The sequence below is a fragment of the Streptomyces sp. NPDC048424 genome, assembly GCF_040651555.1.
Lineage (GTDB): Bacteria > Actinomycetota > Actinomycetes > Streptomycetales > Streptomycetaceae > Streptomyces.
Genome location: NZ_JBEZKE010000042.1, coordinates 1 through 53,566, shown reverse-complemented (window position 1 = coordinate 53,566; position 53,566 = coordinate 1). Strand labels below are relative to the sequence as shown.

The 53,566-nt window shown below is 70.6% G+C and carries 49 protein-coding genes, 5 tRNA genes and 2 pseudogenes; 16 read left to right on the top strand and 40 right to left on the bottom strand.

From position 1 onward, the window contains the following. The 3 genes from AB0D29_RS35305 to AB0D29_RS35295 form a co-directional block, all read right to left on the bottom strand. On the bottom strand, nt 1–2,162 hold a 2,162-nt coding region (locus AB0D29_RS35305; protein ID WP_362859891.1), incomplete at its 3' end, for an AAA family ATPase. Nucleotides 2,163–2,408: 246 nt separating this feature from the next. Beyond that, a complete protein-coding gene (locus AB0D29_RS35300; protein ID WP_030708500.1) occupies nt 2,409–2,627 on the bottom strand; it encodes a hypothetical protein in 219 nt (72 codons plus the stop codon). A gap of 348 nt (nt 2,628–2,975) precedes the next feature. Next, a complete protein-coding gene (locus AB0D29_RS35295; RefSeq protein ID WP_030708499.1) occupies nt 2,976–3,257 on the bottom strand; it encodes an acylphosphatase in 282 nt (93 codons plus the stop codon). A gap of 137 nt (nt 3,258–3,394) precedes the next feature. Here AB0D29_RS35295 and AB0D29_RS35290 point away from each other — a divergent pair, with 137 nt between their 5' ends. Next, entirely contained in the window at nt 3,395–4,318 is a 924-nt protein-coding gene (locus tag AB0D29_RS35290; RefSeq protein ID WP_362859890.1) for a CAP domain-containing protein, read from the top strand. Between the two features lie 5 nt (nt 4,319–4,323). Here the strand turns inward: AB0D29_RS35290 and AB0D29_RS35285 are convergent, their stop codons facing one another. Further along, nucleotides 4,324–4,935, bottom strand: coding sequence for a flavodoxin family protein (locus AB0D29_RS35285; protein WP_362859888.1), 612 nt, complete (start codon nt 4,933–4,935; stop codon nt 4,324–4,326). 139 nt (nt 4,936–5,074) lie between these two features. Here AB0D29_RS35285 and AB0D29_RS35280 point away from each other — a divergent pair, with 139 nt between their 5' ends. Beyond that, nucleotides 5,075–5,479 carry a helix-turn-helix domain-containing protein gene (locus AB0D29_RS35280; protein WP_362859886.1) on the top strand — a complete coding sequence of 135 codons (405 nt, stop codon included), beginning with the start codon at nt 5,075–5,077 and terminating at the stop codon, nt 5,477–5,479. Here the strand turns inward: AB0D29_RS35280 and mutM are convergent. From mutM to AB0D29_RS35235, 9 genes are all read right to left on the bottom strand, one after another. Continuing rightward, nucleotides 5,452–6,336 (bottom strand): bifunctional DNA-formamidopyrimidine glycosylase/DNA-(apurinic or apyrimidinic site) lyase, encoded by an 885-nt coding sequence (mutM, locus tag AB0D29_RS35275; RefSeq protein ID WP_362859885.1) that lies wholly within the window; start codon nt 6,334–6,336, stop codon nt 5,452–5,454. The genes AB0D29_RS35280 and mutM overlap by 28 nt on opposite strands. 115 nt (nt 6,337–6,451) lie before the next feature. After that, nucleotides 6,452–7,297, bottom strand: a complete 846-nt coding sequence (gene rnc, locus AB0D29_RS35270; protein WP_362859884.1) for a ribonuclease III — start codon at nt 7,295–7,297, stop codon at nt 6,452–6,454. 19 nt (nt 7,298–7,316) lie between these two features. After that, nucleotides 7,317–7,490: a 50S ribosomal protein L32 gene (gene rpmF, locus AB0D29_RS35265; RefSeq protein WP_003965982.1), complete on the bottom strand. Its 174-nt coding sequence runs from the start codon at nt 7,488–7,490 to the stop codon at nt 7,317–7,319. Between the two features lie 2 nt (nt 7,491–7,492). Continuing rightward, nucleotides 7,493–8,161, bottom strand: a complete 669-nt coding sequence (locus tag AB0D29_RS35260; RefSeq protein WP_351287722.1) for a DUF177 domain-containing protein — start codon at nt 8,159–8,161, stop codon at nt 7,493–7,495. A gap of 122 nt (nt 8,162–8,283) precedes the next feature. Next, nucleotides 8,284–9,315 carry an ATP synthase F0 subunit B gene (locus AB0D29_RS35255; RefSeq protein ID WP_362859882.1) on the bottom strand — a complete coding sequence of 344 codons (1,032 nt, stop codon included), beginning with the start codon at nt 9,313–9,315 and terminating at the stop codon, nt 8,284–8,286. A 103-nt stretch (nt 9,316–9,418) separates the two neighbouring features. Next, nucleotides 9,419–9,898: a pantetheine-phosphate adenylyltransferase gene (coaD, locus tag AB0D29_RS35250; RefSeq protein WP_053177523.1), complete on the bottom strand. Its 480-nt coding sequence runs from the start codon at nt 9,896–9,898 to the stop codon at nt 9,419–9,421. A gap of 14 nt (nt 9,899–9,912) precedes the next feature. Further along, nucleotides 9,913–10,491, bottom strand: coding sequence for a 16S rRNA (guanine(966)-N(2))-methyltransferase RsmD (gene rsmD / locus AB0D29_RS35245; RefSeq protein WP_362859880.1), 579 nt, complete (start codon nt 10,489–10,491; stop codon nt 9,913–9,915). A gap of 72 nt (nt 10,492–10,563) precedes the next feature. Further along, nucleotides 10,564–12,759 carry an ATP-dependent DNA helicase RecG gene (gene recG / locus AB0D29_RS35240; protein WP_362859879.1) on the bottom strand — a complete coding sequence of 732 codons (2,196 nt, stop codon included), beginning with the start codon at nt 12,757–12,759 and terminating at the stop codon, nt 10,564–10,566. Nucleotides 12,760–12,785: 26 nt separating this feature from the next. Continuing rightward, nucleotides 12,786–14,498 carry a DAK2 domain-containing protein gene (locus AB0D29_RS35235; protein WP_362859877.1) on the bottom strand — a complete coding sequence of 571 codons (1,713 nt, stop codon included), beginning with the start codon at nt 14,496–14,498 and terminating at the stop codon, nt 12,786–12,788. 239 nt (nt 14,499–14,737) lie between these two features. Between AB0D29_RS35235 and rpmB the strand changes: the two genes are divergently transcribed. Then, nucleotides 14,738–14,923: a 50S ribosomal protein L28 gene (gene rpmB, locus AB0D29_RS35230; RefSeq protein WP_007266795.1), complete on the top strand. Its 186-nt coding sequence runs from the start codon at nt 14,738–14,740 to the stop codon at nt 14,921–14,923. 88 nt (nt 14,924–15,011) lie between these two features. Here the strand turns inward: rpmB and thiD are convergent, their stop codons facing one another. Both thiD and AB0D29_RS35220 read right to left on the bottom strand, forming a co-directional pair. Beyond that, the gene (gene thiD, locus AB0D29_RS35225) at nt 15,012–15,812 is read right to left on the bottom strand and encodes a bifunctional hydroxymethylpyrimidine kinase/phosphomethylpyrimidine kinase (RefSeq protein WP_362808928.1); all 801 of its coding nucleotides are present in this window, start codon (nt 15,810–15,812) and stop codon (nt 15,012–15,014) included. Then, nucleotides 15,809–16,792 (bottom strand): thiamine-phosphate kinase, encoded by a 984-nt coding sequence (locus AB0D29_RS35220; protein WP_362859875.1) that lies wholly within the window; start codon nt 16,790–16,792, stop codon nt 15,809–15,811. The genes thiD and AB0D29_RS35220 overlap by 4 nt, the downstream gene beginning before the upstream one ends. A 245-nt stretch (nt 16,793–17,037) precedes the next feature. Here AB0D29_RS35220 and AB0D29_RS35215 point away from each other — a divergent pair, with 245 nt between their 5' ends. Together AB0D29_RS35215 and AB0D29_RS35210 are read left to right on the top strand one after the other, a co-directional pair. Beyond that, nucleotides 17,038–17,271 (top strand): Lrp/AsnC ligand binding domain-containing protein, encoded by a 234-nt coding sequence (locus tag AB0D29_RS35215; protein ID WP_351287705.1) that lies wholly within the window; start codon nt 17,038–17,040, stop codon nt 17,269–17,271. 23 nt (nt 17,272–17,294) lie between these two features. Beyond that, on the top strand, nt 17,295–17,786 hold the full coding sequence (locus AB0D29_RS35210; RefSeq protein ID WP_362859874.1) for a DUF3515 domain-containing protein: 492 nt from the start codon (nt 17,295–17,297) through the stop codon (nt 17,784–17,786). Nucleotides 17,787–17,880: 94 nt separating this feature from the next. Here AB0D29_RS35210 and AB0D29_RS35205 read toward each other — a convergent pair whose 3' ends face one another. From AB0D29_RS35205 to AB0D29_RS35195, 3 genes are read right to left on the bottom strand one after another with little or no spacing between them, the layout of a single operon-like run. Continuing rightward, a complete protein-coding gene (locus AB0D29_RS35205; protein ID WP_362859873.1) occupies nt 17,881–19,038 on the bottom strand; it encodes a D-alanine--D-alanine ligase family protein in 1,158 nt (385 codons plus the stop codon). A 39-nt stretch (nt 19,039–19,077) separates the two neighbouring features. After that, the gene (locus AB0D29_RS35200; protein ID WP_362808924.1) at nt 19,078–20,088 is read right to left on the bottom strand and encodes an NAD(P)H-dependent glycerol-3-phosphate dehydrogenase; all 1,011 of its coding nucleotides are present in this window, start codon (nt 20,086–20,088) and stop codon (nt 19,078–19,080) included. Then, the gene (locus AB0D29_RS35195) at nt 20,085–20,837 is read right to left on the bottom strand and encodes a lysophospholipid acyltransferase family protein (RefSeq protein ID WP_362859872.1); all 753 of its coding nucleotides are present in this window, start codon (nt 20,835–20,837) and stop codon (nt 20,085–20,087) included. The genes AB0D29_RS35200 and AB0D29_RS35195 overlap by 4 nt, the downstream gene beginning before the upstream one ends. Before the next feature lie 268 nt (nt 20,838–21,105). Between AB0D29_RS35195 and cofC the strand changes: the two are divergent. Continuing rightward, a pseudogene (cofC, locus tag AB0D29_RS35190) lies at nt 21,106–21,708 on the top strand (2-phospho-L-lactate guanylyltransferase); the annotation flags it as partial. A gap of 301 nt (nt 21,709–22,009) precedes the next feature. Here the strand turns inward: cofC and AB0D29_RS35185 are convergent. From AB0D29_RS35185 to leuC, 4 genes are all read right to left on the bottom strand, one after another. Next, nucleotides 22,010–22,690 carry an HU family DNA-binding protein gene (locus AB0D29_RS35185; RefSeq protein WP_362859870.1) on the bottom strand — a complete coding sequence of 227 codons (681 nt, stop codon included), beginning with the start codon at nt 22,688–22,690 and terminating at the stop codon, nt 22,010–22,012. Nucleotides 22,691–22,834: 144 nt separating this feature from the next. Then, nucleotides 22,835–23,062, bottom strand: coding sequence for a hypothetical protein (locus tag AB0D29_RS35180; RefSeq protein ID WP_030009267.1), 228 nt, complete (start codon nt 23,060–23,062; stop codon nt 22,835–22,837). Nucleotides 23,063–23,199: 137 nt separating this feature from the next. Next, nucleotides 23,200–23,793: a 3-isopropylmalate dehydratase small subunit gene (gene leuD / locus AB0D29_RS35175; RefSeq protein WP_362859868.1), complete on the bottom strand. Its 594-nt coding sequence runs from the start codon at nt 23,791–23,793 to the stop codon at nt 23,200–23,202. Nucleotides 23,794–23,796: 3 nt separating this feature from the next. Further along, the gene (gene leuC, locus AB0D29_RS35170) at nt 23,797–25,221 is read right to left on the bottom strand and encodes a 3-isopropylmalate dehydratase large subunit (RefSeq protein WP_362859867.1); all 1,425 of its coding nucleotides are present in this window, start codon (nt 25,219–25,221) and stop codon (nt 23,797–23,799) included. Between the two features lie 183 nt (nt 25,222–25,404). Between leuC and ndgR the strand changes: the two genes are divergently transcribed. Next, nucleotides 25,405–26,121, top strand: coding sequence for an IclR family transcriptional regulator NdgR (gene ndgR, locus AB0D29_RS35165; protein WP_007266782.1), 717 nt, complete (start codon nt 25,405–25,407; stop codon nt 26,119–26,121). A gap of 121 nt (nt 26,122–26,242) precedes the next feature. Here the strand turns inward: ndgR and AB0D29_RS35160 are convergent, their stop codons facing one another. The 11 genes from AB0D29_RS35160 to AB0D29_RS35110 all read right to left on the bottom strand — a co-directional run bounded on the left by AB0D29_RS35160 (nt 26,243) and on the right by AB0D29_RS35110 (nt 34,085). Then, nucleotides 26,243–28,894, bottom strand: coding sequence for a ParA family protein (locus AB0D29_RS35160; RefSeq protein WP_362859865.1), 2,652 nt, complete (start codon nt 28,892–28,894; stop codon nt 26,243–26,245). Nucleotides 28,895–29,420: 526 nt separating this feature from the next. Further along, a tRNA-Glu gene (locus AB0D29_RS35155) sits at nt 29,421–29,493 on the bottom strand. A 23-nt stretch (nt 29,494–29,516) separates the two neighbouring features. After that, nucleotides 29,517–29,588, bottom strand: a tRNA-Gln gene (locus AB0D29_RS35150). A 24-nt stretch (nt 29,589–29,612) separates the two neighbouring features. Next, a tRNA-Glu gene (locus AB0D29_RS35145) sits at nt 29,613–29,685 on the bottom strand. 61 nt (nt 29,686–29,746) lie between these two features. After that, nucleotides 29,747–29,819 (bottom strand) — tRNA-Glu (locus AB0D29_RS35140). 27 nt (nt 29,820–29,846) lie between these two features. Beyond that, nucleotides 29,847–29,918: transfer RNA gene (locus tag AB0D29_RS35135), tRNA-Gln, on the bottom strand. A gap of 86 nt (nt 29,919–30,004) precedes the next feature. Further along, entirely contained in the window at nt 30,005–30,733 is a 729-nt protein-coding gene (locus AB0D29_RS35130; protein ID WP_362859864.1) for an HAD family hydrolase, read from the bottom strand. A 10-nt stretch (nt 30,734–30,743) separates the two neighbouring features. Beyond that, on the bottom strand, nt 30,744–31,415 hold the full coding sequence (locus AB0D29_RS35125; RefSeq protein WP_362859862.1) for a DUF4241 domain-containing protein: 672 nt from the start codon (nt 31,413–31,415) through the stop codon (nt 30,744–30,746). A gap of 128 nt (nt 31,416–31,543) precedes the next feature. After that, nucleotides 31,544–33,019, bottom strand: coding sequence for a glutamate--tRNA ligase (gene gltX, locus AB0D29_RS35120; RefSeq protein ID WP_362859861.1), 1,476 nt, complete (start codon nt 33,017–33,019; stop codon nt 31,544–31,546). Then, entirely contained in the window at nt 33,012–33,800 is a 789-nt protein-coding gene (locus AB0D29_RS35115) for a fumarylacetoacetate hydrolase family protein (RefSeq protein ID WP_362859860.1), read from the bottom strand. The genes gltX and AB0D29_RS35115 overlap by 8 nt, the downstream gene beginning before the upstream one ends. A gap of 96 nt (nt 33,801–33,896) precedes the next feature. Further along, nucleotides 33,897–34,085 (bottom strand): hypothetical protein, encoded by a 189-nt coding sequence (locus tag AB0D29_RS35110; protein WP_362859859.1) that lies wholly within the window; start codon nt 34,083–34,085, stop codon nt 33,897–33,899. 578 nt (nt 34,086–34,663) lie between these two features. Here AB0D29_RS35110 and AB0D29_RS35105 point away from each other — a divergent pair. The 8 genes from AB0D29_RS35105 (at nt 34,664) to AB0D29_RS35070 (ending at nt 45,009) form a co-directional block, all read left to right on the top strand. Further along, the gene (locus AB0D29_RS35105; RefSeq protein ID WP_362859858.1) at nt 34,664–38,323 is read left to right on the top strand and encodes a nitrate- and nitrite sensing domain-containing protein; all 3,660 of its coding nucleotides are present in this window, start codon (nt 34,664–34,666) and stop codon (nt 38,321–38,323) included. Nucleotides 38,324–38,332: 9 nt separating this feature from the next. Next, nucleotides 38,333–38,746, top strand: coding sequence for a roadblock/LC7 domain-containing protein (locus AB0D29_RS35100; protein WP_030708442.1), 414 nt, complete (start codon nt 38,333–38,335; stop codon nt 38,744–38,746). A 152-nt stretch (nt 38,747–38,898) separates the two neighbouring features. Further along, nucleotides 38,899–39,291 carry a DUF742 domain-containing protein gene (locus tag AB0D29_RS35095; RefSeq protein ID WP_030037344.1) on the top strand — a complete coding sequence of 131 codons (393 nt, stop codon included), beginning with the start codon at nt 38,899–38,901 and terminating at the stop codon, nt 39,289–39,291. Continuing rightward, nucleotides 39,272–39,856: an ATP/GTP-binding protein gene (locus AB0D29_RS35090; RefSeq protein WP_266605322.1), complete on the top strand. Its 585-nt coding sequence runs from the start codon at nt 39,272–39,274 to the stop codon at nt 39,854–39,856. Before AB0D29_RS35095 ends, AB0D29_RS35090 begins: the two co-directional genes overlap by 20 nt. A gap of 333 nt (nt 39,857–40,189) precedes the next feature. Beyond that, on the top strand, nt 40,190–43,369 hold the full coding sequence (locus AB0D29_RS35085) for a nitrate- and nitrite sensing domain-containing protein (protein ID WP_362859857.1): 3,180 nt from the start codon (nt 40,190–40,192) through the stop codon (nt 43,367–43,369). A 10-nt stretch (nt 43,370–43,379) separates the two neighbouring features. Continuing rightward, complete coding sequence (locus AB0D29_RS35080) at nt 43,380–43,793, top strand: roadblock/LC7 domain-containing protein (RefSeq protein ID WP_030037347.1); 414 nt, start codon at nt 43,380–43,382, stop codon at nt 43,791–43,793. 93 nt (nt 43,794–43,886) lie between these two features. Further along, nucleotides 43,887–44,441 (top strand): DUF742 domain-containing protein, encoded by a 555-nt coding sequence (locus AB0D29_RS35075; protein WP_362859856.1) that lies wholly within the window; start codon nt 43,887–43,889, stop codon nt 44,439–44,441. Continuing rightward, nucleotides 44,422–45,009, top strand: coding sequence for an ATP/GTP-binding protein (locus tag AB0D29_RS35070; RefSeq protein ID WP_073911148.1), 588 nt, complete (start codon nt 44,422–44,424; stop codon nt 45,007–45,009). The genes AB0D29_RS35075 and AB0D29_RS35070 overlap by 20 nt, the downstream gene beginning before the upstream one ends. Before the next feature lie 190 nt (nt 45,010–45,199). On the opposite strand, the gene AB0D29_RS35065 is transcribed toward AB0D29_RS35070, so the two are convergent. Together AB0D29_RS35065 and AB0D29_RS35060 are read right to left on the bottom strand one after the other, a co-directional pair. Next, on the bottom strand, nt 45,200–45,400 hold the full coding sequence (locus AB0D29_RS35065; protein ID WP_351287646.1) for an acyl-CoA carboxylase subunit epsilon: 201 nt from the start codon (nt 45,398–45,400) through the stop codon (nt 45,200–45,202). 23 nt (nt 45,401–45,423) lie between these two features. Beyond that, nucleotides 45,424–47,007, bottom strand: coding sequence for an acyl-CoA carboxylase subunit beta (locus AB0D29_RS35060; protein WP_362859855.1), 1,584 nt, complete (start codon nt 47,005–47,007; stop codon nt 45,424–45,426). 283 nt (nt 47,008–47,290) lie between these two features. Here AB0D29_RS35060 and AB0D29_RS35055 point away from each other — a divergent pair, with 283 nt between their 5' ends. After that, entirely contained in the window at nt 47,291–47,914 is a 624-nt protein-coding gene (locus tag AB0D29_RS35055) for a YceI family protein (RefSeq protein WP_362859854.1), read from the top strand. Nucleotides 47,915–47,958: 44 nt separating this feature from the next. Here the strand turns inward: AB0D29_RS35055 and AB0D29_RS35050 are convergent, their stop codons facing one another. From AB0D29_RS35050 to AB0D29_RS35030, 5 genes and pseudogenes are all read right to left on the bottom strand, one after another. Then, complete coding sequence (locus AB0D29_RS35050) at nt 47,959–49,317, bottom strand: hypothetical protein (RefSeq protein WP_362859853.1); 1,359 nt, start codon at nt 49,315–49,317, stop codon at nt 47,959–47,961. A gap of 62 nt (nt 49,318–49,379) precedes the next feature. Further along, nucleotides 49,380–51,008 carry a citramalate synthase gene (gene cimA, locus AB0D29_RS35045; RefSeq protein ID WP_362859852.1) on the bottom strand — a complete coding sequence of 543 codons (1,629 nt, stop codon included), beginning with the start codon at nt 51,006–51,008 and terminating at the stop codon, nt 49,380–49,382. 432 nt (nt 51,009–51,440) lie between these two features. Beyond that, a complete protein-coding gene (locus AB0D29_RS35040) occupies nt 51,441–52,061 on the bottom strand; it encodes a TetR/AcrR family transcriptional regulator (RefSeq protein WP_362859850.1) in 621 nt (206 codons plus the stop codon). A gap of 29 nt (nt 52,062–52,090) precedes the next feature. Next, nucleotides 52,091–53,137 carry an agmatine deiminase family protein gene (locus AB0D29_RS35035; RefSeq protein ID WP_362859849.1) on the bottom strand — a complete coding sequence of 349 codons (1,047 nt, stop codon included), beginning with the start codon at nt 53,135–53,137 and terminating at the stop codon, nt 52,091–52,093. Nucleotides 53,138–53,171: 34 nt separating this feature from the next. Continuing rightward, nucleotides 53,172–53,566, bottom strand: a pseudogene (locus AB0D29_RS35030) (urease subunit alpha); the annotation flags it as partial.

The following is a 53,566-nucleotide window of genomic DNA, read 5'->3' as shown; positions in this document are numbered from 1 at the left end:
GGCACGGAGACGCCGCCGATGTCCCAGCGGTCGCAGGTGGCGAACAGCGGAAGCATGCCGATGGAGGCGTGCTCGGCGGCGTGCAGGTTCAGCCCCGCCGGCGTTCGAGGCGCGGGTCCGGGCAGAGCCCGGTCTCGGGAAGGGGCGGGGTGGGGGAAGACTCCCCCCGCCGAAGCCTGCCCGGGCAACTGGGCGCCCGCCTCCGCGGCGGAAGCCGACGCCCGGCCCGGAACACCGGACAGACCCGCACGCTCGGCGGCCTGGCCCGGCACGGCCGACGGACCCGCAAGGTCAGGGGACCGGCCCGGGAGGGCCGATGGACCCTCGGGGTCGGCAGCCTGCCCGGGGGCGGCTGACAGACCCGCAGGGTCAGCGGCCTGGCCCGGCACGGCCGACGGACCCGCGGGGTCGAGGGGACGACCCGGGGCGGCCGTGGACTCGGCCGGGGCGGGAGGGGTGATCAGGAGGGTGGCGCGGCCCGCGTCCGTGTCGCGGAGGTGGCGGATCGCCTCGGCCGCCGCCCCCGGCGAGGACACGGCCAGCGCGTCCGCCGCCGAGCCCAGCGCAGCGGCCACGGCGGCTTCGTAGCCCGGCGTCACCGTCAGCCGCTCCGCCGCCGGCCCGAGCAGCCCCGCCAGCTTCTCCCGCGCCGCGAGCAGCGCCCCCGTACCGTCCTTGCGGCGCAGCCCCATCGCCAGCGCGTCCCGCCGCGCCGATACCGCCGCCCGCGAGCGTTCCGCCCCGGACAGCGCGTCGCGCGCCGCGGACAGGTCCGCCTCGGCCGCCGCCAGCTCGGCCCGCGCGGCCTCGTGGTCCGCGTCCGCCGACGGCTCGTCGAGCCCGCCGACCTCTTCCGCCAGCGCCTCGTACTCCGCCTGCGCGGCGGCGGCCCGGGACTGCGCCCCGTCCCGCGCCGCGACGAGACGGTCGATCTCCGCCTGCGCCGCCCCCGCGCGGGAGCGGGCCGCGCCGAGCCGCCCCGTCAGCCGGGCCAGCCCCTCGCGCCGGTCGGCGATGGCCCGGGCGGCGTCCCGCAGTCGCCGTTCCTCCTCGGCCAGCGCCCGCTCCAGCTCGGCCCGGTGCTCGGCCGTGTCCTCCAGCGCCCGCGAGGCCGCTTCCAGAGCCGCCGTCAGTTCCGCCTCCTGCTCGCGGATCCGCGCGGCCTCCCGCTCCATGTCCTCCGGGTCGCGGCCGCGCCGTTCGTCCTCCACGGGGGCCGTCGCGCTCTTCACCCGCGCGTCCGCCAGGGACGTGGTGCCCCGGACCCGTTCGGCGAGCTGCGACAGCTCGTACCAGGTCTGCTGCGCCCGCTGCAGCCGCGGCGCGAGTTCCCGTACGGCCTCCTCCAGCTCGGCCTCGCGCCGCAGCGCGAGCGCCAGCTGGGCCTCGGCCGCCTCCTTGCGCTCCTTGAGGGCCGCCTCGTCCGCGATCTCCGCGTCCAGCGCCCGCCGCAGCGTGACCAGGTCGTCGGCGAGCAGCCGCAGCCGCGCGTCACGCAGGTCCGCCTGGATCACGGCAGCCCGCCGGGCGACCGCGGCCTGCCGTCCCAGGGGTTTGAGCTGCCGGCGCAGCTCGTCGTTGAGGTCCTGCACGCGCGCGAGGTTGGCCTGCATCGCGTCGAGCTTCCGCAGCGCCTTCTCCTTGCGCTTGCGGTGCTTCAGGACGCCCGCCGCCTCCTCGATGAAGGCACGGCGGCCCATGGGATCGGCGTGCAGGACGGAGTCCAGCTGGCCCTGGCCGACGATGACGTGCATTTCGCGGCCGATGCCGGAGTCGGAGAGCAGCTCCTGGATGTCCAGCAGCCGGCAGGTGTCACCGTTGATCTGGTACTCGCTGCTGCCGCCGCGGAACATGATCCGGGTGATGGTGACTTCGGCGTAGTCGATGGGCAGCGCGCCGTCGGAGTTGTCGATCGTCAGGGACACCTCGGCGCGCCCGAGCGGCGGCCGGCCGGTGGTCCCGGCGAAGATGACGTCTTCCATCTTCCCGCCGCGCAGGGACTTGGCTCCCTGCTCCCCCATGACCCAGGACAGCGCGTCCACCACATTGGACTTGCCCGAGCCGTTCGGGCCCACGACACAGGTGATGCCGGGTTCGAAGCGCAGGGTGGTGGCGGAGGCGAAGGATTTGAAGCCACGCAGGGTCAGGGACTTGAGGTGCACGCCGCCGGACTCTACCTTTCGCGTTCGGTTTCACCCCTGAAGGTGCAGGGCACCACTGACGCTAAAGGCATCACGCCCCCCACCTGGCCCTCTGGTCAGCGGCGCGGAGGGCACGGCGGAAGGGTCGAAGGGGGCGGTCGAAGGGGGCAGTCGAAGGGGGCGGAGGAGCGGTCAAAGAAAGAAGGGACGCCGAAGCGTCCCTTGCAGATCTGTCGGGGCTGGAGTCGAGCGACGAGTGAGCGCGGATCAGGTGAGCGCAGGCTCCGCCTGGGGTACGTCGATGTCGATGCGGTCCAGCAGCGAGTCTCCGTCGTGCTGAGCGGCGGCCGCGTTCAGCGCGTCATTTTCAGACTGAATCCGTACGAGCTCGGACTCGAGGTCCTGGACGCGCTGCTGAAGCCGTCGCATCTCGGCGAGGAGTCGCGGATCGGAACCGCCGACGTAACCGAGAAGCGCCTTTGCCATGATGGATGGTCCTCCACACTGAGTGACCGACCGAAGCGGTGTGGGTCGTGAGGGAATCGCACCCGCGGATGTCCGGCAGCGACTGACAGTCACTGCGCTTACTACTGCCAACACTGCCAAACAGCTCAGGTGCGCGGGGCTTCCAGCGTCTCACCAAAAAGTTTGACGGTCAACACGATCACACCCCGTATCGGTGGGCGTCCCGGCCCCGGCAGGGGGCGTGGAGATCATCCTCACCTCCGAGCCTTCCACGGTTCGCCCCCGTCGGCAACGCGTCGGCGACGAATGCGCAGTTCCGACCGTGTGCGGACGATCAGAGGTGTGATGAGTGCATGATCAGTCGATCGCTCACCGCATCCCGAATCCGTCGTAGCCACCGCGCGGTGTGCCCCAGATCTCTGTCACTCCGTCCACCCGGCCGGGCGTGTCGGCGGAGCGCAGCCAGTCGAGCAGCCGGTGGCAATTCTCACGTTGACCTTCGGCGACCACCTGTACTCGCCCGTCGTCGAGGTTGAGCGCGAAGCCGACGACGCCGCCGATCTCCAAGGCGTTCTCCCTGGTGAACCAACGGAAGCCCACTCCCTGCACACGGCCGCGCACCCAGGCGGTCAGACGGACATCTTCGTTCATGCGTGAACGCTAACCGGGCGATCACTTTCCGGACACATCGCCCCCTGGCCCCATGCCGTACAGTCGCGCAGCAACGAACTCACCCATTTGGGTGAGTAAGGGATGATCTTGATCCGGCAAGGAAGGGCACGACAGCGATGGGACGCCACCGACTCAACGCCGCGCCGCGCAGCGGCGGCAAGCGCGGCACCGTCCTGCGCACCAGCCTGCTGGGTGTCTCGGTGGCCGTGGCCCTCGGCACGGCGGCCGTCACCACCGGCATGGTGCCGGTCGGTGCTTCGTTCCCCTATGTGGGCGTCAGCGGTACGGGTGCCGAGGGCACCCCGGAAGCGAAGGCCAAGGCCTCGCCCACTCCGGACGCCGCCGAGCAGCAGGGCGGCCTCGCCAGCCTGTCCGGTCGCGCCGGGACGGGCACCGCCTCCGGCACACCGCCCAAGAGCCCGTCGGCCTCGTCTTCCCCGTCCGCCTCACCGTCCCCCTCGGCTTCCGCTCCGGCCTCCCCGTCGGCCTCGGCCTCGGCCTCGCCGAGCGTCGCCGAGCCCGCCCCGCCGAGCGCCCCGCCCTCGGCCAAGCCCGCGCCCCCCACCAAGGCCCCGCAGAAGAAGCCGGTTCCGGCACCTTCGAAGCCGGCCCCGGAGCCCTCGAAGCCGACCGCCACCGCGACCCCGCCGGACCTGGACGGTCACTCGGCCGAGGAGGACGCCGTGGTCGCCCTGGTGAACCAGGAGCGCGCGATGGCCGGGTGCGGTCCGGTCCGGGCCAATCCGCCGCTCGCGGCGCTGGCCGGAGCCTTCAGCAAGGACATGGCCACCCGGGGCTTCTTCAGCCACGACGACCCCGACGGGAACACCCCGTGGGACCGCGCCGCCAAGGCGGGCCTCTCCGGACTCGGCGGCGAGAACATCGCCCGCGGCCAGGGTGACGCCCAGGCGGTCATGAACGCCTGGATGAACAGCCCGGGCCACAAGGCGAACATCCTCAACTGCGAGTTCCGCACCCTCGGTGTCGGCGTCCACGTCGCCGACGGCGGCCCCTGGTGGACCCAGGACTTCGGCTTCTAGAAGGCTCAGGCGCTGACGGCGGCCAGCGCCGCGCGGCCCGCGATCACGATGCGGGTCTGCTCGGCGACGCGGCGGCCCAGGTGCTCGGCGGTCGCGATGTCGGCCTTGTGGACGGCGTCCGCACCCTCGTCGGAGTTGCTCTGGGCGGCGGCGCCGGCGAAGACGCCGAGGCGGTTGAGGTCGTTCTCGGAGGCGGTGCTGCTGTTCCAGCCCGGCTTCAGGCCCAGGTTGACCCAGCTCATGCCGTGCTGGGCGGCGAGGATCTGGAAGAACTGCAGGGTGTGCAGCTTGTCGCCGCTCTTGGACGCGGAGTTCGTGAAGCCGGCGGCGACCTTGTTCTGCCAGACGTCACCGAACCAGCGCTTCGAGGTGGCCTCCGCGAACACGTGGAAGGCGCCGGAGGCGGTGCCCATGTAGGTCGGGGAGCCGAAGACGATCGCGTCGGACGCGTCGAGCAGCTCCCACTGCGCGTCGTCGATCTCGTCGACCTTGATCAGGTGGACGGTCGCGCCGGCGTCGGCGGCGCCGCTGCGGACCGCCTCGGCGATCACGGCGGTGTGGCCGTAGCCGGAGTGGTAGGCGATCGAGACGACGGGGGTGTGCGCGATACCGGACAAGGTGCTCTCCCTCGGATAACTCCCTCCGCCGCACAGGGCGTGGTGCGGTGGGAGCAGGACTGTGACGACACCAAGAGAAGCACTAACTTTTGGAAAGCGCAACCCCATGGTTAGCGCTGTAGAGGAGTACGCTCTTCCTATGGAGACCCCTGTCCGAAACGAAGCCGCGGAGACCGAGCAACCGTTCGACGTCTTCGCGCGTGCCTGCCCGTCCCGCGAGACCCTGGAACACGTCACCGGCCGCTGGGGCAGCCTCACCGTGGGCGCCCTGCGCGAAGGCCCGTGCCGCTTCAACGAACTGCGCCGCCGGGTGGAGGGCGTCAGCGAGAAGATGCTCTCGCAGACCCTCCACGCACTGGAGCGCGACGGCATAGTGCACCGCGAGGCCCAGCCGACGAACCCACCGCGCGTCGACTACGAGCTGACCCCGCTCGGCATCGAGGTCGCGGACCGGCTGCTCTCGCTCATCCACTGCCTGGAGGGCAACATGCCGGCGGTGCTCACCGCCCGGACCTCCTACGACGCCACGCGCGGCGGCCGCTGACAGCGCGGGCAGAAGTAGCTCGACCTGTTCATCCACGGACGGCGGCGCATCGGGGTGCCGCAGCGCCGGCACGGCTCGTCCTCGCGCCCGTAGGCGTCGAGCGAGCGGTCGAAGTAGCCCGACTCGCCGTTGACGTTGACGTACAGGCTGTCGAAGCTGGTGCCGCCGACCGCGAGGGCGGCGTTCATGACGTCCCGGACGTGGCCGAGGAGTTCGGCGCTCCGGGGGCGCGTGAGGTTGGCGGTGGGGCGCTCGTAGTGCAGCCTGGCGCGCCACAGCGCCTCGTCGGCGTAGATGTTGCCGACCCCGCTGATCAGGGACTGGTCCAGCAGCGCCCGCTTGACGGTGGTCCGCTTGGCGCGCAGCGCGAGGTGGTACGCCCCCTCGTCGAAGAGCGGGTCGAGCGGGTCCCGGGCGATGTGCGCGATGACGTCCGGCAGCCCGTCGGCCGTGTTGTCGTGCAGCGAGAGCCCGCCGAAGGTCCGCTGGTCCACGAAGCGCAGCTCCGTCCCGGCGGCGCCCGCGGCCAAGCCGCTGTCGGCATCGGTGAACCGCACGCGGATCCGCAGGTGCTTCTCGTCGGGGGCGTCCTGCGGCTGCACCAGCAGCTGCCCGCTCATCCCGAGGTGCCCGAGCACGGACAGGTCCCGCCCCTCCAGCGGCAGCCACAGGTACTTGCCGCGCCGCTGCGGCACTCCGACGGTCTCCCCGCGCAGCCGCTCCGCGAAGTCGGCCCCGCCGCCCGGGTGGCGGCGTACGGCCCGCGGGTGCAGGACCTCGACGGCCTCGATCGTCCGCCCGGCCACCCAGCGCTCCAGCCCCCGCCGCACGACTTCGACTTCGGGCAGCTCGGGCACGGTGCACCTCCGGGGACGCGGATCTGGACGCTCCCGGCGAGCGTACCGGCCCCCTGTAAACGGAATCGCCCGCCCCTGCGAGGCAGGGGCGGGCGGGCACTTCCGGAAGGAAGGGTCAGGCGTCCGGCGCCGGATCGGCGGGCGTCGCCGCCCCGCCGTCCTCGGCCACGGCCGGAGCCGTGACCTCGGCCGGAGCGGCGGCGGCCGCGGCAGCCGCCGCGATCCGCTCGTCCGCCGCGGTGCGGATGCCGCGCCAGGCGGACTCCGCGGCTTGCTGTTCCGCTTCCTTCTTGCTGCGGCCGGTGCCGGTGCCGTACGAGACACCACCGACGCGAGCGGCAGCAGTAAAGGTCTTCTCGTGGTCCGGACCGGTCTCGGTGACCAGATATTCCGGTACGCCAAGACCTTCGGCCGCCGTGAGCTCCTGGAGACTGGTCTTCCAGTCCAGGCCGGCCCCGAGGTTCGAGGACTTCTCGATGAGCGGGTCGAAGAGCCGGTGAACCAGCTCCGAGGCCGCGTCGAGGCCCTGGTCGAGGTAGACCGCGCCGATCACCGCTTCAAGGGTGTCGGCGAGGATGGAGGCCTTGTCCCGGCCGCCCGTGCCCTCTTCGCCCCGGCCGAGCCGGATGAAGGAGCCGAGTTCGAGGCCGCGCCCGACCTCCGCCAGTGCGCGCGAGTTGACCACCGCGGCCCGAAGCTTGGCCAGCTGGCCTTCGGGGAGATCGGGGTGGGTCGTGTACAGCGTGTCCGTGACCACCAGGCCCAGCACGGAGTCCCCGAGGAACTCCAGGCGTTCGTTGGTGGGCAGACCGCCGTTCTCGTACGCGTACGAGCGGTGGGTCAGTGCACGCACCAGAAGGGCGGACTCGAGTTGATACCCGAGCCGCCCTTCCAGAAGCGTGTGGGACGAGGCCGCGTTGTTACTGTCTGCCTGCTTCTCAGCGTTGGACAGCTCAGACATTGCGCCTCTCACCAGCCGCTCAGACCTCGAGGACCTGGCGCTTGTTGTAGGTGCCGCAGCTCGGGCACGCAATGTGCTGGAGCTTCGGCTCCTGGCAACGCTCGCACGAAACCAGGGTGGGGACCGCAGCCTTCCACTGCGACCGGCGGTGGCGCGTGTTGCTGCGCGACATCTTCCGCTTCGGAACAGCCACGGCTACTTCTCCTGCTTCTCGGCGGCGCCCTGAACTCCGTCAGAGGCAGTGCCGCTCATGTTGTCCTTCTCGTCGTCCTGATCGGTCACGACGAGTCCTTGCAATGCCGCCCAACGGATGTCGACGGCGTCATGGTGGTGGTCCGGGTCGTCGTTCAGGCTGAGCCCGCAATCGGGGCACAGTCCGAGACAGTCCTCCCGGCACACCGGCTGCAGCGGCAGTGCGAGCACCACCACGTCGCGCAGCACGGGTTCGAGGTCGAACAAACCGTCCTCGAGGAAGAGCGTGTCCTCGTCGTCCTCGGCGTCGTCGGCCGGTTCCGCCTTGGAGCGGCTCCGGTCGTCGGCGTCAGGGTACGAGAACATCTCCTGGAAGTCCGCCTTGAGCTCGCGCTCGACGGACTCCAGACACCTTACGCACTCCCCCACGGCCGATGCACGGGCGGTGCCTGTGACAAGCACCCCTTCCATGACCGACTCCAGGCGGAGCTTGAGCTTCAGCGGGCTGCCTTCCGGCACCCAGATGACGCCGGCGAGACCGAGGTCCGCCGGTGCCGCGATCTCACGGGACAGCCGCTGCATGGCACCAGGACGCCGGCCCAGCTCGTGCGTGTCGAACACGAGGGGGTTGCGGTGGTCGAGGCGGGTATTCAGGGCCGTTCCTGCTTTCACAGATCGCTGAAGATCAAAGAATGCTGCATGTATGCCACACGTAAGGGCAGCACGGATCGCGGTGCATACGCGCGACCGAAGAGCCAGGATACCCGGCGAGGCGCCCAGCGCCCAATCCGGTGCTAGCGCCCCTGTTCGTACTGGCGCAGCTGGTCCAGGTTGATCATGCTCGTGTCGAAGAGGCTGGTCTCGTCGAGCGAGGGCTGCTGCTGCGGCTGCGGCTGCTGCGCGTCGTAGTGCGCGGCGTAGGGGTCCGGCTGCTGCTGCTGGTAGGCCGCGTACGGGTCGGGCTGCTGCTGGTAGCCGCCGTACGGATCCTGGTAGGAGTACGCGTCCTGCTGCTGGGCGGCGGGCTGCTGGTAGGAGTACGAGTCGTACACGGGCTCGGCCTGGGCCGGGATCGGCGCCTGCACGTGCAGCGGCTCCGGCTCCGCCAGGCCCGCCAGGAAGTCCGAGTCGCTCGCGGAGCGCGAGGACTGGCCGCCCGCCGCGTCCTGGGCGGCCATGTGCACGCCCAGGTCGTCCGACGGGACCCGGCCCAGCAGCTTCTGGCGACCGCGGCCCACGGCCTCCAGGGTCTTGGACAGCACCGCCTCGAAGGTCGCCAGCTTGGTGTCCACGTACGCGTCCGCCTGCTGCCGCTGCGTCTCGGGATCGTGGCTGCGCTCGGGCGCCTCCGCGTCCGGGTAGCCGTGCTCGTCCAGGCCCGGGCCGCGGCCCAGCAGCTTCTCCCGGCCCCGGTCCACCGAACCGATGGTCTTGGTCAGCACGACCTCGAAGTTGGCGAGCTTGCTGTCGACGTAGTCGTCGGCCTCGGCCCGGATCTCTTCGGCCTCCCGGCGGGCCTCGTCGAGGATCCGGTCCGCCTCGGCCTGGGAGCGCCGCGCGATCTCGGTGTCGGAGATCAGCGAGCCGCGCTGGTTGTGGGCCGCGTCGATGATCCGCTCCGCCTCCCGGCGGGCCTCCTCGACCATCTGCTCCCGCCCGCCGATGAGCTCCTGAGCCTGCGCGAGCGAGCCGGGGAGCGCCTGGCGCACCTCTTCGAGCTGGGCGAGCAGCTCGGCGCGGTTGATCACGCAGGAGGCCGACATGGGCATGGACCGGGCGCCGCCGACGGCCGCGACGATCTCGTCGAGCTTCTTCTGCACGTCCATGGGGGCTCGCACTCTCTCGGCCTCGGGCGGTTCCTGAGACGGACGGGACGACTGTAAGGCCACCGGGCGGGCCCCCGACACTGCCTGACGGCCCGTCAGGCGGTCAGCGGTTGCGCAGCCGCTCCAGGAGGGCCGCGTGCACGTGCGCCGGCAGCAGGTGGGCGACGTCTCCGCCCCAGGCCGCGACCTCCTTGACCAGCGAGGAGGAAAGGAAGCTGTAGGTGGGGATGGTCGGGACGAAGAGCGTCTCGACGCCCGACAGGCCCATGTTCATCTGCGCCATCTGGAGCTCGTAGTCGAAGTCGCTGACCGCGCGCAGGCCCTTGACGATGGCCGGGATGTCGCGCTGCTTGCAGAAGTCGACGAGCAGGCCGTGGAAGGACTCGACCTGGATGTTGCCGTAGTCGGCGGTCGCCTCGCGGATCAGCTCGATCCGCTCCTCGACGGTGAACAGGCTCTGCTTCGACTTGTTGATCATCACGGCGACGTGCACGACGTCGTAGAGCCTGGAGGCGCGTCCGATGATGTCGAGGTGTCCGTTGTGGATGGGATCGAAGGACCCCGGACAGACGGCGCGGCGCAACTGAACTCCCTCGTTCATGAGTCTTCGCTGGTGAAGGCGGCGCGGCCGTACCACAGGGTGCCCTCGCCGTACTTGCGCGACCGGAGCGGCTCGAAGCCGTCGGGCCACGGGAAGGCGCCGCTCCTGGTGCTGCGCTCCACGGTGACGAGCGCATCGCCGGTGATCCAGCCATTGGACCGGAGTGTGAGGAGGATCTCCCGCAGGTCGGCGCTGTCCACGGCGTACGGCGGGTCCAGGAAGACGATGTCGTACGGGTCCCCGGCGGCCCTGGCCGCCACGATCTGCTCCGCCTTGCCCGGGCGGAACTCCGCGCCGGGCAGGCCGAGCGTCCTGATGTTGTCCCGGATCGCCTTGGCGGCCTTGGCATCGGCCTCGACGAGCAGGGTGTGGGCCGCGCCGCGGGAGAGCGATTCCAGGCCGACGGCGCCGGAGCCGCCGTACAGGTCGAGCACCCGGGCCCCCTCGACGCCGTGCAGCGACTCCCAGGTGGAGAAGAGGCCTTCGCGCATCCGGTCCGAGGTCGGGCGGGTGCCGGTGCCGGGGGGCACGGCCAGCCGTCGCCCGCCGGCGCTGCCGGCGATCACGCGGGTCATCTGGGGTCCTTCGGTACGGCGGTAGGGGGCGCCGCGGGGCTGCCGCGGCACTCCAACGATAGGTCGTGCCGCTCAGCCCTTCTCCAGGTACTGCTCGCGCTCGGTGTCGAGCAGGGCGTCCAGCGCGGTCCGCAGCCCCGGCAGCCGCTCCAGCGCGGGGTCTTCGGCGACGACGCGGGTGGCCTCCTCGCGGGCCTGGGCGATGACCTCCTCGTCCTCGATGACGGCGAGCATGCGCAGCGAGGAGCGGACGCCCGACTGGGCCTGGCCCAGCACGTCGCCCTCCCGGCGCTGCTCCAGGTCGATGCGGGAGAGCTCGAAGCCGTCGAGGGTGGCGGCGACGGCGGCCAGCCGGGCCCGGGCGGGGCTGGCCTCGTGCATCTCGCTGACCAGCAGGCACAGGCCGGGCGCGGAGCCGCGGCCGACGCGGCCGCGCAGCTGGTGGAGCTGGGAGACGCCGAACCGGTCCGCGTCCATGATCACCATGACGGTGGAGTTCGGGACGTTCACCCCGACCTCGATGACGGTGGTGGCGACGAGCACCTTGACCTCGCCCGCGGCGAAGCGGCGCATGACGTCGTCCTTGTCGGCCGGGTCCATCCGGCCGTGCAGCACCTCGACGCCGATCCCGGCGAGCGGGCCGCGGGAGAGCTGCTCGGCGATCTCCAGGACCGCCAGCGGGGGCCGCTTGTCCCCGTCCTCCTCGGCCGCCTTCTTCTTCTTGGGCTCGTCCTCGCCGTCGCCGATGCGCGGACACACCACGTACGCCTGGTGGCCGTTCTCCACTTCCTCGCGGACCCGTTCCCAGGCCCGGGCGAGGAAGTGCGGCTTGTCCTTGGCGGGCACCACGTGGGTGGCGATCGGCGAGCGGCCGGCCGGCAGCTGGTCGAGGACGGAGGTCTCCAGGTCGCCGAAGACGGTCATGGCGACGGTGCGCGGGATCGGGGTCGCGGTCATCACCAGCAGGTGCGGGGGCTGCTTCCCCTTGGACCTGAGGGCGTCGCGCTGCTCGACGCCGAAGCGGTGCTGTTCGTCCACGACCACCAGCCCGAGGTCGTGGAACTGCACCTTGTCCTCGATCAGCGCGTGCGTGCCGATCACGATCCCGGCCTCGCCGGTGACCAGGTCCAGCAGGGCCTGCCGGCGCGCGGGCATCCCCATCGACCCGGTGAGGAGCACCACCTTGGTGCCCTGGTCGGAGCCGCCGAGCATGCCCCCCTCGGCGAGCTCGCCCATCATCTCGACGATGGACCGGTGGTGCTGCTGCGCGAGCACCTCGGTGGGCGCGAGCATCGCCGCCTGCCCCCCGCAATCCACCACGGCGAGCATGGCCCGCAGCGCCACCATCGTCTTCCCACTTCCGACCTCGCCCTGGAGGAGGCGGTGCATGGGGTGGCTGGTGGCCAGGTCGTCGAAGATCTCCTTCGAGACGGTGCGCTGGCCGTCGGTGAGGGTGAACGGGAGCTTCGCGTCGAAGGAGTCGAGGAGGCCGCCGGGGGCGGGGCGGCGGGGGACGGCCGGGAGCTGGGAGTCGGCGTGCCGGCGGCGGGCCAGGGCGACCTGGAGGACGAAGGCCTCGTCCCACTTGAGGCGTTGGCGTGCGTCCTCGATGTCGGCCTTGGTGGCCGGGCGGTGGATCTTCAGCAGGGCCTCGGTGAGCGGGACCAGCCCGCGGCCCTCGCGCAGGGCGGGCGGCAGCGGGTCCACGGCCTCCTGGGCGCTGGGCAGCACCGCGTCCACGCATTTGGCGATCTTCCAGGACTCCAGCTTCGCGCAGGCCGGGTAGATCGGGATGAGCTGGCTCGCGAAGGCGGTGGCGGCGTCGCGGTCGGAGGCGTCCGCGCCGAGCGGCTCGTAGGCGGGGTGGGCGAGCTGGAGCTTGTGGTTGAACTTGGAGACCTTGCCGGCGAACATCGCGCGGCTGCCGGGCAGCAGGTCCTTGTGCGGCTTGTGCACGCCGGCGCCGAAGAAGACCAGCTGGAGGCGGCCGCTGCCGTCGGTGATGGTCACCTCCAGGCGTTTGCCGCGGCCCCCGTTGAAGGTCAGGATCCGGGCGTCGGCGACCTGCGCGACGACGGTCACGTGCTCGTCGATCTGGTCGGCGAGCTCGGCCAGCGAGGTCAGCTCGCCGCGCTCGGCGTACCGCCGCGGGTAGTGGTGGAGCAGGTCCAGGGCCGTGTGCAGGCCGAGCTGCTCGGCCAGCACCTTGGCGGTGGCGGGTCCGAGCGTCTTCTTGAGGTCTTCGTCGAGCGCGGGCACGTGTTCCATTGCACACCATGGCGCTGACAAGCCCGCTATTCCACCCCGATGAGGAGCGGCGCCGAGTACCGGCCGCCCCGGTAGGTCACGGTGTCCACGGCCAGGTGGCCGTGCTGGACGTACGCCTCCAGGCGCTCGGCGAGCGCGTCCGCCACCTCGGGACCGAGGACCAGGGTCACGAGTTCGCCGCCGGAGCCGAGCATCCGTTCCAGGACCGCCTCGGCGGTCTCGGCCAGGTCCGAGCCGATCACGGCGACGTCCCCGTCGATGAGGCCGAGCACGTCGCCGGCCTGGCAGATGCCGGCGGAGGTGAAGGACTGCCGTTCGGCGACGGCGAGTTCCCCGTACCGGGTGGCGCCGGCCGCCGCGGTCATGGCGACCACGTCCTCGTCGAAGCTGCCGTCCGGGTCGTGCACGGCGAGGGCGGCCAGCCCCTGCACCGCGGAGCGGGTGGGGATCACGGCCACCCGCACCCCTTCGGCGCGGGCCTGTTCGGCCGCGGCGGCCGCGGCGGCGCGCAGCTCGGCGCCGCCCGGCAGCAGGACCACCTCGCGGGCGTGGGCGCGGCGGATGGCGTCGAGCAGCTCGGGGGCGGCCGGAACCTCTCCGGAGCGCACGAGCACGGCGGTGGCTCCCGCCTCCCCGCACAGCCCGGCCAGTCCCTCGCCGGGGACCACGGCGACCACGGCCCGCTGGGCGCGCTCGCCGCGCCCCCGGCGCCGCTCGTCCCCGAAGTGCGTGATCCGTATCCGGTACGGCCGGCCGGCGACGACTCCGGCCTCCACGGCCGCGCCGGGGTCGTCGACGTGCACGTGGACGTTCCACAGCCCGTCGCCGCCGACGACGACCAGGGAGTCGCCGAGCCCGTCGAGCCGTTCGCGCAGTTCACCGACCGCCGCCTCGGAAGCCTCCAGCAGGTAGATCACCTCGTACGCGGGCCCCTCCTCCTCCTGCGCGCAGGGGTCCGCGAGCTGCGGCACGGGCACCGCCCGGCCGCGTACGGGTTCGGCGGCCGGTTCCTGCCCGGACAGCGTCTGCCACAGGGCCCCGAGTACGGCGACCAGCCCGCAGCCCCCGGCGTCGACCACCCCGGCCCGGCCGAGTGCGGCGAGCTGCCCGGGGGTCTCGGCCAGGGCGGCGCGGGCCCCGTCGTAGGCGGCGCGGGCCACGTCGGCGGCGGTCCCTGCGGCGGCTCCGGCGGCCTCGCCGGCCCGGGCGGCGGCTCCGGCGACGGTGAGCATGGTGCCCTCCACCGGGTGCGAGACGGCGGCGTACGCCTCCTCGGCGGCCCGGGTCAACGCCTGCGCCAGCAGCGCACCGGAGCCGCGCCCCCCGGGCCCGGCCGTCCCGGAGCCGGTCTCCGGGGCCCCGGTCTCCGCGGCCGCGGCCGCCTCGCGCTCCTCGCCGAGTACGTCGGCCACTCCGCGCAGCAGCTGCGCCAGGATCGTCCCGGAGTTCCCCCGGGCCCCGACGAGCGCGCCGTGCGCCCAGGCCCGTACGGCGTGGGCCAGGGAGGCGGGCGCTGTGCCCTCGGTCACCTTCGTGAAGGCGTCGTCCAGCGCGCGGTCGGCTGATTCGGCGGTGAGGTAGAGGTTGGTTCCGGTGTCCGCGTCGGCGACCGGGTAGACGTTGATCGCGTCGATGTCCTCGCGGGCCCGGCCCAGTGCCGCCAGGGCCAGCGAGCTCCAGGTGCGGACCGCTTCGGCGTCGAGCTCGTCGGGGGACTGCGACTGCGGCTCGTGCGGCACCGGGCGTTCCTCCTTGTGCGGGCCAGGGTTCACCGCAGGGTAGCCAAGGTCTGCCCGGACGTCCGGACCGCGGGGCAGGGGCAGCGGCGGTCATGGTAGTTTTCTTGGACGGACGCAGTCGTTGTATGCTGCTCCGGTTGCCCGATGAGAGTCGGGCCATTCCCCGGCAAACCACTTCAGATCTCTGAATCCGGTGCGCCGGTTTCACTGTAATTGCATCTGAAGTCTTGGAGTGACCTGTGGCTGCCAACTGCGACGTTTGCGCCAAGGGGCCGAGCTTCGGCAACAACATCTCCCACTCGCACCGCCGCACCTCGCGTCGCTGGAACCCGAACATCCAGCGCGTCCGTGCCGTGGTCAATGGGACGCCGAAGCGCCTCAACGCCTGCACCTCGTGCATCAAGGCCGGCAAGGTCTCGCGCTGACGCCTCCCGTCGTAGCGCAGCCCTTTCCGGTTGCCAAAAAGGCCGGTTCACCTCTGGTGAACCGGCCTTTTGCCTTGTCCGGCGGGGCTCAGCGCCACCGCCAGGCGTGATCCACCGGGCCGATGCCCCCGCCGAGCGCGAAGCCGGCGGCGATGGCGCCCGTGACGTACTCCTTGGCGGCCGTGACCGCTTCCGGGACGGCCAGGCCCTTGGCCAGGCCCGCCGCGATGGCGCTGGCGAGGGTGCAGCCCGTGCCGTGGGTGTGCCGGTTGTCGTGGCGGGGGGCGCGCAGCCACCGCTCCTCGGTGCCGTCGGTGAGCAGGTCCACCGCCTCGTCGCCGTGCGCCGCGAGGTGTCCGCCCTTGATCAGCGCCCACCGCGGCCCGAAGCCGAGGATCGCGTCGGCGGCCCGCCGCATGTCCTCCTCGGTCTCCACCCGCACGCCCGTGAGCTGTGCCACCTCGTCCAGGTTGGGCGTGGCCACGGTGGCCCGCGGCAGCAGCTCCTTGCGTACGGCGTCCAGCGCGGAGACGGCGAGCAGCGCGTCCCCGTGCTTGGAGACGCCCACCGGGTCCACGACGGCGGGGGCGGGGGTGTCGGCGAGCAGCGCCGCCACCGTCTCGACCAGCACGGCGGAGGACAGCATCCCGGTCTTCACGGCCTGGACGCCGATGTCGTCCACGACGGCCCGGTACTGGGCCGTGACGGCCTCGGCGGGCAGCTCCCAGGCTCCCCGTACCCCGAGCGAGTTCTGCGCCGTCACGGCCGTCACGACGCTCATGCCGTGCACGCCGAGTGCGAGCATCGTCTTGAGGTCGGCCTGGATGCCCGCGCCGCCGCCGGAGTCGGATCCGGCGACGGTCAGGCACAGCGGCGGGGCCGTGCTCACGGCGTGCCCTCCTGGGCGGCCGGGTCGGCCCCGAAGTGGTCCCAGCCGCCGGTGCTGGTCCAGGGTGCGCCGTCGACGGTCACCTGGGGCAGCGCGGAGCGGTTCAGCACCTCGCCGATGACCTTCCAGCGGGCGGGGAGCTTCACGTCGGGCGGGAAGGTCGCCACGATCGCGTGGTCCTCTCCCCCGGTGAGCACCCACTGCAGCGGGTCCACGCCGACGGCCTGCCCGATGTCGTGCATCTGGGTCGGGATGTCGACGGCCCCCGAGTGCAGGTCGATCCGTACCTTGCTGGCCTCGGCGATGTGCCCGAGGTCGGCGATCAGGCCGTCGCTGACGTCGGTCATGGCGGTGGCGCCGAGCCCGGCGGCCGCGGGGCCGGCGTGGTACGGCGGTTCGGGGCGCCGGTGCGCCTCCACGAACGCCCGCGGGGAGCGGAAGCCGCGCGAGAGCACGGCGAAGCCGGCGGCGGACCAGCCCAGCCAGCCGGTGACGGCCACCACGTCGCCGGGCTGGGCGCCGGAGCGCAGCACGGGCTCGTGGTTGCGCAGGTCGCCGAGGGCGGTGATGGCGACGGTGATGACGTCGCCGCGGACCACGTCCCCGCCGACCACGGCCGCGCCGGCGACCTGGCACTCGTCGCGGATGCCGTCCATCAGCTCGGTGGGCCAGGTGACCGGGAGTTCGGCGGGGACCACGAGGCCGAGCAGCAGCGCGGTCGGCACCGCGCCCATGGCGGCGATGTCGGCGAGGTTCTGCGCGGCGGCCTTGCGGCCGACGTCGTAGGCCGTGGACCAGTCGCGCCGGAAGTGCCGGCCTTCGAGGAGGATGTCGGTGCTCGCCACGACCCTCCGGTCGGGGGCCGACACCACCGCGGCGTCGTCGCCCGGTCCGAGCCGGACCGCCGGGGTGGTGGTGAGCCGTGAGGTGAGCTCCCTGATCAGCCCGAACTCCCCCAGCTCGCCCACAGTGCCCTTCATCGCTGTGCCCCTTCTTGGCCAGTCCGCTTGCGGTCGCGAGCCGTCACAGCTCTGGGTACCGTCAACAGATACGTCAACTTCTGCTCTCCGTACGCCCCGCTGTGCGTGGCGCCGGGCCCGCAGGTCTCCCCGCGGCGCACGGCGACGCGGTACCGTGGCGTCCCTTCTTCCCCCGGCCCTGTCGAGCGTGTGGGGCCCACCCGAAGGTTAGGGGAAATGATCCTCGTGGCCGCCCTGGAGGTTCCGTGGTACAGGCGTACATCCTTATCCAGACCGAGGTGGGCAAGGCGTCGTTCGTCGCCGAGTCCATCGGCCAGATCCCGGGGGTGATCCAGGCCGAGGACGTGACCGGCCCGTACGACGTGATCGTGCGCGCCCAGGCCGACACCGTGGACGACCTCGGCCGCATGGTCGTGGCCAAGGTCCAGCAGGTGGACGGGATCACCCGCACCTTGACCTGCCCGGTGGTCCATCTGTAGCCCCCGTCTACTCTTGGCCGGTGATGACCATTCACCGCCGGCCCCTCCGTGTCCTGGCCCTGCCCGCCGCGCTGGCCCTGCTGGGCCTCGCGGCGTGCTCACCGGGCGGTTCCGAGGCCCGGGTGGATCCGCCGCCCACGCCGCCCGCCGCCATCGGGGAGCTCTGTGCGGCACTGCACGAGGAGCTTCCGGAGACGGTGGCCGGCCTGGAGCGGACCCGGACCGTTCCGGAGTCCGCTCTGACGGCCGCGTGGGGCGGCTCGGCGATCGTACTGCGGTGCGGTGTCCCCAAGCCCCCCGAGATGCTGGATGAGAAGCAGGAGGGCGTCCACGTCAACGACGTCGCCTGGCTGCTGGACAAGCAGTCTGACGGGGGGTTCCGTTTCGTCTCCGGGATGCGGAAGGCGTACACGGAGGTCCTGGTCGACAAGGAGCATGCCACGGACGCGGGGATGCTGGTCGGGCTGTCCGCGGCGATCTCCAAGACGGTGCCCTTGGGCTTCTCCTCGTACTGATCCCCGCCGGCCCCGGCCGGCAGACCCCTCGCACTCACAGCGACCGCCCGCCGGGCATCCCGGCGGGCGGTCGTCGTGTTCTTCGCGTGCCGGCCTAGCGCAGCCCGGTGGAGCGGCTGAGGGCGGCCTGGATCAGGCGGTCCACCAGCTCCGGGTAGGCGACGCCCGTCTTCTGCCACATCAGCGGGTACATGGAGATCGGCGTGAACCCCGGCATCGTGTTGATCTCGTTGATGACGAAGGTGCCGTCCCCGGTGAGGAAGAAGTCGGCGCGCACGAGGCCCTCGCAGGACGCGGCCTCGAAGGCCTCGACGGCGAGCCGCTGCACCTCGGCGGTCTGCTCCGAGGTGAGCGGGGCGGGCACGATCCCGGAGGCGGAGTCGATGTACTTCGCCTCGAAGTCGTAGAAGTCGTGGCTGGAGACCGGCGGGATCTCGGCGGGCACGCTGGCGCGCGGACCGTCCTCGAACTCCAGGACCCCGCACTCGATCTCGCGGCCGCGCAGCAGCGCCTCCACGATGATCTTCGGGTCGTGGCGCCGGGCCTCCTTGACGGCGGCGTCCAGGCCGGAGGCGTCGTCGACCTTGGTGATGCCGATGGAGGAGCCGGCCCGGGCGGGCTTGATGAACAGGGGCCAGCCGTGCTCGGCGGCGAAGTCCAGGATCTTCGCCGTGGCGGCGTCCCGGTCGGCTTCCCACTCGCGCGGGCGGATGGTCACGTACGGGCCGACGCGCAGCCCGAAGGAGGTGAACACCCGCTTCATGTAGTCCTTGTCCTGGCCGACGGCCGAGGCGAGGACGCCCGAGCCGACGTACGGGATGCCGGACAGCTCCAGGAGGCCCTGGAGGGTGCCGTCCTCGCCGTACGGGCCGTGCAGGACGGGGAAGACGACGTCGACCTCGCCGAGGGCCTTCGGAACGGCGCCCGGCTCGGTGTAGACGACCTGGCGGCTCGCGGGGTCGACCGAGAGCACGACGGCGCCGTCCTCGGAGTCGGCGAGCTCCTCGACGCTCGGGAGCCGGCGGTCGGCGATGGCCATCCGCTCGGGCTCGTCGGCGGTCAGCGCCCATCGGCCGTCCGTGGTGATGCCGATGGGCAGCACCTCGTACTTGGACCGGTCGATGGAGCGCAGCACGGCGCCCGCCGTGACGACCGAGATGGCGTGTTCCGAGCTGCGGCCGCCGAACACGACGGCCACGCGGGGCTTGCGGCCCTGCTGCTCAGGGGTCTGGGGGAGGTTCTCGCTGCTCATATCGCCACGAGAGTACCCGCTCATGCGTCCGGATTGGAGTCAGCGACGTTCCGGTTTGGCGCTGCGGCCCATCAGTTCCTTCAGTGCGACCAGGGTCGGCTTGCCGTGGTGGACGATGTCCACCACGGTGTCGGTGATGGGCATGTCGACCCCGTGGCGGCGGGCCAGATCGGCCACCGACTGGCAGGACTTGACGCCCTCGGCGGTCTGCTTGGTGACCGCGATGGTCTCCTCCAGGGTCATCCCGCGGCCGAGGTTGGTGCCGAAGGTGTGGTTCCGGGAGAGCGGCGAGGAGCAGGTGGCGACCAGGTCGCCGAGGCCCGCGAGGCCGGAGAAGGTGAGCGGGTCGGCGCCCATCGCCACGCCCAGCCGGGTGGCTTCGGCGAGTCCGCGGGTGATGAGGGAGCCCTTGGTGTTGTCGCCCAGGCCCATGCCGTCCGCGATGCCGACGGCGAGGCCGATGACGTTCTTGACGGCGCCGCCGAGCTCGCAGCCGGTGACGTCGGTGCTCGTGTACGGGCGGAAGTACGGGGTGTGGCAGGCGGCCTGGAGGCGCTGCGCCACGGTCTCGTCCACGCAGGCGACGACGGACGCGGCGGGCTGGCGGGCGGCGATCTCGGCGGCCAGGTTGGGGCCGGTGACCACAGCGATGCGCTCGGCGGGGACCTTGGCCACCTCCTCGATGACCTCGCTCATCCGCTTGGCGGTGCCGAGTTCGATGCCCTTCATGAGGGAGACGAGCACCGTGTCGGGAGCCAGCAGGGGCGCCCACGCGGCGAGGTTGTCGCGCAGGGTCTGGGAGGGGACGGCGAGGACGGTGAAGTCGGCGCCGGCCGCGGCCTCGGCCGGGTCGGTGGTGGCCCGGAGGTTCGCGGGGAGTTCGACGTCGGGGAAGTAGTCCGGGTTGGTCCGGCCGGTGTTGATGGCGTCGACCACCTCCTGCCGGCGGCCCCAGAGGGTCACCTCGCATCCGGCGTCGGCGAGCACGATGGCGAAGGCCGTGCCCCAGGAGCCTGTTCCGAAGACGGTCGCCTTCACGGGACGTGTCACTTCTTGCCCTCCCCTGCGGCCTTGCGCCGCTGTTCCGCCCTGGCGTTGCGATGGTCGTACGGCTGCTCGGGCGCGGTCTCTCCCCGCACCTCCTCCAGCAGCGCGGTGATGGCGGCCATGATGACCTCGGTGGCCTCCTTGAGCACGTCCGGGGTGGGGTCGCGGTCGTAGAAGGCGGAGAGGTCCACCGGCGGTCCGGCGAGCACCTGGAGGGTCTTGCGCGGGAAGAGCCGGACCTTGTTCGCCTTGGCGTACGGCGGCACCACGAGGTTCGCGCCCCACTGGGCCACCGGGATGACGGGCGCCTTGGTGAGCAGTGCGACGCGGGCGGCGCCGGTCTTGCCGGCCATCGGCCACAGGTCGGGGTCGCGGGTGAGGGTGCCTTCCGGGTAAAAGGCCACGCATTCGCCGCGCTCGATCGCGTCCACCGCGGCCCGGAATGCGTCCAGGGCGTTGGTGCTCTCCCGGTAGACGGGGATCTGGCCGGAGCCGCGCAGGATGGACCCGACAATAGGGACCTTGAAGAGGGCGGCCTTCGCGAGCAATCGGGGCACTCGCCCGGTGTTGTACTGGAAGTGCGCGTACGAGAGCGGGTCCAGATACGAGTTGTGATTGACGGCGGTGATAAAGCCGCCCTCGGCCGGAATGTGCTCGATTCCCCGCCAGTCCCGCTTGAAGAGCACTACCAGCGGCGGTTTTGCGATGACCGCCGCCAGGCGGTACCAGAAGCCGATTCTGCGGCGGGACACTCGGACACCTTTCCTCTGGACCGGTGGGCGGGGTACCTCCCAGCGGAGGCTGGGGGAACTTGGGCACCTCGTCGGCCGGACAAGTGTCGCCCCGGGGCCGGTCTCTGTCGAGAACACCGTACGCCCCGCTCACACCGCCGGGCTCCCGGGTCGCCCGGGCGGGGGCGACAATGGGCCGACACATGACCCGGCCATGACCTGACCATGGTCCGGGGATGGGCCGGAGCGCACCGCAGGGAAGGGGTCGGTCACGAACGCCGTCTGGAATCTGGTGGTCCCGCTGAAGCCTCTGGCGGTGGCCAAGAGCCGTCTCGCGGCGGCCGTGGGCGCCTCCCGTCCGGGGCTCGCGCTGGCCTTCGCGCAGGACACCGTCGCAGGGGCCCTGGCCTGCGCGGCGGTCGCGGATGTGGTGGTGGTCACGGACGACGCGGCGGCGGGTGCGGAACTGTCCCGGCTGGGCGCGCGGATCGTGCCGGACGCCCCGGCGGCCGGACTCAACGCGGCGCTGGCCCACGGGGCGCGGGCGGTGCGGTCGGGGCGGCCGGGTGCCGCGGTGGCCGCGATGAACGCCGATCTGCCTGCGCTGCGGGCCCCGGAATTGCTACGCGTGCTCGAAAACGCCTCGGTATTTCCGCGGGCATTTCTGGCGGATGCGGCCGGAATCGGGACGACCTTGCTTTCCGCTGCGCCGGACGTGGAATTGGCCCCCTCCTTCGGCGGGCCGTCACGGGCCAGGCATTCGGCCTCGGGGGCGGTGGAAATCGCTCTGTCGGACGTCGACAGCGTGCGCCGGGACGTGGACACGGCGGCGGATCTGCGGACGGCTCTCGCCCTCGGTGTGGGGCGTCACACGGCCCGATACAGTGCCGGTATGCAGGCGACCGCGTACACGTACGACTCCCAGACCCGCAGCGGCAGTGTGCTGCTGGACGACGGCACCCCCGTGCCCTTCGAGGCCCCGGCCTTCGACGCGGGCGGCCTGCGGCTGCTGCGGCCCGGGCAGCGGGTCCGGATCGAGACGGACGGCGAGGGCGCGGGCCTGCGCATCACCCTGGTGACGCTGCAGACCTTCTGACGGTCCGGCCGTCCACCCGTCTGACCTGCGACGGAACGCACCGCGGGCCGGCTTCCCCAACAGGGGGAAGCCGGCCCGGCGTGTGTGACCCGTACCCCTACTTCTTGCGGGCCGTGGTCTTCTTCGCGGTGGCCTTGCGCGTCGCCGTCTTCTTGGCGGGCGCCTTCGTCGCGGCGGTGACCTTCTTGGCCGCCGGGGCGGTCTTCTTCGCGGCGGCGGTGGTCTTCTTCGCCGTGGCCGTGGTCTTCTTGGCGGTCGCGGTGGCCTTCTTGGCGGTGGCCGTGGCCTTCTTCGCCGTGGCCGTGCTCTTCACCGCCGCCTTCTTGGCGGTCGCGGTGGCCTTCTTCGCCGTCACCTTCTTTGCGACCGCGGTCTTCGCCGCGGCCTTCTTGGCGGTGGTGGCCTTCTTCGCGGCGGCCTTCTTGACCGTCGCGGAGGCGCCACCGGTGAGGCTGCCCTTGGGCGCCTTCTTCACCGACACCTCGCCGCCCTTGGGCAGCTTCTTGGTGCCGCTGACCAGGTCCTTGAAGCCCTGGCCGGCGCGGAATCGGGGCACGGAGGTCTTCTTGACCCGGACGCGCTCCCCCGTCTGCGGGTTGCGGGCGTAACGGGCCGGGCGGTCGACCTTCTCGAACGAGCCGAAGCCCGTGACCGAGACCCGGTCGCCCGCGACGGTAGCGCGGACGATCGCGTCCAGTACCGCGTCGACAGCGTCCGCGGCCTGCTGGCGGCCGCCCAGCTTGTCGGCAATCGCTTCTACGAGCTGCGCCTTGTTCACGTCTTCCCCTTCGGAGACTTCGCCAGAACGAATGTGTTCAAGCTTATTTCGCACGTTAGGCGGATATATACCGCAAATCAAACACGAAACGGGCTAATCACCCTAGTGCCGCAACGCTGGAGGCCGTTACGGAGTTCCTTCGCATCAGTCGCCTTCAGGGAATCGACCCTCGTCGAGGTCCTTCATCAACCTGTCCAGGCGCCTTGCCGCATCGGCGAGATCGTGCTTCGCCGCGGCCGTGACGACCAACAGCTTCCGGGACAGCGCCATCCTTACGCCCTCCGGGACTTGCAGTGAGCGCACCCGTGTGTGTGCTTCTTTCAACCGGTCCGCGACGAGTTCGTAGAGCTCGAGTTGACTGTCGCGTTCCATGCACAGATTGTGCCATCTGGGGCGAGTTGTCGCCTCACGGGGCCTCAACAAACGGCTGTGCCCCCCGCCGGAAGGCGGGGGGCACAGTGTTGCCGATGTGATCACCCTGGGGTGAATAAGCGCTGATCAGGCAGGAATCAGGCGCGAATCGTGCGCGGCTTGAAGGTCGGGCGGGCGCTTTCGTACTCAGCGATGTCCGCTTCGTTCTGAAGGGTGAGCGAGATGTCGTCCAGGCCCTCCAGCAGGCGCCAGCGGGCGTTGTCGTCGAGCTCGAACTCCGCGACGACGCCCTCCGCTCGCACCTGGCGGTCGACCAGGTCGACCGTGATCTCGGCGGTGGGGTCCGCCTCGGTCAGCTTCCACAGCTGTTCGACGGTCTCCTGCGGGAGCACGACCGTCAGCAGGCCGTTCTTCAGCGAGTTCCCGCGGAAGATGTCGGCGAAGCGGGAGGAGATGACCGTCTTGAAGCCGAAGTTCTGCAGGGCCCAGACGGCGTGCTCGCGCGAGGAACCCGTACCGAAGTCGGGGCCGGCGACCAGCACGGTCGCGCCGGCGCGCTCCGGGCGGTTCGTGACGAACTCCGGGTCCTTGCGCCAGGCCTCGAAGAGCCCGTCCTCGAACCCGTCGCGGGTGATCTTCTTCAGCCAGTGGGCGGGGATGATCTGGTCGGTGTCGACGTTGCTGCGGCGCAGCGGGACGGCCCGGCCGGTGTGGGTGGTGAAGGCTTCCATGGTTCAGACTCCGGCGGTCGCGTCGGCGGCGGACAGGTCGGCGGGAGAGGCCAGATGGCCCAGCACCGCGGTGGCGGCGGCCACCTGCGGGGAGACCAGGTGGGTGCGCCCGCCCTTGCCCTGCCGGCCCTCGAAGTTGCGGTTGGAGGTGGACGCGGAGCGCTCACCGGGCGCCAGTTGGTCGGGGTTCATGCCCAGACACATCGAGCAGCCCGCGTGCCGCCATTCGGCGCCGGCCTCCTTGAAGACCTTGTCCAGGCCTTCTTCCACGGCCTGCAGGGCGACGCGGACCGAGCCGGGGACGACCAGCATCCGTACGCCGTCGGCGACTTTGCGGCCCTCGATGATGCCGGCGACGGCGCGCAGGTCCTCGATGCGGCCGTTGGTGCAGGAACCTACGAAGACGGTGTCGACCTTGATGTCGCGCAGCGGCTGTCCGGCGGTCAACCCCATGTACTCCAGGGCCTTTTCGGCGGCCAGGCGCTCCGAAGCGTCCTCGTACGAAGCCGGGTCGGGGACGTTGGCCGACAGCGGCGCGCCCTGGCCCGGGTTGGTGCCCCAGGTGACGAACGGGGACAGCGCGGTGCCGTCGATGACGACCTCCGCATCGAAGACCGCGTCGTCGTCGGTGCGGAGGGTCTTCCAGTACGCGACCGCCGCGTCCCAGTCCTCGCCCTCGGGGGCGTGGTCACGGCCCTGGAGGTAGTCGAAGGTGGTCTGGTCGGGGGCGATCATGCCCGCGCGGGCGCCGGCCTCGATCGACATGTTGCAGATGGTCATGCGGGCTTCCATCGAGAGCTGCTCGATGGCTTCGCCGCGGTACTCCAGGATGTAGCCCTGGCCGCCGCCGGTGCCGATCCTGGCGATGATCGCCAGGATCAGGTCCTTGGCGGTGACGCCCTCGGCCAGCGCGCCGGTGACGGTGATCGCCATCGTCTTCGGGCGGGCCAGCGGCAGCGTCTGCGTCGCCAGCACGTGCTCGACCTGGCTGGTGCCGATGCCGAAGGCCAGCGCGCCGAAGGCGCCGTGCGTGGAGGTGTGCGAGTCACCGCAGACCACGGTGGTGCCGGGCTGGGTGAGTCCCAGCTGCGGTCCCACCACGTGGACGACTCCCTGCTCGACGTCGCCCAGCGAGTGCAGGCGGACGCCGAACTCGGCGCAGTTCGCCCGCAGCGTCTCCAGCTGGGCCCGGGAGACCGGGTCGGCGATCGGCTTGTCGATGTCGATGGTGGGGGTGTTGTGGTCCTCGGTCGCGATGGTGAGGTCGAGGCGTCGGACCTTGCGGCCGGCCTGACGCAGACCCTCGAAGGCCTGCGGGCTGGTCACCTCGTGCAGCAGGTGCAGATCAATGAAGAGGAGGTCGGGCTCGCCCTCGGCGCGCCGGACGACATGGTCGTCCCAGACCTTCTCCGCGAGTGTCCTACCCATCGCTTTCCCTCCGGCCGGCCGGTTGTGCCGGCGCTTCATAGAGATCTTGTGCGCCTGTCGCCCGTACCCCACGTCCCGGACGACGGCTCGGACCCAGTGGTTCGTGGACCCGCACATACAGACTCGCTGGTTCTTGGAAAAATTGAACTTGCGTTTCACAGTGTGAGACGCGAATATCGTTTCATGGACAACTCTAGCGGCGTCGGCGTTCTCGACAAGGCAGCTCTGGTACTGAGCGCACTGGAGTCCGGTCCGGCCACCCTCGCCGGGCTGGTCGCGGCGACAGGGCTCGCACGACCCACGGCACATCGCCTTGCCGTGGCACTGGAACACCACCGGATGGTGGCGAGGGACATGCAGGGCCGGTTCATCCTCGGTCCGCGGCTGGCGGAGCTCGCCGCCGCGGCCGGCGAGGACCGTCTGCTGGCCACGGCGGGACCGGTACTCACCCACCTCCGTGACGTGACGGGCGAGAGCGCGCAGCTCTACCGCCGTCAGGGAGACATGCGCATCTGCGTGGCGGCCGCGGAGCGGCTGTCGGGCCTTCGGGACACCGTCCCGGTGGGCTCCACGCTCCCGATGAAGGCCGGCTCGGCCGCGCAGATCCTGATGGCCTGGGAGGAGCCCGAGCGGCTCCACCGCGGGCTGCAGGGCGCGCGCTTCACGGCGACGGCGCTCTCGGGCGTACGGCGTCGCGGCTGGGCGCAGTCGATCGGCGAGCGGGAGCCCGGCGTGGCCTCCGTCTCGGCGCCGGTGCGCGGGCCGTCGAACCGCGTGGTGGCCTCCGTGTCGGTCTCCGGGCCGATCGAGCGGCTGACCCGCCACCCGGGCCGGATGCACGCCCAGGCCGTCATCGACGCGGCCGCCCGTCTCACGGAGGCCCTGCGCCGCTCCGGCTGAACGTCCCCCGAGTCCGCTTCCCGAGGTGAGTGGAACGCCTCGGAACTACCTTCGCCAGCCCAACAGGGGCCGCAGCCGACGCCGCACACGTCCTGGCAGCGGCCCCTCTGTCATACGTGAGTTACATAGGGCCTCGACGAGTCACGCTGAGCGCCCACCGATAAAGGTCCGGGACTCGGAATGATCGGGTCGCCCCATCGCTTTCGACAGCAGCAATCAGTCCCGCTTCCTGAGCCAGACCGATCAGATCCTCTGGCGTCTTACCCAGAGCGTCTTCAAGGACCTCCTCACCGACGGGCGTCCTCCCGTACTCGCGCAGAGCCACCGCCACCTGCTGCAGCTCTTGGAACTCCTCGTCCAGTAGGGCGGAGAGCGCCGGATCGCTGACCTGCTCCAAGCTCAGCGCCAGGCTCCGGGGACGCAAGACCGAGCGGTCATAGCCGCTGCGCCGCTCTTCATCGCGTTCCCACTCAAGTGCAGCTGCGAAGAGTTGCAGCAGCGCCCGTGGTGAGTGGTCTCCGTTCGCGTCCGCCAGCCGATTCCATACCCAGTTCGAGGTGAAAGCCGTACGCTCGCCGCGCATGCGCTCTCCAACGAGCGCCCCCCACGCTGCGGCTACCTGGTCGGAGCTCCAGGATGCTACGTCGAGTCGTGGCAGGTTCTCGTCAAAAGCCGCCAAAATGTCCCGGAAGGCTTCGGCTCTGACCGCTCGTTTCAGTACAACCTTGAAGTACTCCTCGCGCTCTTCCCATTGGAGTCTGCGTGAGAGCCCGAAGAAGTGGCTCTTGTTTTCGAAGCGCAGGCTCTGCCAGATGTCCTGGCGAACCAGAATCTTCATCCGAACGTGCTTGAGACGCGGTGCGAGATCAGCTTGCTTGGTGAGTAGCCCCGAGATGGCTGTGGAGCGGCGGATCCGCTGGTCAGGAGAGTGACCGAAGGCCGTGTCCAAGCCATCGAAAAGCAGCAGCAGGCGATCACCGCGGGCGTCCACCTTCCGCAGCCAGTCCGCGCACTCCAGAGGCCCCATCGGATCGGACAGCACTTCAACAATGGCGCGGGTGGCGGCGTAGTCGCCTTCCTCGACCCCACGGATCGCAGGGTGCGGCGCTCCGATGTCCTCAGCCCCAGCATGCGTGCGGTAAATGGCCAGAGCCATCAGAACCTGCCAGAAGGACCCCCAGTCCAAGCCCTTGGCCGCAAGTGCGCCATCGATGGCACCATAGTTGTCCGCTCCGAAAGACCAGTCGGGACGGCCTCCGAACTGGTTGGGCGTAGTAACCAAGACTGGCACCCAACCGTCCGACCCGCCTGCTGCCAGCCACCGGAACAGAGCGGTCTTCCCAGTGCCTTTGCGTCCGATGATCAACGGAATCCCGGGGTCCGCTGTCTCGTTCACCTGGCGTGTGACGACGTAGTCCTGCAGGAACTCATCATGGTCGAGCAATTCTGCAGTGCCAGTCGAAAAGGACAGCTGCCGAAGTGCTGCTGCCTTACTCACGGATGTGCGCTGGTGCAGCGCCGGCTCGGGTGCCTGCTCTGGCACAATCTGGACGATCCAATCAGCGATTCGGCCGTATGGGGCCAGCTGAGCCTTGGCAGTGGCAACCGTGTCCGAGAACGCGACATCGGCGTTGTAGGGGACCACATGGGTGATCTCATCGGCAGAGAGCGGAGACGCTCCCGCCCTGGCCGAACTGAAGGGCTCAACCCACTCCTCCACCCAAGACTTGGCTCGCTCCGCCAGCCGGGTCGCACTGAGGCCTGGCGGCATGGGGGAAACGACAAACCGTGGTTCGGGGGTCAACCCTCTGTTCCCGCGACTTCGCCGTGTGGTGGACCTCAAGAGAGCTCTGGCCAGCAACTCGGTCCCGAGTCGCGCCTGGCCGTGAGGGTGGAAGCAGACCACCGCCATGTCGGAAACATCGAAGAGTAGTGGCGCTGCTACGGGGCTCACACCCGTACGGGAGTCGATCAGGATGACATCCGGGCGCAGGTTGGAACCGCGGGCATCATCAAGAAGCTGATGGAGCGCATTGACACTCTCGCGGTACCAGATCTCCGGCTCCAGCGAGCGGAGCTGAGTGGCATATGCACTGTCCAGCTTGCCGGCAGGCATGCAGTACAGCCGTCCGGCATCGTCTACCGGGATCACGTGTTCCAAGATCGAGACATCGGCACCGAACTCATACTGCAAGAGCGCGGACACCACACCCTGATCAGCACCGACCTCCCGATCAACGCCGAACAGGGCATCAAGACCCGGGGCTTCCAAGTCCATATCAATGCAGAGCACCTTCAAGCCGTGCTCCGCGCTCAGTTTGCGCGCCACAGCTGCAAGCGCAGTGCTGCGCCCCACCCCGCCCTTGAGGCTGTAGAAGGTGACCACCGGCGCAGAGTCCAGGTCCTCGTCCAGGTCACTGGCAAAGACGATGCCAGCGGGCTCGCTGCCTGTCGCCCTATCGAAAGCAGCAGACCATCCTGGCTGACTCCCCTCCTCCCCGGCCAGGTCTCCGTACCAGGAAACTTCCATCGGCGCGAGGAGCTCCCACGTGTGAACGGCTTCGCGGACGCCAGGCGCAAGATCACCGAAAGTGTCTTCCATCCGATCGGCATACGGAACAGCCGCATAGCGGTCTGAAACCACGCGCACGATGAGGCCGGACGCATCCTCGACCACATGGACTTCGGCGCTGGGGGCGCCGGCCTCAGCGCATCGCTTAATCTCGCCGATTTGCTCATCGCGGTCCGACATATTGAGAGAAATCTCCTTCATCCCCGGGCTCCTCTGCCTCTGCCCGCCTGCCTCGACTTCGCGCCTCGGATGCGCGTTGACACCCACGCTGCCAGGCTTACGCCACCTTTCAGGAGGTCCGCGGCATCGACACCCTTCGGCAACTCCACTGCGTAGCGGAGCTCGGTCCCCCAGTGCCTCAGGAAGAGTTCACTATGGCCCCTCGGGGGCGAGAATCCCGCCGAGGACCACAACCCCCGCAAGTTGTGCCCCGCCCCGCCGCTGCGGGGGAACGGAATACCGCTCAGGTGCAGGTACGACTTCAGGCGGCACTCCACGACGTACCCCGCTAGGTAAACCGCACCAAGGGTGTGCCCTGACGCCTCCAGCACCTTCGCCTCAGTCGCGCGAAGCCCAGCGACAGCATGGAAGTCACTCACACCCAGCCCTCCCCCATCATCCCAGGGATCATGGTGACACTCCCCGCGGCAACAGGGGGGCGAAACCAAGCTTTCCCGGAACGGCGAAGAGGCCCTCCGCGATGAACGCGGAGGGCCTCTTCGATGCGTACCCCCGACCGGATTCGAACCGGCGCTACCGCCTTGAGAGGGCGGCGTGCTAGGCCGCTACACAACGGGGGCTAGCTGGTGCTGCTGTTACTGCGCTGGGCTACCAGGACTCGAACCTAGAATAAGGGAACCAGAAACCCTCGTGTTGCCAATTACACTATAGCCCAAAGTGGTCTAGACCAGACCAACAGTACCCCCGACCGGATTCGAACCGGCGCTACCGCCTTGAGAGGGCGGCGTGCTAGGCCGCTACACAACGGGGGCCCTAGCGATCCTGCTTCGAGACGTCCGGGTGCGACCCAGGAGATCTCGCGGGAAGGATCTGTACCCCCGACCGGATTCGAACCGGCGCTACCGCCTTGAGAGGGCGGCGTGCTAGGCCGCTACACAACGGGGGCAAAGCACTGCGTTACTGCTGCACTGCGCTGGGGTACCAGGACTCGAACCTAGAATAAGGGAACCAGAAACCCTCGTGTTGCCAATTACACTATACCCCACCAAAAGTCAACCCCTTGCGGGGCCTTTTCTTTGGGTGGCGCCTCCGTCCGGCCTTTCGGCCCGCTCCGGCGGCGCAGAAAGAACATTACCGGATGCCTGACCGTGCTCCAAAACGGGTATCCCCTGCCAGCAGCTCCGGAAGCTGGTCAAGGCCCTGGATGCGGTACGCGCCGTCCGGTCCGGGCCCGCGGGCACCGTCGCGGTCGATCCAGACCGCCAGCAGCCCGGCGTCACGGGCCCCGCGCGCGTCGATCTCGGGCTGGTCCCCCACGTACGCCACCTCGCCCGGCGGCAGCCCGAGCGCCTCGCACGCGGCGAGGAACGCCGCCGCCTCGGGCTTGCTGACGCCGAGTTCGACCGCGCAGACCAGCACCTCGAAGCGGTCGCGCAGCCCGAGGTGACGCAGCTTGGGGTCCTGGTTGGCGCTGGAGGAGTTGGAGAGCACCCCGTGCCGGTAGCCGGCCGCGAGGAGGTCCAGTACGGGCACCACGTCGGGGAAGACGGTCCAGGCGGCCTTGTAGTGCTCGACGTAGCGGTCGAACCAGGCGTCGGCCTCGTCCGCGGTCATCCCGGGCTGCTCCAGGAACTCCCGCACCCGGTCCCGCCGCTGCCCCTGGAAGCTCCCCTCACCGGCGGCGAAGCGCGCCCAGTGCCGGTCGGTGATCTCCCGCCACAGCGCGAGCGCCTGCGCGGGGGTGCCGTACCGCTCCGCGAGCTCCTCGGTCTCCAGCTGCCGCGCGAGCCCGGCGGCATCGGCCCCCGTGTAGTCGAAGAGGGTGTCGTCGATGTCCCACAGCACGGCGCGGATCGGCATGGGGCCGAGCCTACGCCGCGGGCACCAGCGCCGTGGGTACGACCAGGAAGTCGGTCACGAAACAGGTGACCCGGCCCTCGGTGTCGCGCCCGATCCAGGTCGGGTAGCAGCCGTCGCCCCACCCGGAGGTGAAGCCGGCGAGGGTGTGACCGTCCTCTCCCTCGGCCAGGAAGACGTCCGGGCCGTCGCCGACCGCCTCCATGGCGGCCCACACCGCCCCCTCCTCGTCCTCGGTGCCGGGGAAGGAGCCGTCGGCGGCGGCGTCGTAGAAGCAGCCGGTGCCGGCGTCCACGCCGTAGCCGTAGAACTCGTCCTCGCCGAGGACGGTGGGGTCCTGGCCCTCGTCGACGGCCATCTCCCAGCTCGCGGTCGGGGTGTCACGGATCACCAGGCGGGCGGCGGCGACCCGGGTGTGCGGGCGGGGTCCCTGCGGGACGCCGGGGCGCACCAGCGTGGCGATCGCGGCTTCCGCCCGGTACCGGCCCGGCTCCACGACAACACTGAACGGCTCGACCTCGTCCTGCCCGAGGCAGACGAAGGGGTCGCAGGCGACGACCCGGCCCGTGGGCAGGGTCACGTCGCCGACGACGACCGGGACGAGGGTCCCCGTCATGCCGTCCTCGTAGGCGAAGGCGGCGCCCGGGGTGAAGTGCCAGGCGTAGTCGGGCGGGGTCATCGGCACGGGGGCCTCCGGAGGGCGGGAGCGGGCGGTGATCGTTCTCCCGGAGCCTAGGACCCGCCTCCGACAACGCCGCAGGGGGCGGCGGCCGGGGATCCGGCTGCCGCCCCCTGCGGGACGTACGGGGAGTGCTACGCGGCCAGCTTGGCCAGCGTCGCGTCGATGCGGGCCAGGGAGCGGTCCTTGCCCAGGATCTCCAGGGACTCGAAGAGCGGCAGGCCGACCGTGCGGCCGGTGACGGCCACGCGGACCGGGGCCTGGGCCTTGCCGAGCTTGAGGCCGTGGGCCTCGCCGGCGGTCAGGACGGCCTGCTTGAGGGACTCCGGGTCCGACCAGTCGGCGTTCGCCAGGTTCTCGCGCGCCGTCGTCAGGAGGGCCGCCGGCTCGCCCTTCATCGCCTTGTCCCACGAGGCCTGGTCCTCGACCGGCTCCTTCAGGAACAGGAAGTCGACGTTGGCCGTGATGTCCGACAGGACGGTGACGCGGGTCTGGGCGTACGGGGCGATGCGCTCCCAGGCCGCGGCGTCGAAGTCCTCGGGCGCCCAGTTGGCGTGCGGTGCCTGCAGCCACGGGGCGCAGGCGTCCGCGAAGGCCTTCGGGTCGAGGAGGCGGATGTGGTCGCCGTTGATCGACTCGGCCTTCTTCAGGTCGAAGCGCGCCGGGTTGGCGTTCACGCCGTCGATGTCGAACTTCTGGACCATCTCCTCGATCGAGAAGACGTCCTGGTCCTTGGAGAAGGACCAGCCGAGGAGCGAGAGGTAGTTCAGCAGGCCCTCGGGGAGGAAGCCGCGCTCGCGGTACAGGTTGAGCGAGGCCTCGGGGTCGCGCTTGGAGAGCTTCTTGTTGCCCTCGCCCATCACGTACGGCAGGTGGCCGAACGCGGGGGTGGACTTGGCGACGCCCAGCTCGATCAGTGCCTTGTAGAGCGCGATCTGGCGGGGGGTCGAGGAGAGGAGGTCCTCGCCGCGCAGGACGTGCGTGATCTCCATGAGCGCGTCGTCGACCGGGTTGACCAGCGTGTAGAGCGGGGCGCCGTTGGCCCGGACGATGCCGAAGTCCGGCACGTTCTCCGGGGTGAAGGTCAGCTCGCCGCGGACGAGGTCGGTGAAGGTGATCGGCTCGTCGGGCATCCGGAAGCGGACGATCGCCGGGCGGTGCTCGCCCTGGTACGCCTCGAGCTGCACGGTGGTGAGCTCGCGGCAGTGGCCGTCGTAGCCGGAGGGCTTGCCGGCGGCGCGGGCGGCCGCGCGGCGCGCGTCGAGCTCTTCGGTGGTGCAGTAGCAGTGGTACGCGTAGCCGCCGTCGAGCAGCTTCTTCGCGACGTCCTTGTAGATGTCCATGCGCTCGGACTGGCGGTACGGGGCGTGCGGGCCGCCGACCTCGGGGCCCTCGTCCCAGGTGAAGCCGAGCCAGCGCAGCGAGGCGAGCAGCTGGTCGTACGACTCCTCGGAGTCGCGGGCCGCGTCGGTGTCCTCGATGCGGAAGACGAACGTGCCGCCGTGGTGGCGGGCGAACGCCCAGTTGAACAGGGCGGTGCGGACCAGGCCCACGTGGGGGTTGCCGGTCGGGGAGGGACAGAAACGTACGCGGACAGGTCCGTTAACCACGCTTGATCACCTTGTTGGTGAGAGTGCCGATGCCTTCGATGGTGACGGCGACCTCGTCGCCGACGTTCAGGGGGCCGACTCCGGCCGGGGTCCCCGTGAGGATGACGTCGCCCGGGAGCAGCGTCATGGCCTCGGTGATGTGGACGACGAGGTCTTCGATGGAGCGGACCATGTCGCTGGTGCGGCCGAGCTGGCGCTGTTCGCCGTTCACGGTGCACTGGATGGTCAGGTCGCCCGGGTCCAGGTCGGTCTCGATCCAGGGGCCGAGGGGGCAGGAGCTGTCGAAGCCCTTGGCCCGGGCCCACTGCTTCTCCCGCTGCTGGACGTCGCGCGCGGTGACGTCGTTGGCGCAGGTGTAGCCGAGGATGACGTCCTTGACGCGCTCCCTGGGGACCTCCCGGCACATGCGGCCGATGACCACGGCGAGCTCCGCCTCGTGGTGGACGTCCTGGGAGAAGGAGGGGTACGCGATCGGATCACCGGGGCCGACCACCGAGGTGGAGGGCTTGAAGAAGGTGATCGGCGCGTCCGGAACCTCGTTCCCGAGCTCTGCCGCGTGCTCCGCGTAGTTGCGGCCGATGGCCACGACCTTGTTCGGGAGCACGGGCGGCAGCAGCCGGACCTTGCTCAGCGGCACCTTCGTGCCCGAGAGCTCGAAGTCCGCGAACGGGATGCCCTTGATGATGTCGAGCACGAGCGTCGATTCGTCGCCGGGGGCGGTGCTGCCCTCGACCGCGCCGAACGCGACATTTCCGTCGATCGAGAACCTGGCGATGCGCACGTGTTGCGTCTGCCCCTCTGTATGTCCGCGGCTGGAGTCTGCGGACCCCAGGCTAACGCGGCGGGCAGGGACGCTTCGCGTTCCGCAGCGGTACGGCTACTGCGCGGCGGCGGCGACCGGCGCGTCCATGAGGACCGTGCGCCGCGGGTTGGCCGTCTGCGTGGGCAGCTCGACGGAGTGTTCCGGGGTGGCCGGCGCCGCCTGCAGCTCTTCGGCGTCCTTGAGGTGCGCGAGGGTGGTGCGGCGGGGGTTGGCTATGTTGCGGAACATCATCGTCGTCTTCATGGGAGTTCGGGGTCCTCGGTTCGATCTGTGAGTGTCGGCTGTCGATGCACCAACCCTGGCGCCAACCCTTTAAGGGGCAAGGCTAAACATCTGAATCCCCCGCCGAACCAGGAAGTAATGGCCACGGCTATGTGAGTTTGCTCACCCGTGACCAGTCATTTCAGGCATAGCGGACAGTCAACTTCACCCGTCGAAACGGACATTGCGCCACTGAATGCGTCATTCCGCTCCTGATCATCAGGACTGGGACACCTTGCCAGCCTTGTTGTTTGGATGACGTAAGTCCGGTTTCTACCGAATGCGGTCGCACATCGCGTAGCGCGACCATCACGTGCCGTGACCGACTCTCCGGGCCGACACGCGCACCTTGTTGGAGATCCTCCACTGTGCTGGAATTCGCGGGACCGCCGCGGGAATCAGCCGGCGCGCAGGTGGCGCGACTCAGCGCCGAGCGCGGTGGCAAGGAGAGGGAGACGCGCCGGTCACCGACGACCACCATGGGGCCGCACGTGCCCCACGACTCGACACCGTCCCACCGGTCGCCCGGCGGGACGCCTGGTCCAGAGGTTGCGACGCTAGTGCAGGGACGATTCAAGAGGGATGGCAGCGCTGCGGCGGAGCAGGAGCCGCGCGGCGGGACCGACCGTGGCTCCTCGCCCCAGCACGCCCAGAACCGCGGGCCGGCTGTCGAGGGCGCAGGCCCCGACTCCTCCGCCGCGGTGAAGGCGAAGGGCCGTGGGAAGTCCGCGAAGGCCGGCAAGGCCAAGGCCGGGCCGGCTGAGCAGGACGTGGCGATACCGAAGGCCCCCAGTGGGCCCGGCTCTCGCCTCGCCATGCAGAACTGGCGCATCAGCACGCGACTCGTGTCGCTGCTGACCCTGCCTGTCGTCGCCGCCACCACGCTCGGTGGCTTCCGCATCAACGACTCGCTCAACGACATCGCGCAGCTGGAACACATGCAGCTGCTCACGACGATGACCCGGCAGGCCACCAACCTGGCCGCCATGCTCCAGGAGGAGCGCGACCTCTCCGCGGGTCCGCTCTCGCTCTCCAAGGGCAAGAGCACCAGCAGCGTCGACGGTGTCCGCCAGCAGACCGACACCGCCGCCAAGGCCTTCGCCGCCGCGACCGACAAGGTCGACAGCACGGGCGAGAAGGACGACACCCTCAAGTCGATCCGCAACAACGTGCTGCAGATCGGTCGTCAGATCGCGAACATCCAGACGGTCCGCGACAAGGCGTACGTCAACGGCGCCCAGCAGACCGTCAGCGAGTACAACGCGATGATCGTCTCGCTGCTCTCGCTCTCCCAGGACATGGCGCAGGCCACCTCCAACCCGGAGATGATCAAGCGTACGCGTGCCCTGGCGGCCTTCTCCGCCGCCAAGGAGTACGCCTCCATCCAGCGCGCGATCATCGCCGCCTCGCTCCCCGACACCTCGGAGAAGCAGGGTGAGCTGAAGGAGAACGACCGGCTCTACGCCCTCTCCGCGCAGAAGGGCGAGCAGCAGTCGAAGACCACCTTCGAGCTCGTCTACCAGGGCCGGACCGAGGAGCTCCTCGCCGGTCTGGGCGACAGCAACTCGGAGATCTCCACCGCCGACCACTACGCGCGCCGCGTGCTGGCCAGCCAGGACGCCTTCCTCCGCGAGAAGAACCGGTCCTGGCTGGACTGGTACGACGCCGACGGCACCAAGCTCCAGGCCATGAAGGTCATCGAGCTGACCCTGCTCGAGGAGATGGAGCAGAAGGCCCGCGAGCTGAAGAACGAGGCCCAGCAGGACGCCATCATCAACGGTGCCCTGATCCTCCTCGTCCTCGGTGTCTCCCTCGTCGGCGCCTTCGTCATGGCCCGCTCGATGATCCGCTCGCTGCGCCGCCTGCAGGACACCGCGACGCGGGTCGCCCAGGACCGGCTGCCCGAGCTCGTCAAGCAGCTGTCCGAGTCCGACCCGCAGGACGTGGACACGTCCGTGGAGTCGGTCGGTGTGCACACCCGCGACGAGATCGGCCAGGTGGCCGCGGCATTCGACGACGTGCACCGCGAGGCCGTCCGCCTCGCCGCCGAGCAGGCCCTCCTGCGAGGCAACGTCAACGCGATGTTCACCAACCTCTCGCGCCGCTCCCAGGGCCTCATCCAGCGTCAGCTGTCGCTCATCTCCGAACTGGAGTCGCGCGAGGCCGACCCTGACCAGCTCTCCTCGCTCTTCAAGCTCGACCACCTCGCGACCCGCATGCGCCGTAACGGCGAAAACCTCCTCGTCCTCGCGGGCGAGGAGCCGGGCCGCCGGTGGACGCGCCCCGTCCCGCTCGTCGACGTGCTCCGTGCCGCCGCCTCCGAGGTGGAGCAGTACGAGCGCGTCGAGCTGGCCTCGGTGCCCGGCACCGACGTCGCCGGCCGCGTCGTCAACGACCTCGTGCACGTGCTCGCCGAGCTGCTGGAGAACGCCACGTCGTTCTCCTCCCCGCAGACCAAGGTCAAGGTCACCGGTCACGCGCTGCCCGACGGCCGCGTGCTCGTCGAGATCCACGACACCGGTATCGGCCTCTCCCCCGAGGACCTCGCCGCGATCAACGAGCGGCTCGCGTCGCCGCCGACCGTGGACGTCTCCGTCTCCCGCCGCATGGGCCTGTTCGTGGTCGGCCGCCTGTCCCTGCGACACGGCATCCGCATCCAGCTGCGCCCGTCCGACTCGGGTGGTACGACGGCCCTCGTCATGCTGCCGGTGGACGTCGCCCAGGGCGGCAAGAAGCCGGGTCCGATGCCGGGCCAGGGCGGTCAGGGCGGCCCCGGTGGCGCCCAGGGTGCCCCCGGCGGTCAGGCTTCCGTGCCCGGTGCGGCCGCACGGCCGTCCGTGGGCGCGGGCCCGCAGCGCGGTCAGGTCGGTGCGGGCGGCCAGCGCGCCGCCCTCCCGGGCCGCGACGGCTCCGGTCAGCGTCCGCAGGGCCCGCAGGGCGGTCGGCCCCCGCAGCAGGGCGGCCCCGGTGCTCCCGGTGCCCGCCCGCAGCAGGGTCCGACCACCGCGGGCCAGGGCCAGGGTGCCTTCGGCGCCGGTGGCCCGCTGCCGGCCCGCGGTCCGGTCGCCAGTGCCGGATTCGGCGGCGGCCCGCAGGCCCGTCCGGCCCAGTCGCCCTCCGCGGCCGGTCCGTCCGGGTTCCCGCAGGGCAACGGCTTCGAGCGTCCGCAGCAGCCGCCGCAGCAGCAGGCCCAGCCTCAGCAGCAGCAGCAGCCGGCCCCGGGTCCGAACGGCGCCCGCCCGCAGCTGCCGCCGCGCGGCGGCGCCCCGCGTCCGGAGCTTCCCGGCCCGCAGACCACCAGCTGGGGCGCCGACCAAGCGCGCGGCCACGACGAGCTGTCGGGCCCCGGCTCGACGGCGGAGTTCGCCCGCCCGGACTTCAACGCCCCGATGCCGCAGGGCGACGGCCTGGCCGGCACGACCGGACAGTTCGAGCGTCCGGACGTGCGGGGCGCCGTGGACCCGTCCAGCACCGGACAGTTCGAGCGCCCGGGCTACCAGCCCCAGCGGCCCGGCGGCCCCGGTGTCGGCGGATTCGCCCGTCAGCCCCAGGCCCCGCAGCAGCCCCAGCCGCAGCACACGCAGCCGCAGCCTCCGCAGCCCGGCGCCGGGTACGCACCCGTACCGCCCGCGCGCCCGGAGACCCCGCGACTGCCGCAGGCTCACCGGCCGGAGGCGCTGCCGCCGGCCCAGAGCTCCGGCGACGGCCGCAGCCCGATCTTCGACACGCTCGAGTCGAACTGGTTCCGCGAGGAGGGGCAGCAGCCCCCCGCGCAGGGACCGGGCTCGGCGATGCCCCAGCAGGGTCAGCAGCAGTCCGCTCCGGCGGCCCCCGCGCCGCAGCAGCAGCTGCCGCAGCGCGGCCAGGAGTCCGCGGCCGAGCCCGCCGCGGCGGCGACCGGCAGCATGCCGACCGTCAGCTGGAAGTCCTCGCCGAACGACGAGCTGATGCGCCAGGCCGAGCGCGTGCGCCAGCCCGCGGCCGGCGGCATCACGACCTCGGGGCTGCCCCGCCGGGTCCCGCGGGCGAACCTCGTGGCCGGCACCGCGCAGCAGCAGGCCGAGGCACAGGCGGGTCCGCAGGTCTCGCGGGCGCCCGACGACGTCCGCGGCCGTCTGACCAACCTCCGACGCGGTATCCAGCAGGGCCGTCAGGCCGGCAACAACGGACCGGCGACCGGCAGTTACCACATCGACCCCACTTACCAGCAGGAGCGATAGTTGAGTTCGATGAGCCAGGCGGCACAGAACCTGAACTGGTTGATCACCAACTTCGTGGACAACACCCCCGGGGTGTCCCACACGGTGGTGGTCTCCGCCGACGGACTCCTTCTGGCGATGTCCGAAGGATTCCCCCGCGACCGCGCCGATCAGCTGGCGGCCGTGGCCTCCGGACTGACGTCGCTGACCGCCGGAGCCTCCCGCATCTTCGAGGGTGGCGCCGTCAACCAGACCGTGGTCGAGATGGACCGGGGATTCCTCTTCCTCATGTCCGTCTCGGACGGATCCTCGCTGGCCGTACTGGCGCACCCCGAGTGCGACATCGGCCTCGTGGGCTACGAGATGGCTCTTCTGGTGGATCGCGCGGGCAGTGTCCTCACCCCGGACCTGCGCGCCGAACTTCAGGGAAGCCTGCTCGGCTGACTTCCCCCCTCCCGGCCGGACGGTACTACCGGCCGGGAGACCGGGGCCCCGCCCCCGGAATCCAGTACCCCCGCCAGGCCGTCATACAGTCCCCCCCACCGGCCGCCCCGTCAGACGGCACGCTGACCACTGCTGTCCAGCCCGGAGGATCCATGACCCCGCCCCCCGCCTACCCCGATGCGTACGGAGATTCGTACTCGGAAGGCGATCAGCCGCTGGTGCGTCCGTACGCGATGACCGGCGGCCGGACCCGGCCCCGCTACCAGCTCGCCATCGAGGCACTGGTCAGCACCACCGCCGATCCGATGCACCTGTCCGGCCTGCTCCCGGAGCACCAGCGCATCTGCACCCTGTGCCGCGAGGTCAAGTCGGTCGCGGAGGTCTCCGCGCTGCTGTCGATGCCGCTCGGAGTCGCCCGGATCCTCGTCGCCGACCTGGCGGAGGCCGGAATGGTGGCCATCCACCAGCCGGGCAATGGAGAGGCCGGCGGCACGCCAGACGTAACGCTGCTCGAAAGGGTGCTCAGTGGCCTTCGGAACATCTAGCGGAGCGGCTCCTGCTCGCTCCACCACCTCCGCCAAGATCGTGGTGGCGGGCGGCTTCGGCGTGGGCAAGACCACGTTCGTCGGAGCCGTGTCCGAGATCAACCCGCTGCGCACCGAAGCCGTCATGACCTCCGCGAGCGCGGGGATCGACGACCTCACGCACACCGGTGACAAGACGACCACCACGGTCGCCATGGACTTCGGCCGCATCACCCTGGACCAGGACCTGATCCTGTACCTCTTCGGTACGCCGGGCCAGGACCGCTTCTGGTTCATGTGGGACGACCTCGTTCGCGGCGCCATCGGTGCCATCGTGCTCGTGGACACGCGCCGCCTCGCCGACTGCTTCCCCGCGGTCGACTACTTCGAGAACAGCGGCCTGCCCTTCGTCGTGGCCCTCAACGGCTTCGAGGGACACCAGCCGTACACGCCGGAGGAAGTCCGCGAGGCCTTGCAGATCGGCCCCGGCGCCCCCATCATCACGACGGACGCCCGCCACCGTGCGGACGCCAAGAGCGCGCTCATCACGCTCGTCGAGCACGCCCTCATGGCGCGTCTCAAGTAACACCACGCAGGCGGCCCGGCTCAAGCGGCACCACTCAAGTCCCACGGGTTCTTCACAACATGAGAGGGCGGGCTGTGTCATAGGACACGGCCCGCCCTCTCGGTTCATAACGTTTCGACAGACAATTGCCGCCAGTTGGCCACGGGGTGCGTTCGGTTGGTGCCGCTACGCGCACAACTCCCCCGATTTTTGCCGCAGGAAGCTCTTTATGTCCGATTTACGTGGGGCATAAGGATCTTGGAATGGCTGATTCCAACTGTTTGGAACACGGCCGTCAACCGTGCTGGAATTCAACGAACTAGCTAGTAGCACCGCCGGAAGGTTGTTGGTCGAGTGAGGCGAAGCAACGCAAGCCCCGCGGTTGAACCCGCGCGCGGCAACTTCACCCCGCCGCCGCGAGCGGCCGCGTCGCCCGTCGACGTGCCCGTGGAGCCACCCGCGCGTCCCGGGAGCACCAGCAGGTTCTCGCCCCGCAACTGGCGCGTGCCGACCCGCCTGAACGCGATCCTGCTCGTGCCGGCCCTCGTGGGCCTGGTCATGGGCGGCTTCCAGGTGAAGGGCTCCGTCGACCAGTGGAACGAGGCCAAGGACGCCGAGCAGATAGCCCGGGTCGTCCAGGCGGCCTCGGAGTACAGCCAGGCACTGCTCAACGAGCGTGACCTGACGGCCGAGCCCCTCCTGAACGGCCAGACCAACTCCGAGCAGGTCACCAAGGCGTACGCGGTCACCACCGGCGCCAAGGAGAAGTTCGACAAGGCCGTCCAGGACATGCCGAAGAACCAGGGCCTGGAGCGGCGCCTGGACCTCTTCCGGGCGGAAGAGCCCAAGCTGAAGGAAGTCCGCGAGAAGGCCTATCAGGTCGCCTTCGAGACCCCGAAGAAGAACCTCCCCTCCGCGGCCGGCCCCATCCCGACCGAAGAGGGCTACGTCGGGGTCGAGCACTACCTCATGCAGTTCTCCAACGAGCTCGGTCTCGGCACCGGCAACGTGACCTCGTACGGCCGCATGGTCTACGCGGTCGAGCTGGCCAAGGCGGCGAACTCGCTGCAGCGCTCCGTCGGCACCCACCTCCTGGTCCGTCCCAGCACGGACGAAAACATCCGCAAGGCCCAGCTGGTCGCCTTCTCCTCTTACGCCTACCTCGAGGAAATCGCCATCGGCGAGTACGTCGCGGCCGGTACCGAGGCGGACGTGAACCGCCTCAAGGAGGTCATGGGCAGGAAGTCGGACGAGGGCAAGGCCAAGCTCGCCGAGGCCAAGCACCAGGCCGAGCAGGCCGGTACCCGCTTCGTGCCGCCGCCCGCCCCCAACGGCAACCCGCTGCTCGGCATGACCGAGGCGATCGCCAGCGGCGAGAGCAAGAAGAAGCTCGCCGAGAACGGGACGAACCCCGTGTTCTGGCAGGCCGCCGCCACCGCCAAGTTCGACGGCTACGACGAGATCGAGAAGGAACTCCTCGACAAGGCCGTCAAGGACGCCGTCGCGGTCTCCGACGAGGCCCGCACCGACGCGATCGTCAACGGCGCCATCGTGGTCGTGTCCCTGCTCGCCGCCTTCATCATGGCCGGCCTCATGGCCCGCCAGATGGGCCGCGCGATGCGCCGCCTGCGCAGCTCGGCCTTCGACATCGCCGAGCAGCGCCTGCCGATGCTCGTCGACCAGCTCTCGCGCACCGATCCGGGCAAGGTCGACACCCGGGTCCATCCGATCCCGATCGACTCCCAGGACGAGATCGGCGAGGTCGCCCGCGCCTTCGACCAGGTCCACCGGGAAGCCGTACGGCTCGCCGCCGAGCAGGCTCTCCTGCGGGGCAACGTCAACGCGATCTTCACGAACCTCTCCATGCGCAACCAGTCGCTGATCGAGGGCCAGCTGACCCTCATCACCGACCTGGAGAACAACGAGGCCGACCCGGACCAGCTGGAGAACCTCTTCCGCCTGGACCACCTGGCCACCCGCATGCGCCGCAACGGCGAGAACCTCCTCATCCTCGCGGGTGAGGAGCCGGGCCGCCGCTGGGACCAGCCGGTGCCCCTCGTCGACGTACTGCGCGCCGCCTCCTCCGAGGTGGAGCAGTACGAGCGCATCGAGCTCTCGGGCGTCTCCGAGGCCGAGATCCACGGCCAGGCCGTGACCGACCTCGTGCACCTGCTCGCCGAGCTCCTGGAGAACGCCACCACGTTCTCCTCCCCGCAGACCAAGGTCCGCGTGAACGCGACCCGTCTGCCCGACGGCCGCGTGATGGTCGAGATCCACGACAAGGGCATCGGCCTCACCGCCGAGGACTTCGCGGACATCAACCACAAGCTGGCCAACCCGCCGACCGTGGACGCCGCGATCTCGCAGCGCATGGGTCTGTTCGTGGTCGGCCGGCTGGCGGACCGCCACAGCATCCGCGTCCAGCTGCGCCCCTCGGGCGAGGCCGCCGGCACCACCTCGCTGGTCATGCTCCCCGACGCCATCACCCACGGTGGCGGTGGCGAGGGCGTACCGGACGACGACTTCACGGTCTCCCAGATCATCCCGGAGCAGAAGGCCCAGCAGGCCGCCCCGCTGCGCACCGCCGCCGAGCTCGGCTTCGACGACTCGCGGTACGACCAGCAGGGCGCCGACGGCCTCCCCGCCGACCCGGTCGGCCGGTCCCTGGGACAGCAGGAGCGCCGGGCCGCGTTGGCGGCCCAGGTGAGCTTCCCGCAGGACCAGCAGCAGTACGCCGACCCGGGCACCCAGGATTATCCGGAACCACAGCCGGAGCACGGGTACCAGGAGTACCAGGGCTTCGAGCAGCAGTCCGGGCAGGCCTACGACACCTCCTACGAGGCGCAGCAGGGTCAGCAGGGCTACGAGGCGTACCCGCAGCAGGACTACGGTTATACGGAAGACGGCTACCCGGACCAGCAGCCGGCCACTCAGGGCTACGACAGCGGCTACGAAGCCCGGGCGGAGCAGGCCGAGTGGCCCGATCAGAACACGTATCCGGCTGCCTACCAGCAGGATTACGGGACCGAATCGGAATCCCAGGCCGTCCCCGAACCGGCTCCGGAACGCGTAGGCTTCGACCGTCCGGGCGCCGCTGCCGACACCGGTCACGTGATGACCGGAGCGGGCCTGCCGCGCCGCGGCAGCCAGCAGCAGTGGCAGCCGGCACAGCAGGAAGCGGAGTCCACCGGATCCCTCTTCGAACAGCGGTCGCCGCGTCAGCAGCCCGCCGTTCCGGAACAGGCGAAGGAAGGCGGCACCGACTGGCGCTCGGGTAACGACGAGCGCTGGCAGCAGGCCGCCAAACTCCGTGAGCCGAAGGCGGGCGGGGTCACCCCGTCCGGTCTCCCTCGGCGCGTGCCCAAGGCCAACCTGGTCGAGGGCGCGGCGGAGACGACCCCGCAGGGCGGCCCCCAGGTCTCCCGCGCTCCGGAGGACGTCCGCGGCAGGTTGAGCAACCTGCGGCGAGGTGTCCAGCAGGGACGCAGCGCGGGTTCTGAGCAGTCAAGTAACAGCTATGACCAGGAGCGTTAGTGTGAGCCCGATGAGCCAGGCGGCACAGAACCTGAACTGGTTGATCACCAACTTCGTGGACAACACCCCAGGGGTGTCCCACACCGTGGTGGTCTCCGCCGACGGCCTTCTTCTGGCGATGTCCGACGGGTTTCCGCGCGACCGCGCCGATCAGCTGGCGGCCGTGGCCTCCGGTCTGACGTCGCTGACCGCCGGAGCCTCCCGCATCTTCGAGGGTGGCGCCGTCAACCAGACCGTGGTCGAGATGGACCGGGGATTCCTCTTCCTCATGTCCGTCTCGGACGGATCGTCCCTCGCGGTGCTCGCGCACCCCGAGTGCGACATCGGCCTCGTGGGCTACGAGATGGCCCTTCTGGTGGATCGTGCGGGCAGTGTCCTCACCCCGGACTTGCGCGCCGAGCTGCAGGGAAGTCTTCTCAACTAGCAGACAGGCAGTGCGTTTCGCGCCATCGCACCATAGGGTGCGGTGGCGCGGTTACACAGGGAGTACTGCGTACTTGGAGTCGGAGGAGGAAACGTGACAACACCCGGAGGACATCCTTATGGCGGCGCGCAGCAGCCGCAGGGTGGGCACGACCAGAACCGCTTCAACTTCCCCTCCACGCCCAGCCGGCCCGTGCCGGAGCAGAACCCGTACCAGCAGCAGCCGTACGGACAGCCCCAGCAGCCTCAGCACCAGATGCCCCAGCAGCAGCCTCCGCGCGCCGCTCGGCAGCCGGCGCCGAAGGCCCACAACCCGCTGGTGCGCCCGTACGCGATGACCGGCGGCCGTACCCGGCCGCGCTACCAGCTCGCCATCGAGGCGCTGGTCAGTACCACGGCCGATCCCGCGCGTCTGCAAGGGCAGTTGCCCGAGCACCAGCGCATCTGCCGCCTGTGCCAGGAGATCAAATCCGTCGCGGAGATCTCGGCACTTCTCTCCATTCCTCTTGGTGTCGCCCGCATCCTCGTCGCCGACCTGGCGGAGGCGGGCCTTGTCGCCATTCACCAGCCCGGCGGCGACGAGTCTGCCGGTGGCCAGCCTGATGTGACACTGCTCGAAAGGGTGCTCAGTGGACTTCGCAAGCTCTAACGGCGGAGCGGCTCCTGCTCGCTCCACCACCTCCGCGAAGATCGTGGTGGCGGGCGGCTTCGGCGTGGGCAAGACCACGTTCGTCGGAGCCGTGTCCGAGATCAACCCGCTGCGCACCGAAGCCGTCATGACGAGCGCCTCCGCCGGCATCGACGACCTCACCCACACCGGTGACAAGACGACCACCACGGTCGCCATGGACTTCGGCCGCATCACCCTGGACCAGGACCTGATCCTGTACCTCTTCGGTACGCCGGGCCAGGACCGCTTCTGGTTCATGTGGGACGACCTCGTCCGGGGCGCCATCGGCGCCGTCGTGCTCGTGGACACGCGCCGTCTCGCCGACTGCTTCCCCGCGGTCGACTACTTCGAGAACAGCGGCCTGCCCTTCGTCATCGCCCTCAACGGCTTCGACGGGCACCAGCCGTACACGCCGGAGGAAGTCCGCGAGGCCCTGCAGATCGGCCCGGACGCCCCCATCATCACCACGGACGCCCGCCACCGCGCGGACGCCAAGAGCGCGCTCATCACGCTCGTCGAGCACGCCCTCATGGCGCGCCTGCGGTAGCGGTCGCGTTCCGCAGCATCCGAAAGGCCCCCGTGTCACACGACGCGGGGGCCTTCGGCGTGGGCGGGCCCGGCCGTACGCGAGGGCCCCGGCGGGACAGACCGTACGGGACGGCCCCCGCGCCCCGGACCGGGTACGCGCAAGGCCCCGCACCCGGAAGGGGTGCGGGGCCTTGCGCCGGGCTCGGGACTCAGCCCTGCCAGCTGTGCGGGGCGCGGAAGCCCGGGGTGCGCTCCAGACGGCGCCAGCCGGCCTGGCGGGGCGTGCGGACCGCGGTCTCCTCGGGGGTGGCGGCGGCGCGGGCGAGCAGGATCGCGGTGATCGCGGCCAGCTCCTCGGGCGCGGCGTTGCCCTTTTCGACGCGCAGCAGGGTGTCGGTGGCGGTGGTCATGGGGTGGCAGGTCTCCTTCGCGGTTACTGCGGCGGGTTGCCGTGCTTGCGGGACGGCAGATCGGCGTGCTTGTTGCGGAGCATCGCGAGGGCGCTCACGAGCACCTCGCGGGTCTCGGCGGGGTCGATGACGTCGTCGACGAGGCCGCGCTCGGCCGCGTAGTACGGGTGCATCAGTTCGGCCTTGTACTCCTTGACCATGCGGACGCGCATGGCCTCGGGGTCCTCGGCGTCCGCGATCTGCTTGCGGAAGATGACGTTGGCCGCGCCCTCGGCGCCCATGACGGCGATCTCGTTGGTGGGCCAGGCGTAGGTGAGGTCGGCGCCGATGGACTGGGAGTCCATGACGATGTACGCGCCGCCGTAGGCCTTGCGCAGGATCAGCGAGATCCGCGGGACGGTGGCGTTGCAGTACGCGTACAGCAGCTTGGCGCCGTGGCGGATGATGCCGCCGTGCTCCTGGTCGACGCCCGGCAGGAAGCCGGGGACGTCCAGCAGGGTGACGATCGGGATGTTGAAGGCGTCGCACATCTGGACGAAGCGCGCGGCCTTCTCGGAGGCCTCGATGTCCAGGACACCGGCGAGGTGGCCGGGCTGGTTGGCGACGATGCCGACGACCTGGCCGTTCATCCGGGCCAGGGCGCAGATGATGTTGCGGGCCCAGCGCTCGTGGACCTCCAGGACGTCGCCCTCGTCGACGATCTCCTCGATGACCTTGAGCATGTCGTACGGGCGGTTGCCGTCGGCGGGCACCAGGTCCAGCAGGACCTCGCTGCGGCGGTCCGCGGGGTCGCTCGTCTCGTGGACGGGCGGGTTCTCGCGGTTGTTGGAGGGCAGCATCGAGATGAGGTAGCGGACCTCGGAGATGCAGGTCTCCTCGTCGTCGTACGCGAAGTGCGCGACGCCCGAGGTCTCGGCGTGCACGTCGGCGCCGCCGAGGCCGTTCTGGGTGATCTCCTCGCCGGTCACCGCGCGGACCACGTCCGGGCCGGTGATGAACATCTGCGAGGTCTCCCGGACCATGAAGACAAAGTCCGTGAGGGCCGGGGAGTACGCGGCGCCGCCGGCGCACGGGCCCAGCATGACCGAGATCTGCGGGATGACGCCCGAGGCCTTGGTGTTGCGCTGGAAGATGCCGCCGTAGCCGGCGAGGGCGGAGACGCCCTCCTGGATGCGGGCGCCGGCGCCGTCGTTCAGGGAGACCAGCGGGGCACCGGCCGCGATGGCCATGTCCATGATCTTGTGGATCTTCGTGGCGTGGGCCTCGCCCAGGGCGCCGCCGAAGATGCGGAAGTCGTGCGCGTAGACGAAGACCGTGCGGCCCTCGACCGTGCCCCAGCCGGTGATGACGCCGTCGGTGTAGGGCTTCTTGGTCTCCAGGCCGAACCCGGTCGCCCGGTGGCGGCGGAGCTGTTCGACCTCCTTGAAGGAACCTTCGTCGAGGAGCAGCGCGATGCGCTCGCGGGCGGTCAGCTTGCCCTTGGCGTGCTGGGTCTCGGTCGCGCGGTCACTGGGGCCGCGCCGCGCCTGCTCGCGCAGGGAGTGCAGCTCGGCCACGCGCCCACGGGCGTCCGTCGGCTCGCTCGGGGTCTGGTCCACAACGGTCATGTACCGACCTTACGAAGATCGCGATGAAAAACCTCCGTTCATTCCGCACAGTCTCGGGAGTCTTCCGCTGTGTGGCCCGCACAGTACGACCGGAGGATGTAGGGACTCCGCCAGACGGGACCGCCGTCCTTTGTGGGATCTTCACAAAATGACCTGACACCCCGCCTAGATGTTGAAATTTGAACGGAATGGGTCTAGCGTCATTCCCGTCGAAGTCGTTGAAGTTTCAACAGTCTCTCGACCGAGTCATCCGAGCGAACCACCCCCCACAGAGGAGCAGGCCATGGGTCTCTTCAACCGCCGCAGCCAGACCACCGACCACCAGAACGCCGGCGCCGCCGTGACCACCCTGGACGTGGACCCGGCGCTCGCCGCCCTCACCGGCGACTACGTCATCGACGCCGCCCACAGCAGCATCGGCTTCACCGTCCGCCACGCCATGGTCACCAACGTCCGCGGCTCCTTCGCGGAGCACGAGGGCACCCTGCACCTGGACGGCGCCGACCCGGCCCGCTCCAGCGCCTCCATCGACGTCAAGATCCCCTCGGTGAGCACCGGCATCGCCGACCGCGACGCCCACCTGCTGGGCAGCGACTTCTTCGACGCCGAGCTCTTCCCGCTGATGACCTTCCGGTCCACCGAGGCGCGCGCGCTCGGCGGGGACGCGTACCGCATCACCGGCGAGCTGACGATCAAGGACGTCACCCGGCCGCTCTCCATCGACCTGGAGTTCACGGGTTCCGCCAAGGACGTCTACGGCAACGAGCGCGTCGGCTTCGAGGGCTCCGCCCAGATCCTGCGCTCCGACTGGGGCCTCACCTGGAACGCCGCGCTGGAGGCCGGCGGTGTCATGGTCAGCGACAAGGTGAAGCTGACCTTCGACATCTCGGCCATCAAGCAGGGCTGACCGGTAGGATCCGGCACACCCGGGGGCGGCCAGGCCCTCCAGGCCTAGAAGCCGCCCCCGCCGTCGAATCCGCCGCCCCCGTCGAATCCGCCACCGCCGCCGAAGTCCCCGCCGCCGAAGTCGGACGGGTTGAAGTCGGCCCCGGAGACGTCCCCGCCGTCGAAGCCGCCGCCCATGCCGCCGCCGAGGTCCGAGGCGTAGGCCGGGCTGGACATCATCGAACCGAGCATCGTGCCCACCAGCAGGCCGGGCAGGATGCCGCCGCCGAAGTAGCCGCCGGCCCAGGGACCGTACGCCGGGCCGGCGTCGTAGTACGGCCGCGGCCCGTGCTCGGTGTCGACCGTGCGGACCGCCGGGTCCAGGCCGTCGCGCAGGCGTACGGCGTCCGCCGCGCAGACGGGCACGGTACGGGCCGCCCCGCCGGCCGGAGCCCAGTCGGCGTCCTCGGTGCTCGGCCCGTGGCGCGGGTCGAAGAAGCAGGGCGAGCGGCGCTCGGGCACCGGCTCCCCCTGCCTGCGTGCGTCCAGACAGGCCAGGGCGTACCGGCCGTCCTCCAGGGCCTGGGTCACGCCCTTGACCTCTTCCGGGTACTGCACCGAGCCCATGATCTGCTTGGCCTTGTCGTACGAGTCGAGCCCCTGCTCGTAGTCCTTGCGCATGGCGTCGTCGGCGCCGGGTTCGGCGGGATGGAAGTCGAGCCGCTCGAGCTCCTCGCCGAAGGCCGTGATGTCCTCGTCGACGACCACACTGAGGCGCTCCAGGGCCTCGCGCCGGGCCTCTTCCTTCTTCTTCCGGTTGCGGCGGACGAGCGCGTACGCCCCGCCGCCGCCGATCACGGCCACCGCACCGAGGGCGATCAGCCCGCCGACCGGAGCGCCGGCCTCGGGGCCCGTGGTGCCCCAGGAGGCCGGGGCGCTGCCCTTGGCCTGGCTCAGGGCCTGGTCGACGAAGTTGTCGAGCTGGGTCGCCGCGTCGGGCGTCCCCACCTTCACGGCGTCGGTCAGGTTGCGCACGGCGTTGGCCGGCATGACCGACTGGTCGGCGCGGGCGCTGAAGCCGTCGCCGAGCCGGATCGCGTAGAGCCCGGTGATGCCGGTCTCGGCCCGGACGGCACCGAACACCTTGTCGGCGGGGAACTCGCTCGTGGCGGGAAGCACGGCGACGAACACCGGCTTCCCGGCGTCCTTGATCTTCTTCGCGAGCGCGTCGGCCTCGGCCTGCGACAGCTGTGCCCGCGCCCCCGGGTCCACGTAGACGGGCCCCTCCTTGAGTGCCTCCCCCACGGCGGCGACCCCGGTCGCCGCCGACGCCTGCGGGGCGAGCGCGAGCGCGGTCCCCGACAGGCCCAGCAGCAGACCGGCCAGCACTGATCCAAGACGTACGGATATAAGCCTGGTCCTCATACGGACGACGCTACCCGAACCCGGACTCTCCTGTGTGAGCAGGACATAAGGCCGCCACGGGGCTACTCGGCCGGTTCGACCCCCGCGTGGAGGAGGCCGTACGTGAACGCGTCCTCCAGGGCCTGCCAGGAGGCGGCGATCACGTTCGGGGCGACGCCGACCGTGGACCACTCGCGGACGCCGTCCGTCGTGGCGACCAGCACGCGGGTCGTGGACTCCGTGCCGTGCGTGCCCTCCAGGATGCGGACCTTGTAGTCGACCAGCTCGAACTTGGCCAGCTGCGGGTAGAACCGCTCCAGCGCCACCCGCAGCGCCCGGTCCAGCGCGTTGACGGGGCCGTTGCCCTCGGCCGTCGCGACGATCCGCTCGCCCTTCGCCCACAGCTTGACCGTGGCCTCGTTGGCGTGGGTGCCGTCCGGGCGGTCCTCGACGATCGCCCGCCAGGACTCGATGCGGAAGTACTTGCGGGCCCGGCCCTCGGCCTCGGCGCGCAGCAGCAGCTCGAAGGAGGCGTCGGCGGCCTCGTACGTGTAGCCCTTGAGCTCCCGCTCCTTGACCCGCTCCACGACCCGGGAGATCAGCGCGCGGTCCCCGCCGAGCTCGACGCCGAGCTCCTTGCCCTTGAGCTCGATGGAGGCGCGGCCGGCCATGTCGGAGACCAGCATCCGCATGGTGTTGCCGACCCGCTCGGGGTCGATGTGCTGGTAGAGGTCCGGGTCGACCTTGATGGCCGAGGCGTGCAGGCCCGCCTTGTGCGCGAAGGCGGAGACGCCGACGTACGGCTGATGCGTGGAGGGGGTGAGGTTCACGACCTCGGCGATGGCGTGCGAGATGCGGGTCATCTCGGCGAGCGCTCCTTCGGGGAGCACCTTGCGCCCGTACTTGATCTCCAGGGCGGCGACGACGGGGAAGAGGTTCGCGTTGCCGACGCGCTCGCCGTAGCCGTTGGCCGTGCACTGGACGTGCGTGGCGCCCGCGTCCACGGCGGCCAGGGTGTTGGCGACGGCGCAGCCGGTGTCGTCCTGGGCGTGGATGCCCAGGCGGGCGCCGGTGTCGGCGAGGACGGTGGCGACGGTGGCGGTCACCTGGGCGGGCAGCATGCCGCCGTTGGTGTCGCAGAGGATGACCACGTCGGCGCCGGCCTCGTGGGCGGTGCGGACGACGGCCTTGGCGTACTCGGCGTTGGCCCGGTAGCCGTCGAAGAAGTGCTCGCAGTCGACGAAGACGCGGCGGCCCTGGCCGACCAGGTGGGAGACGGTGTCCCGGACCATCTCCAGGTTCTCGTCCAGGGTGGTGCGCAGGGCGAGTTCGACGTGGCGGTCGTGGGACTTGGCGACGAGCGTGATCACGGGGGCGCCGGACTCCAGCAGGGCCCGCACCTGCGGGTCCGCGGCGGCCGTGCCGCCCGCCCGGCGGGTGGCGCCGAAGGCGACCAGCTGGGCGTTCTTGAAGTCGATCTCGGCGCGTGCCCGGGCGAAGAACTCGGTGTCACGGGGGTTGGCGCCGGGCCAGCCGCCCTCGATGAAGCCCACTCCGAAGTCGTCCAGGTGCCGGGCGATCGTCAGCTTGTCGGCGACCGTGAGGTTGATGCCCTCGCGCTGGGCGCCGTCGCGCAGGGTGGTGTCGAAGACGTGGAAGCTGTCGTCCAGGCCCCCTGAGCGCACAGTTGCCGCCTCTGGTGTCGTCGTCATGCTGATCTGACTCCTGTCGGATGAGTGGTTCCGGATGCCCGCCAAAGGGGCAGGCCGCCGTCACTGCCCCCATCATCGCGCGCGGTCCGGTCCCGGTTCGGATGGTCCGGGAAACGAAAAAACCTCTCGCGGGTAGCGAGAGGTCTGCGCGCGGGTCCGAGGCACGGTGGCCGCTTCCGCGAAGTTCTTCCGCGGTTCAGCGGCCACTGGGGACCGGCGCGCTGCTGGCGATAATCATGAGCTGAGCAGGCACGCTGGCAGTGTGCCACACCGCTCGCCGCGGATGGACGGGGATCTCAGCATGCGGGCACCTCGGCCGGCGGGCCCGCTCGGACCCGCCCGTGGCCCGGTGCAGCGCCGTCGCGGGGGCGCCGCCCCTAGCCCCCGCGCCTCAAACGCCGGCGGGGCTGAGGGTGTGCGGGGCTGAGACTGCTACGACCGAAGCGACAAGGTGTCCGTCAGGAACTCGCGGACGTGATCGAGGATGGCCATCCTGTCGAGGGTCGGCAGACCCACCGCCAGCTGGATGCTGAACCCGTCGAGCAGGGCCCGGATGCGGGTCGCCACGCGGTCGGCGTCCACCGGGCGGAACTCACCGCGCGAGATGCCCTCGGCGAGCAGGGCCACCAGGTCGCGGTGCCAGGCGCCCTCGATGGCCGCCTGCCGCTCGCGCTCCTGGGGGCCGGCGTTCTGGGAGCGGTTCCAGACCTCCAGCCACAGCGTCCAGTGCGGGTCGCGGGCCTGCGTGGGCACGTAGAGGTCGACGTACGCGCGCAGGCGCTCGGCGACCGGGCCGCGCCGGGAGAGCAGGGCCCGCCGCTCGCTGCCCAGTGCCGCCTCGCTCCACTCCAGGGTCTGCAGCAGGAGCTCGTCCTTGCTGCGGAAGTAGTAGAGGAGGTGGCCGCTGCTCATGCCGACCTCGCGGCCCAGACCCGCCATGGTCAGGCCTTCCAGGCCGCGCTCGGCGATCGTGGCCATGGCGGCGACGAGTACGTCCTCGCGCGGGGGCGCGTTCTTGCGCGCCGCCCGTACCGGTACTCCACCCGCCACCATGGGCCCACTCCTCGTTCGTTTCCCGAAGGTCAGACCTTCGGCTGCTGCTGGGTGATGCAGTGGATACCGCCACCCCCGGCGAAAATCGTACGTGCGTCAACGAGTGTCACGGTCCGCTCGGGGAACAGTCCGCGGAAGATCTCCGCCGCTTCCTCGTCGCGCGGGTCGTCGAAGGAGCACAGCACCACGCCGCCGTTGCACAGGTAGTGGTTGATGTACGAGTAGTCGACCCACTCCCCGTCCTCCTCCAGCACGGTCGGCGCGGGGATCTCCACGACCTCCAGCTGCCGGCCCCGCGCGTCGGTGGAGGCGCGCAGGATGGCGGCGATGGTCTTGCAGCGCTCGTGGTCCGGGTGGGCCGGGTCGGGCTGGCTGTGGACCATGACGACGCCGGGGCGGGCGAAGGCGGCGACGATGTCGACGTGGCCCTGGGTGCCGTAGGTGCCGTAGTCGCCGGCCAGGCCGTACGGCAGCCAGATCGCCTTGGTGGTGCCGAGGTGGGCGTGGATCTCCGCCTCGACCTGCTGACGGGTCCAGCCGGGGTTGCGGCCCTCGCCCAGCTGCACGGTGTCGGTGAGGAGCACGGTGCCCTCGCCGTCGACGTGGACGGCGCCGCCCTCGTTGACGAGCGCGGTGCTGTACGTACGGGTGCCGGCCACGTCCGAGACGTGCCGGGCGATCTTCGAGTCGTGGTCCCAGCGGGCCCACTCCTGGGCGCCCCAGCCGTTGAAGGTCCAGTCGACGGCCGCGATCTCGCCGGCGTCATTGGTGACGAAGGTCGGGCCGATGTCGCGCATCCAGGCGTCGTCGAGTTCCTGCTCGACCAGCTGTACGTCGTCGCCGACGATCGCGCGGGCGCTCTCGGCGTCGCCGGGCGAGACGACCAGGGTCACGGGCTCGTACGAACGGACCGCGCGGGCGACGGCGCCCCAGGCCTCGCGGGCCTCGGCGAGCTCCTGCTCGTTGGTGAAGGTCGGGTTGGGGCTCGGCCAGGCCATCCAGGTGCGCTCGTGGGGCGTCCACTCGGCGGGCATCCGGAAGCCGTCGTTCGCGGGCTTGGCGGGCTGTGCAGTCATGGCAGGGGTCCTAACGGGCTTACGGACTGTGCTCTTACAAGAAGTACAGGCGGTTGAGGGAGACCGACTCGGCGGCTTCGGAGCGCAGCGGTTCCCCGTCGAGGGAGACGAGCCCGCTGCGCGCGTCCACATCGACCGCGCCCACCCGGGAGTTGAGGAGGAGGTCCTTGGGGCCGATGCCGCGGGTGCCGCGGACGGCGACCCGGCGCCGGCGGGTCGGCATCTCGTCGGAGCCGAGCGCGGCGGCCGCGGCGGAGACGAAGGCGACGGAGATGTCGGCCGCGGTGGCCCCGTACGAACCGAACTGCGGGCCGAGCACCAGCGGTTCGCAGGTGTCGGTGGCGGCGTTGGGGTCGCCGGTGACTCCGTACGCGGGGAAGCCGGACTTGAGGACGAGTTGGGGCTTGGCGCCGAAGAACGCGGGGCGCC

Excerpts from the sequence above, each read along its gene's own strand:
- AB0D29_RS35300 (WP_030708500.1), bottom strand. The coding sequence starts at position 2,627 with ATGGCAAAGGCGCTTCTCGGTTACGTCGGCGGTTCCGATCCGCGACTC.
- AB0D29_RS35180 (WP_030009267.1), bottom strand. The coding sequence starts at position 23,062 with ATGGAACGCGACAGTCAACTCGAGCTCTACGAACTCGTCGCGGACCGG.
- ndgR (WP_007266782.1), top strand. The coding sequence starts at position 25,405 with ATGGACAACTCTAGCGGCGTCGGCGTTCTCGACAAGGCAGCTCTGGTA.
- recG (WP_362859879.1), bottom strand. The coding sequence starts at position 12,759 with ATGGAACACGTGCCCGCGCTCGACGAAGACCTCAAGAAGACGCTCGGA.
- AB0D29_RS35035 (WP_362859849.1), bottom strand. The coding sequence starts at position 53,137 with ATGACTGCACAGCCCGCCAAGCCCGCGAACGACGGCTTCCGGATGCCC.
- AB0D29_RS35055 (WP_362859854.1), top strand. The coding sequence starts at position 47,291 with ATGGGTCTCTTCAACCGCCGCAGCCAGACCACCGACCACCAGAACGCC.
- AB0D29_RS35060 (WP_362859855.1), bottom strand. The coding sequence starts at position 47,007 with ATGACCGTTGTGGACCAGACCCCGAGCGAGCCGACGGACGCCCGTGGG.
- cimA (WP_362859852.1), bottom strand. The coding sequence starts at position 51,008 with ATGACGACGACACCAGAGGCGGCAACTGTGCGCTCAGGGGGCCTGGAC.
- AB0D29_RS35160 (WP_362859865.1), bottom strand. The coding sequence starts at position 28,894 with ATGAAGGAGATTTCTCTCAATATGTCGGACCGCGATGAGCAAATCGGC.
- AB0D29_RS35295 (WP_030708499.1), bottom strand. The coding sequence starts at position 3,257 with ATGAACGAAGATGTCCGTCTGACCGCCTGGGTGCGCGGCCGTGTGCAG.
- AB0D29_RS35100 (WP_030708442.1), top strand. The coding sequence starts at position 38,333 with ATGAGCCAGGCGGCACAGAACCTGAACTGGTTGATCACCAACTTCGTG.
- AB0D29_RS35205 (WP_362859873.1), bottom strand. The coding sequence starts at position 19,038 with ATGAGCAGCGAGAACCTCCCCCAGACCCCTGAGCAGCAGGGCCGCAAG.
- AB0D29_RS35065 (WP_351287646.1), bottom strand. The coding sequence starts at position 45,400 with ATGACCACCGCCACCGACACCCTGCTGCGCGTCGAAAAGGGCAACGCC.
- AB0D29_RS35210 (WP_362859874.1), top strand. The coding sequence starts at position 17,295 with ATGACCATTCACCGCCGGCCCCTCCGTGTCCTGGCCCTGCCCGCCGCG.
- leuD (WP_362859868.1), bottom strand. The coding sequence starts at position 23,793 with ATGGAAGCCTTCACCACCCACACCGGCCGGGCCGTCCCGCTGCGCCGC.
- AB0D29_RS35040 (WP_362859850.1), bottom strand. The coding sequence starts at position 52,061 with ATGGTGGCGGGTGGAGTACCGGTACGGGCGGCGCGCAAGAACGCGCCC.
- AB0D29_RS35290 (WP_362859890.1), top strand. The coding sequence starts at position 3,395 with ATGGGACGCCACCGACTCAACGCCGCGCCGCGCAGCGGCGGCAAGCGC.
- AB0D29_RS35050 (WP_362859853.1), bottom strand. The coding sequence starts at position 49,317 with ATGAGGACCAGGCTTATATCCGTACGTCTTGGATCAGTGCTGGCCGGT.
- AB0D29_RS35255 (WP_362859882.1), bottom strand. The coding sequence starts at position 9,315 with ATGGACGTGCAGAAGAAGCTCGACGAGATCGTCGCGGCCGTCGGCGGC.
- AB0D29_RS35080 (WP_030037347.1), top strand. The coding sequence starts at position 43,380 with ATGAGCCAGGCGGCACAGAACCTGAACTGGTTGATCACCAACTTCGTG.
- AB0D29_RS35130 (WP_362859864.1), bottom strand. The coding sequence starts at position 30,733 with ATGCCGATCCGCGCCGTGCTGTGGGACATCGACGACACCCTCTTCGAC.
- AB0D29_RS35110 (WP_362859859.1), bottom strand. The coding sequence starts at position 34,085 with ATGAAGACGACGATGATGTTCCGCAACATAGCCAACCCCCGCCGCACC.
- rsmD (WP_362859880.1), bottom strand. The coding sequence starts at position 10,491 with ATGACCCGCGTGATCGCCGGCAGCGCCGGCGGGCGACGGCTGGCCGTG.
- rnc (WP_362859884.1), bottom strand. The coding sequence starts at position 7,297 with ATGTCTGAGCTGTCCAACGCTGAGAAGCAGGCAGACAGTAACAACGCG.
- AB0D29_RS35220 (WP_362859875.1), bottom strand. The coding sequence starts at position 16,792 with ATGAAGGGCACTGTGGGCGAGCTGGGGGAGTTCGGGCTGATCAGGGAG.
- AB0D29_RS35280 (WP_362859886.1), top strand. The coding sequence starts at position 5,075 with ATGGAGACCCCTGTCCGAAACGAAGCCGCGGAGACCGAGCAACCGTTC.
- AB0D29_RS35095 (WP_030037344.1), top strand. The coding sequence starts at position 38,899 with ATGACCCCGCCCCCCGCCTACCCCGATGCGTACGGAGATTCGTACTCG.
- leuC (WP_362859867.1), bottom strand. The coding sequence starts at position 25,221 with ATGGGTAGGACACTCGCGGAGAAGGTCTGGGACGACCATGTCGTCCGG.